The following is a 56,856-nucleotide window of genomic DNA, read 5'->3' on the forward strand; positions in this document are numbered from 1 at the left end:
GCGCCTGGTGCCGGCCAGTCGTGACCTGAGCACGACCGGCCACGCCAACGACGTCGCCCCTTGGTACTGGCGGGTGGCCGAGCCCGGCTCGGTCCACCTGTGTGACGGCCCTGACGAGTTCCGCCGCGCCGTGCGCCAGGAGATCAAGGAGGGGGCGCGCATCATCAAGATGTTCGTCACCGGTGGCCACGGCACGGTCAAGCCGGCGGAGCACACCGAGATGACGCCCGAGGAGCTGGGTGCCGCCATCGAGGCCGCACACCTGCGCGGTGCCCTGGTACGCGGCCACATTGCCAACCGGGACGCCATCCTGATGGCGCTCGACCTCGGGATCGACGTGATCGACCACGCCGACGGGATGGATGTGTCGTGCATCGAGCGTCTGGTCGCCTCGGGGACGCCCGTGGTCCCCAGCATGTTCTTCGGGTTCCGGCTGTGGGACGCGTTCAAGGGAGAGGACGTGGGGTTCGTCAAGGGTCTTCGGGCCGAGCTCGACGCCGCCCTGGCGATCGTCCCGCAGGCCAATGCGGCCGGGGTGTGCCTCGTCCTCGGTGACGACTACGGCGCCGCCGGGTTCCCCCACGGGATCTATGCGGAGGAGCTCGCCTTCTATGTGGACGTTGTGGGGATCCCCCCGCTCGACGTGCTGCGATGGGCCACCGTCAACGGTGCCCGGCTCATGGGGCGCCCGGGCGACCTGGGGGCTGTGCGGCCGGGGATGCTCGCCGACCTGCTCGTCGTGGACGGTGACCCGAGTGCCGACATCTCGATCATGCAGGACCGCGACCGCATCCTCGGCATCATGAAGGGCGGCCGCTGGGTGAAGGACGAGCTCTCGGCAGTCGCCGCACCGCCGCCGGCGCTGCGGCACTGACGGCGCACCGCACTGCACCGCACCGCACCGCACCGGACCGGCACGTCGACCCCGGGCGCGATGTCAGGGCTCGGCCGGGTCCGTCCCGATCACCGGCGACCGCCCGAGCGCGAACACGCCGACCGACACCATCACCAGGCCCAGCGCCTCCGCGACCGGCGCGAGGCCGTGCCGGTCGATGTGCTCGCCGAAGAACGCCAGACCGATCGCCACGGCGACCAGCGGTTGGGCCACCGTCAAGGTGGGGAGCGACAGGCGCAGGGCGCCCGCGTGGAAGGCGCTCTGCGTGAGCAGCAGGGCGGCGACGGCCGCCACGACGAGCGCATACGGCTCCCACATGCCGAGGGTGTGCACCACGCCGGCGTCGAGCAGGTGCCCGGTGCGCTCTGTGACGGCCGCGACGTAGCCGAACGCCGTCCCCGACCCGGCGGCGAGGAGGACAGCCGACCGGGCGCGCGACCCTCCCCGCGCCCCGAGGACCATCACCGCACACGCCGCTGCGATGACGCCACTCAGCACCGCCCACGCCGGCCCCGACGCGTGGGGATGGCCCAGGCCGGGGCGGGCCACCCCGAGGAACAGGGCGAGACCGGCGGCCGTGAGGCCCGTCGACGCCAGCTCGGACAACGACACCCGCCGGTGGTCGAGCCAGGCGGCCACCGGGAGGGCGAACACCAGGCTCAAGACCAGAAGTGGCTCGACGAGCGTCAACGAGCCCCGTCGCAACGCCAGGAACTGCAGAAGGTACCCGACGACGTCGAGGACGTTGCCGACGAGCCACATCGGCCGGCGTGCGAGGTGGACGAGCAGCCCGGCGCGCATCGAGAGCTCGGGGGCGGCCCGGGCCGCCGCCCGGTGCTGGAGCACCGCGGCCAAGCCGTAGGAGGCGGCGCTGGCCATCGACAGCACGACGACCCCCACCAGCCCGCCACCGGCGTGGTGGCCTGCCACCACCGAACCCCACAACACGGCAGCCGACACTACGGGGTCGACGCCACCGGCACGCCCATCGCCGACGACGGTTGACCGTTCGAGCGGCGTCGGGGCCGCATCCTCGCATGGCTCCAGGTCACGATGCCGCGGCCGGTCCGGTGCGCCCATCGGGACCCGAGGCCCCGCCGGCGCTGCGGGTCCCGCGGCCCGACGAGTCCACCCCCGCCGACGAGATGGCGATGGCGCGTGCCTGGCTCACCGTTTCCTAACCGGGTGGTGACAACGCGCTCACGTCGCCGCCCGATCCTCGAACCCGTGCCCGCAGGGGGCGAGGACGAGGAGGCGCACCATGAAGGGAATTTCCGAACGGCTGGGACGAGGATGGAGCGGCGCCGGGACTGCGACGCGCCTGTGGTGGTCGGGCGTGGCGTCGGTGGCCATGGCGGGAGCTTTGCTCATCGGCGGCGTGGCCGTTGCCGGTGCAGTGAATGCCCCGGTCCACACCTCTGAGGCTTCGCCAGGCGGGTCGCCGGCAACGGGGTCGCCGGCGATGAGATCGGGCGCCGCAGGGTCGGGGTCGACGGGAGCGATGGCCGCACCGGCGTCGGGCGGCCACGCCATCTGCCCGAACGTCCGGGGCGCCACCGTGATGGCCGACGGCATGGTGATGGCCCCGGTGCCGTCGTCGTCACCGACCCCCGCCCAGCAAGCGGCGGCCACCCACCTCGTCACCGCCGTCGACCAGGGGATCGCGCCGTACGCCGACGTCCGGACGGCCGAAGCCGACGGCTACGGGCCGATCTCGGCGCGGCGCGGGCCCATGACCCATTACCTCGACCGGTCGGTCGTCGAGCACGGCGACGTCCTCGACCCCTCCCACCCGTCCGCGTTGATGTTCGCCAACACGGTCGACGGCCCGGTTCTGATCGGTGCGATGTTCCTCGGCCCGGCGCCGTGCGTCCCGGGGCCCGACATCGGAGGGTCGCTCACCCAGTGGCACGCCCACGACAACCTGTGCTTCTCGGGTGGCCGGTTGGTGGGCAAGGCCGCCGGTGACGGGACCTGTACCACCGGGTCCCGGCGCAACACCAGCTACTTCATGCTGCACGTCTGGACCGCGCCGCAACTGGCCGCCCAGTACCAATTCCAAGCGGACCTTCCCCCATCGGCGTACGCCGCTATCGACGCCGGCGGGCAGCCGTGAGTGGCTCGCCGCCCCGGGCCCTGCGCGTCGGTGCCCGGACCGTCCAGATCGGCCTCGGGACCATCTGGCTCTTCGACGGCCTCTTGCAGCTCCAGCCCAAGATGTTCGGGCCGGCGTTCGCCGACCAGGTCATCCGGCCTGCCGCCGGGGGCCAGCCCGGCGTGGTGGCGTGGCCCGTCGAGGAGATGGCGCGGCTGGTCTCGGTCCACCCGGCCGCGTCGAACGTGGTGTTCGCGGCGGTGCAGCTGCTCATCGGGATCGGCCTGCTGCGACGCGAGACGGTGCGCCCGGCACTCGCCGTCTCCTTCGCCTGGTCGGCGGGTGTCTGGTGTTTCGGCGAGGGGCTCGGAATGCTCTTCACCGGCACGGCGTCCCCGCTGTCCGGCGCGCCCGGCGCGGCCCTGCTCTACGCGCTGGTCGGGGTGGCCGTGTGGCCCCGGCGCCGCCCGGCCGGGGACCCCGATCGACACGTGTCGGCTGCCGCGGCGGGGCTCCTCGGGGATCGCGGAGCCCGCGCCCTGTGGGCCGCGCTGTGGACGGGCATGGCGGCGCTGTGGCTGCTGCCCGCCAACCACGCGCCGGACGCGGTGAGCCGCGCGCTGGCGGGCGCGGCGGGGTCGAGCCCGGTGTGGCTCGCGCACCTGCAGTCGTGGCTGGCCGGGGTCCTGCGCGGCGACGGGGTGGGCGTGTCGATCGTGCTGGGCGCACTGTCGATCGCCATCGGGACGGGGCCACTCGTCGTGCGTCGCCCGACGCCCTTCCTCGTCGCCGGCGTGGCGCTGTCGCTCGACTTCTGGTTGCTCGGTCAGTCGCTCGGAGGGATCGTCACGGGGATCGCCACCGATCCCAACGCCGGCCCCCTGTTCGTCCTGTTCGCGCTGGCGCTCTTCCCGTCCGGGCCCGACACGGCGCCGGCCGAACGGGCACGAAGGGGTACCGTGCACCCATGGCCCTCGACCGCCGTACCCTCGCCGGCGCTGACGTCTCCATCCCGCACCTCGGCGTGGGGACCTGGGCCTGGGGCGACCGCGCCACCTGGGGCATGGGGGGCTATGACGCCGACCTGACCCGTGATTCGATCAGGCAGGCATGGGAGGCCTCGATCGATGCAGGGGTGACGCTCTTCGACACCGCCGAGGTGTACGGCGGTGGCGAGAGCGAGCGGATCATCGGCGCACTGCTGGCCGCCGACCCGGGGCGGGCCGCATCGGCGGTGGTGGCCACCAAGTTCATGCCGTCACCGTGGAAGCTGCAGGTCCGGGACGCCCTGATGAAGTCCGTGCGGGCCTCGCTGCGGCGCCTCGGCCGTGCGGCTGTCGACCTGTACCAGATCCACGGCCCGGTCAGCCTCCGGTCCCACGCCGCGCTCGCCGACGCCCTGGCCGCCGCGCACCACGCCGGCCTCGTCAAAGCGGTGGGCGTCTCCAACTATTCGGCCGAGGAGATGCGGTCGATCGCCGCCGAGCTGGACGCCCGCGGGATGCAGCTCGCCACCAACCAGATCGAATTCTCGTTGCTCCGCCGGGCGCCGGAGACCGGCGGCCTGCTGGCCGCGTGCGCCGAGCTCGGAGTCGTGCCCCTCGCGTACTCGCCCATCGGCCAGGGGCGGCTGACCGGCAAGTACTCGGCCGCCCACCCCCCGCCCGGCAAGCGGACGTTCTCCCGGCATCCGATGGCGGTCGTCGACGGCATCGTCACCGAGCTTCGTCGCATCGGTGAGAAGCACGGTGGCAAGACGCCCGGCCAAGTGGCGCTGAACTGGGTGATCGCCAAGGGTGCGGTCCCCATCCCGGGCGCCAAGAACTCGCACCAGGCATCGGAGAACGCGGGCGCCCTGGGCTGGCGCATCGACGACGACGACCTCGGCCGCCTCGACCGTGCCGCCCTGCCGGGGATCGTGAGCCTGCAGAGCCGCTTCTGGCAGCACGGGTGACGGGGACGTCCTGAGCGACCCGGGCGAGCGCCCGGCTGGCCGGCGCTGGGACGAGGCCGGCCCCGCCCGCGTCAAAAGGGGTTGACACTGGCCTTGAGATCATGTAACTTGATTTCAAGTTACCTTACCTCAAGGAGAAACCCATGGTCACAGTGGCGGTGCGGCACCGGGTTGCCGACTTCAACGCGTGGAAGGTCGTCTACGACGAGCACGGAGCGGTTCGCAAGGAGCACGGTTGCACGGGCGACTCGGTCCTGCGTGACGAGACGGACCCGAACGAGGTCATGGTGCTGACCTACTGGCCGGACCTGGCCGCGGCCCATGCCTTTCGCGACGACCCGTCGCTGCCCGCGGCCATGGGGCGGGGTGGCATCGTCGGCGCTCCCCGCATCGAGGTCTACGAAGAGGCGGGCGCCTGAGCCCCGCCCAATCGTCGACGACGCGTCGGGGGGACGGCGTGAGCCGTCCTCGTCGGCGTGCCCCGGAACCGATGATCCGGGTGGGTGACGACTTCGAGGCGGAGTACCCCGGGGCCGACGGCATGGCCACCGAGTGCTACGCCAACATCGTGCGTACCGGCGACCTGCTCATCGGGCTGCACAATCGACAGGCATGGGAGGACTACCGCCTGTCGGCGACGGCGAAGATGGCGCTGGCCGTCATCGAGGGAGCCGGCGGCCCGCTCGAGCCGACAGTCATCGCCGAACGGCTCCTCATCACGTCGGGGAGCATGACGTCCATGCTCGACACGCTCGAACGCCGGGGCCTCGTGCGGCGGATGCCGCATCCCGACGACCGGCGCAAGCTCCGGGTCGACGTCACCGACGACGCCGTCGCCATCCTCGACGAGATGCTCCCGTCGCTGCACCAGCGGGAGCGGGCGATCATCGACGTCGCGCTCACCAAGGAGGAGCAGAAGCGGCTGCTCGACCTCGTGGCCAAGATCCAGGCCGCCGCCCGGGCCGCGCAGGGCGACCCCCCGGACCGCTCGGCGACCCGGGTACGTCCCACCCGCCGGGCCCGCTGACCGCCGGCGCCGCCGCCGCCGTTGCCTCGGGGGCGGGCCCCGTCGAGGGCAGCCGGTGCGACGCTGCTCAGCCGTGGCCGATGGCGTCCGCCTGCGGGGCCTGCAAGCCCTGCCGGGTCCATCGGACGGCCCCGTGGGACCGCACTTCGACATCGAGCCCGATATCCGCCGCCAGGCGGGCGGCGACGGCCTCCGTGGCGACCAGGCGCTCGGGCTCGCCCTCCGCATAGAGGAGGAAGAGGTGTTCTCCGGCCTCGTGCCACACGATGCCGATGATCTCCGGGTCGAGCACGCCCCAGACCTTAGGAAAGTTTTCCCCGGCCGGGTGTCGGTGGGCGGCAGAGGCGGTCGTCGGCGTTCAGTGCCCTGTCGCCCGCGACAGCGCCGCCTCGATGCCCCGGAGCTCTGTCACCTGCCACTGCTCGAACGTGGCGCTCGCCGGGGCCAGCGTCTCGGTCACGGTGGTGACCGGGATGCCGTGTGCACGGGCCTCGTCCACCTGGGCGGTGACGTCCGGGGTGGCGTTCTGGCTGTTGTAGACGTAGATCTTGATCTGGCGCTGTCGGATCTGCCTGTCGATGGTGGCCTTGTCGGCGGCGGTGGGTTCGGTCCCCTCGCTGATGGCGTCCAGGAAGGACTCGGGCGTGAGCATGCGCAGCCCCAGTGCGTCCGCGAGGGGGGTCACGATGCTCTCGGACGCCCCGATGGGGGTGCCGGCGTACGTCGCCCGGATGTCTCGGACCAGGCCGTCGTACCGGGCGAGGCCCTGTGTCTCGAACCTCTGGCGCTGTCGCCGGAAGTAGGCGGCGTCCCTCGGGTCGATCCGGATGTAGTCGGCTGCGATCTGGGCGATCACGCTGTGCACGTTGTCCGGGTCGTACCACCGGTGGGGGTTCCCGCCGTCGGGGACGCCCACGAGGCGCCCGACATCGAGCTCGAACCGGCCCGGTGCGGCCGTCGCCGCCAGGAGGCGGTCCATCCACGGGTCGTACCCGATGCCGTTCTCGATGACCAACTGCGCCGTGGAGACGGTCCGTCCGTCCCGGGCGGTGGGCTCGTAGGCATGGGGATCGGAGTTGGGGTTGGTGATGATGCTCGTCACCGTGACGCGGCTTCCGCCCACCTGCTTGGCGATGCTCCCCCAGAAGTTCTCGGCGGCCACCACCGACACCGTGCCGTTCGGTCCCGGGCTCGGGGACGCCGGGCCCGTCGAGCAGGCGGCCAGGACGACACCGAGGAGGAGCGAGCATGCGCCCAGGACCGGCCGTGTCGGCCGTCGGTCGCCGCCGGCCCTGCACGGGGTTCGGTCCATCGTCTGCTGCTTCCTTCGAGTTCCTTCGCGCACGACCCCGCCACGCCGGGGCCCGGGCGAGGAAGCGTAAACGATAGTGATTCTCAATACAAGCAGGTACCCAACCCGGCGGGCACTGCACCGCCGGGACGAGGGGCGAGCTGGCGGTGGCCGTCGACCGATCCCGCGGCCCGTTGGGCCGAAAGCCCCTGGACCCGGCACCGGGTGCGGGACACGATGGCGGCATGTCGCCCGCCCGTCGCCGCCGTTTCCTGATCGCCGTCCCGGTCCTCGTCGGGGCGACCCTGGTGGCCCGGCGCCTCGGCTACAAGGTGGGGGGCAACGTCGTCGTGCGTTGCCGCGACGGCCACCTGTTCACGACGATCTGGATCCCCGGTGCGTCGTTCAAAGCGGTCCGCCTCGGCTGGTGGAGGCTGCAGCGTTGTCCGGTCGGCAAGCACTGGACCTTGGTCACTCCCGTCAAGGACGCCGACCTGTCCGACGAGGAGCGGGCGTCTGCCGAGCTGCACCGGGACGTGCGGATCCCCTGATCCCGCCCGGGGCGGCGGGTACCCCGGGCCGCCGTTGCGGTCACCACTCCTCGACGACGGGCGTGGGCTCCAACCGCTCGAACGTGGGGATCAGATAGCCGAAGCCGGCGACGATGGGCCCGACCAGCATGAGGGCCAGGCCGGCGAGCCTCAGCGGCTGGGCCACCGTGAAGAGGCCGCCGGCGCCGGCGACGGCCACGCCGACGGCACCGATCCACCCGCTCAGCCGGGACAGGCGCGTGGATCTCCGCACGCGGGTGAGCAGCGCCACGGCACCGAGCGTGAGTACCAGCCCGAGGATGGCGTGGGCGAGATAGATCGCCTCCCGGATCGCCGGGAGCCGGCCGATGGGGCGCCCGGCGGGCACGAAGACCAACGCCACGATCCCGAGGGCGAACTCGGCACCCACGAGCAATGCGAGCCTCGATGCCGTCCGGCCCGTGCTCCGCTCCACCGTGAGCTGCTCGCGCCCGGGCCTGGCCGCACGATGACCGGGGGTGCCCTCCAGGTGGGCGGACGAACGCTGCGTGCGGGCTCTGTAGGCCTCGGGATCTTCGTGGACGAGGTACCACCAGCCGGCGATGGCGACCAGCGCGAAGGCCGGCCATTCGACGGAGTAGAACCAGCTGAGCCCGTTCCCCGCCAGCGCTCTCGTGGCCTGCCACCACCCGGCGGCGACACACCCCGGGGCGATGATCGCCACTTCGAGATGGAGCACCAGTGCCCGGCGCGACAGCCAGCGCTTGCGGGCGCGAGCCGCGTAGGCCGCCAGTGAGCCGTACGCCGTGGTGCCGGCCGGGGGCCCGGCTCCGGCGTTGACGGTCTCGAAGCGCTCCGTCACCTTCCGCTCCGCGACGAATGCGCAGAACGGCACGGTCCCCGCCAGCAGGACCAGGGCCATCTGCCACTTGGGGACGTCGAGCCGTCGCGTCAGCTCGAAGGCCGCGTAGAGATAGACGATGTACAGGAAGCCGTGGAGCGTGCCGACGATGTTGGCGACCCCGGGATGCCCCGCCGCGAACTGGAGCGGCATGCCGACGAAGACGAGGATGATCAGCAGGGACGCGGTCGTGAACGCCATCACCCGGTACCGCACGAGGAGCCGGCGATCGACCACGCTCGTATTCACCCGGCCTCCGCGAACGTCACAGCCGATCACTTCGGCCTTGCTGCCTGTCGGCTGTGCCCGGATCATACGGGCTGTCGAGCGCCCGGACCGGGCGAGGGCGCCCGTCCACGGTCCGGGGCCCGGGATCACGTTCCGACGCGTCACCGGCCGGACCTACGGTGGGCGCAGGCTCCGGTCGACGCGGGTGGTGTTCGGCTCACGACGGGCACGTCGGTGGTCTCGTCACGGGTAACGGCATGGTGGTGGGCGCGGCCCGGGTCGGCAGTCGGGTCCCCCTCGGCGACATGGCGGTCCATGGACGGGCAGGTGCCGCCGGGCCACTCCGGAGTCACCCCCGCTGGTCGGGGTCGTGTGGGCTCGGCGGCCGCGCGACCCGGCCCGACTACATGAAGCTGTCGTCGGCCGCCAGGCCCAGGGCGTCGTCTCCGCCGGTGATGATCGGTTGGCAGTTGCCGAACCCCTCGCCCCCGCCGGTGGCGTCCACGACGCGCACGACGGTGTCACGGATCTGGTGGAGCCGCCGGGCCGTCGCCGGGTCGGCGCAGTCGGGGACGTGTTCGCCGTCGACGAGCAGGTCGCCGCGCCATTCGCCGTGGTGGTGCCCGTCGAGCCCGAAGTAGAGGCCCGCACCCAGGTGGAAGCCGGTGTCGGCGACGGCTTCGATCTCGAGGGTGCGCCGGGCCCCGTCGGCGGTGATGGCGTGGATGCGCCCGCCGCGCAGGCGCCGGTTGGCGGGGTCGAAGGCGAGCTCCGGCTCGAGGTCGACGAAGCGCTCCACCGTCCCGTCGGGGTGCTCGACGCCCCCCATGACCACGTGCTTGTGGGTGAACCCCGGCCCGCACACGATCTGGTAGTGCATGAACAGCCCGTAGCGGCTGCCGTCGGGCCGCTGCATGGCGATCGGGCTCCATATCATCCGGAACGACAGGCCGGCGAGCGCATCGCGTGGCTCGAGGTCCTGCGGGGGAAGCCCGACGTCGTAGCGCACACCCCACGAGTGGTCGCGCGTCGACACCCAGGCATCGGGGGAGATCTCGGTGCGCTCGCCCTCCACCTCGACCCAGCCCGAGGCCAGCCCGATCTGGTGGTAGCGCACGAGGTCCGAGCCCACGCGGACCCCCTGGCGCATGTGGGTGCGGTCCTCCAGCGACGGGGGGACGATCGACTCGAACGTCCAGTCGAAGGCGATCGGCTGGGTGTCGTTGGCCTCCAGGACGAAGCGCACCGACCGCAGGGGCTCCACGACCTCGTAGCGGATCGGGCCGGCGGCGGTCGTCGCCGGGGCCGAGTCGAGCCGCCGGCTGGCGCGGACCGTGCGTTGCTCCACCCCCCGGGAGATGCCGGCGTACCCGTCCATGACGTTGCGGTTGGGGTACTTGCCGAGCCCGAAGCCGAGCTGCAGGCTGCCGTCGGTGGCGGCCGCCATGGCGCAGATCTTCTCCGTCCACGACAGGTCGCTCGTGCCCACCACGGCGAAGGTGTCGGTGATCTGGTGGCACAGCCCCTCGTCGGCCGGCACCAGGGGCCCGATGGGGTTCGTCACGCGTCGGACCCCGTCATACCCGGTCCCAGTACCGGCCCTCGAGCATCGCCTCGAGCGTGGGCCGGTGCATGATCATGTCGTCGGGGTCGTCGGGCACGGCGATCTCGCCGAAGAGGACCTGGCGGCGCGCCACCCGGCTCATCACGATGGCGTGCCGGAGCGCCGCGTACATCGTGTAGAAGTCCAGATGGCGCGGCTCGTGGCCGGAATGCGCCTCGTACGCCCTGGCCACGTCCTCCAGGCGCATGAAGTGCGGCATGCCCGGCAGCCCGGCCTGCACGGCGATGTCGTCGAGGAAGCGGTGCAGGTAGACCATCCAGCCCAGGTCGATCTCACGCGGGCCGAGGGCCACCATCTCCCAGTCGAGGACGGCCACGGGCTCGAAGTCGCGGTACATGACGTTGCCGATGCGCGAGTCGCCCCAGCTGATGACGGTCGCGCCCTCGTCCGCCGGCCAGTGCTCCTCGAGCCAGGCGAAGGTCCGTTCGATCAGCGGCGAGCGGTCCCCGTCGGCGACCACCCACTCGTAGTAGGCGCGCTGCTCGGCCAGATGGCGGCGCAGCGCGGTGTCGCCGGGGCGGTCGAGCTCGAGGAAGGCGACGTCCTCGGCGGTGACGTCGGCGCCGTGCAGCTCGGCCAGGACGCGGACCGACGAGTCCTGCAGGCGCTCCTGGTCTGCGAGCGGCGCCTCGGAGAGCCACGAGCCGAACGGGTACGGCATGATGTCGGGCGGGACCACACCGTCGACGCGCTCCATCACGAAGAACGCCGAGCCGATGGCCGTGGTGTCGAGCTCGAGCCACAGGGTGCGCGGGACGGGGACGCGTGTGCGCTCGCCCACCAGGCGCATGACCCGGAACTGGCGCTCGAGGTCGTAGACGGGGAACACCGGCACGGCGGCGGGGTCGGGGCTCAGCCGTGCCGCGCACGCCTGCGTGACCAGCTCGCCGGGGCCCCCCGGCCCGCTGTCCCGGCGCCAGGTGGCCTCGAAGAGCAGCGTCTCGCTCGACATGCCGTTGCCCTCCGGCACCACGAGCTCCGACACCCGGGGATCGGTGACCCGGCCCGCCAGCCAGGCCACCAGTCGGCGGTGCAGCTCGTCGCGGTCGCGCGTCGAGGTGCGGGGCCGGACCACGGCCTCCTCGGCGTCACTCACGGTGCCACGCCGGGTGCGACCGACTCCCATCCGGTGAAACCGGACGGCAGGTGACGGCCGAACGTGCCGTGCTCGAACATCCCCCAGCCCTCGGCACCGTCGCACACCGCTCTCGCCACGTGGTCGACCACGCCGAAGGGCAGCCGCCCGGTGATGGCGGGGTCCCGCATGTCGACGACGACGGCGTCGGTCCAGCCGCGCCCGCGCCACTGCCCGTGTGACCAGTCGGGGTCGCCCCCGTAGCCGGGACCGCAGTTGAGGCCGACGAATCCGAGGGTGTCGACCTCGAGCTCGAGCGGCTTGCCGCCGCGCGTGCGCATGTGGAGCACCGCACCGTCGGGGTGACGCGTGCCGGGCCGGTAGCGGACCTCGACCTCCGGCCACCCCAGCTGCTCGGGGGGGCGGCCCGAGGACGCCGGGAAGACCCGGACCGCCTCGTTCAGCGTGCGGGTGCCGTCCCCGTCCTCCTGGGCGATCACGACGATGGCGAAGTCGTCGAAGCGCAGCGGCACGTACGTCCACCAGAAGCCGAAGCCCTCGTCGGGCTCGGCGGCGGCCCGCCCCGGCGGCTCGGGCTCGCCCACGGGCCGGATGCCCCACGAACGGTCCCGCGTCCCCACCCAGCGGTCGTCGCCCACGGGGATCTCGTCGCCGTTCACGCGCAGCACGCCCGACCACGTGCCGACCTGGGCGAAGCGCATGGCGTCGAGGATGATCCGACCGCCCTGGCGCATGACGTGGGCGGGCTCCTCGACCACGGGGAACGAGCCGGTCCAGGCGAGGTCGAAGCCCACCCCGTGGTCGCCCCCCTCGCACACCAGACGGATCCGCTCGAGTGGCTCCACCACCTCGATCCGGTACGGGCCCACCTCCTGCGCCATGCGATCGTCGCCGAGGGCGTCCGACGTGCGCAACGTGTACTGCTCGTCGCCGCGCCGGACGGTGGCGTAGGCGTCGATGACCCCGAGGTTGGGGTACACGCCCAGCCCGGTGACGAGGAAGATGTCGCCCGTCCGGTCGTGTGCGTTGAAGTAGCACCGGTCATAGGCGTTGCGGTCGCTCGTCCCCACGTGCTGCATCGACAGCGGCACCTGGTGCACGGGGTACTCGTCGAGCGGCACCGGCATTGGTTCGGCCTCCCCCTGGACGTCCGTTCTACGGTGGCGTCGACCCCGGCACGTGCGCACCGGGGCCTCCCGAAGGCATCAACGTAGTCCCACCGCCGGGGAGGACGGGCCCGCCTGCGCACCCCTCGGGTCGGGCCGCCGATCGCGGCCACAATCAGGGGATGCGGCCCGGCTCGGCACCACCATGACCGGTCCCGGGGCGCCCGAGCCGCCCCCCGATCCCGACTCCGGGCTCCAGCCCGTCCCGGCGTCGCCGGCGGGGTCGGCGCGGTCGGCGCCCGCCCTCGGCCGGGCCTGGGCGGCGTGGGGGCTGGCCGTCAGCGCCTATTTCGTCGCCGTGTTCCACCGCACCAGCCTGGGCGTGGCCTCGCTGGCGGCCGAGCACCGCTTCCACATCGGAGCGTCGGTCCTGGCGACCTTCGTCGCCGCCCAGCTGGCCGTGTACGCCGCCCTGCAGATCCCCACCGGCGCCATGGCCGACCGTTTCGGGCCCCGCCGGATGCTCACGGCCGCACTGCTGTTCCTGGCCGCGGGCGAGGCGCTGTTCGGGTGGGGGACCGGGGTCGGCGCCGCCCTGGCCGGCCGCGCCCTGGTCGGGATCGGCGACGGCCTGACGTTCCTCAACGTGTTGCGCCTGGTGCAGAACTGGTTCCCGGCGTCGCGCTACGGGATGCTCACCGCCTTGACGTCGCTCGTCGGGGGTGTCGGCCAGCTGGTGTCGACGGTGCCGTTGCGACTGAGCCTGGTGCACCTCGGGTGGGTGGCGACGTTCGCGGGTTCCGCCGCGGTCACCGCCGGGGTGGCGGTCGTGATCGCCGTCACCGTGAAGGACCGGCCCGACGGTTCGACCCGGCTCCCGCTGCGCGAGCCGTCGAGTATGCGCCGATCGGTCCGTCACGCCATGCGGACGCCGGGCACGTGGCGCGGCACGTGGGCCCACTTCGCGCTCACGGGCCCCTTCGTGGCGTTCACCGCCCTGTGGGGCTACCCGTTCCTCGTCCGCGCCCAGCACTACTCGGGCCGCAGCGCCAGTGTCGTCCTCGGCTTCGTGGTCGTGAGCGCGGTGGTGAGCGCCCCGTTCGTCGGGATGATCATCGGGCGCGCCCCGCGGGCGCGCGCCGCGGCGGTGACGGCCAGCGCCCTCTTCCTGCTGGCGTCGTGGGTGCTCGTGCTCGCATGGGGCCCGGGGCACGTGCCCGCCGCGCTGGTGGCGCTGTTGGTGGTCGCCACCGGCGTGGGTGGCTCGACGTCGGTGATCGCCTTCGACCTGGCCCGCGAGGCCAACCCCCCCGAGCGCGGGGGCGCGGCCACGGGCGTGGTCAACATCGGTGGCTTCGCCGGCGCGGTGCTCGCCGACCTGGCCATCGGCGGGGTGCTCGACCTGGTGGGCCACGGTGGGCGCGACCCCGGCGCCTACCGGTCCGCGCTGGTGGTGGTGCCGGCGATGGTCGCCCTCGGCCTGGTGCAGTTCTGGCGGCTCGGGCGCCGGGGTGACCGCCGGGCCCGGCGGTCCGGGGTGATCAGACGACCAGTCCCCGCCCCGTGACGAGCGGCAGGTCGAGCGACGTGATGAGCCCCGGCGCGGCCCCGACCACGGCCGGGACGGCGTTCACGAGGCGCATGGCGGTGGCCTTGAGGCCGCCGGTGTTGTGGTCGCCGTCGCTGCCGACGAGCTGGAGGTCGACGGTGTAGTTGGGCTCGCCGCGCACCACGACCCGATAGCCGCCCTGGCCGAGGGGCTGGGGCCAGTCGGGCGCCAGGTCGTCGGCCAGCCGGGTGACGTGCTCGAGCACGACCACGGCCCGGCCGTCGCGCATGCCGCGCACCTCGAAGCGCAGCGCCGCGGCGGTGCCCGTGCGGACGGTGCCCGAGGCGATCTCGATGTCGGTGGGCGCGGCCACCCGCTCGTAGTGCTCGTCGACGCTGTCGAGCTCGACGCCCAGGGCCGCAGCGATCTGGCGCACCACGCTGCCCCAGGCCATGGTGAGCACCCCGGGCATGAGGAGCATGGGCACGTCGTCGAGGGCGCCGCCGAACCCCATGATGTCGAACATCACCATGGGCTGGTCGTAGGTGGCGTAGTTGAGGATCTCGAGGCAGCGGACCTCCTCGATCCGCTCGCTGATGCCGGTGACGACGAGTGGCAGCCAGTCGTTGGCGAAGCCCGGGTCGATGCCGTTCACCCAGAGCGACACGCCCTTGTCGTGGGCGGCGCGGCGGAGGGGCTCGACCATCTCGTCGGGGACGACGCCCTCGGGGTACTGCAGGAACACGGGGCCGCTCGACACCACGTTGGCGCCGCTGCGCAGGATGCGCTCCAGGTCGGCGAGCGCCTCGGGCAACCGGTGGTCGGCCATGGCGGTGTGCACCACGCAGTCGGGCTCGAGGGCCAGCACGGCGTCGACGTCGCCCGTGGCGGTCACGCCCACGTCGCGCCCGAGTCCCGTGAGCTCCCCGGCGTCGCGCCCCACCTTGTCGGGATTCGACACCCACACGCCGGCCAGCTCGAGGTCGGGCCGGGCGTCGATGCCGGCGAGGGCGTGGCGCCCCACGTTGCCGGTGCCCCACAGCACCACCCGGTAGGTGCGGTCGTCGCCCGCCATCACAGGTCGGGGAGGCCGAGCTCGAGGTTGGGGTGGTCGAGGCCCCCGTCCACCTCGAGCACCTTGCCGGTCACGTAGCCGCCGGCGGGGGAGCACAGGTAGACGATGGCCGCGGCGATGTCCTCGGGGTCGCCGATGCGGCCCAGGGGCGTGGCCTTCTCCATGGTGGTGCGCAGCTCGTCGTTGGTGAGCACGATCTCGAGCGCCGAGGTCGCCACCGATCCCACCGCGATGGCGTTGACGCGGATGCGCGGGGCGAGGTCGGTGGCCGCCAGGCGGGTGAAGTGGGCCAGGGCGGCCTTGGCCGTCCCGTAGGCGACGAACCCGCGGCCCTGGGTGCGGCCCATCGCCGACGAGATGTTGACGACGGCGCCGCCGTCGCCGGCCAGCATCACGGGCACGGCCGCCTGGGTGAGGGCGTGCGCCGTGGTCACGTTGAAGTGGAAGGCGGCTTCGAGGGCACGGGGGGAGGTGTCGAGGAAGGCGGCGGGCATGGTGCCACCGACGTTGTTGACCACGATGTCGAGGCGCCCGAAGGCGTCTCGGGCGGCGGCCGCCAACCCGCCCACGGCCTCGAGGTCGTTCAGGTCGGCGGGCACCACGACGGCCCGGCGGCCTGTGGCGTCGATGCGCTCGGCCACCTCGCGCAGCTGCTCCTCGGTGCGCGCCGAGATGACCACGTCGGCACCCGCCTCGGCCAGGGCCAGCGCGGCGGCGGCGCCGATGCCGCGCCCGGCGCCGGTGACCACCGCGGCGCGGTCGGTGAGGCGGAAGCGGTCCAGGATCATGGGCGCCGACAGTAGCCCACGGCCCGCAACGGTGAAACGTGTTCCAGTGCGGGGTCACCGTGGGGACGCCCGGACGGGCGGTCTCGGTCAGCCCCGGCCGTCGGGTCGGGGCCGTCGGGTCGGGGCCGTCGGGTCGGGGCCGTCGGGTCGGGTCGGGGCGGGTCGGGTCGGGTCGGGTCGGGTCGGGTCGGGTCGGGTCGGGTCGGGTCGGGTCGGGGCGGTCGGGTCGGGGGCAGTCGGGTCGGGTCGGGCCGTGGCGTCCTGTCCGGGGTCAGCCCGGGCGGGTGGAGGGAAGGCCCAGCTTGCGGTGGTCCCACGACACGGTGCGCTCGACCTGCAGGGCGATCACGACGCGCTTGTGCAGCATGGTCTCCACGAACGGGCGGAGCTCCTCGGTGTAGGTGCCGTAGTAACGCTCGAACAGGTTGACGCCCAACGCGAACATCCGCTCCGGGTCCTCGACGAACACGGCGGTGCCCACGAGCTCGACGCCGCGCAGCTCCTCGTAGTACTCCCCGTCCTCGGCCATGCACGTCATGCGGGGATCGCGCCGGAGGTTCTGGGCCTTCTGCGACTTGGCCTTGGTCTCGAAGGCCAGCATGCCGTCGAGGAACCCGTACCACATGGCCACGGCGTGGATCGACCCGTCGTGGTTGATCGAGCACAGCGACACGGGCCGCCGCTCGGCCAGGAAGCCGTCGATCTCCTCGGGGGTCATCTTGATGAGGCCCCGCTGGTTGATCCCGTGGCCCATCTGCCCCTGCCCGGCCGGTGTGCTGCTCTGCTCGCTCATCCCGGCGAGGTTACCGGGTCGGTCGTGGCGCCCCCCGGCGCCGCGCTCAGCCGGCCGCGCTGATGGGGAGGCTGTCGTAGCGGCGGGTGAACGGCCCCGGGGCCAGGGTGCCCCCGGCCGGGTCCGCCACGAAGTCGGGCATGGTCGCCAGCAGTTCCTCGAGCACCACCCGTCCCTGCAGGCGGGCCGCCGCCGCCCCGAGGCAGTGGTGCGGGCCCGACCCGAAGGCGAGCATGCGCTCGATGCGCCGCCCGACGTCGAGCCGTTCGGCGCGGGGCCCGAACTCCCGGGGGTCGCGGTTCGCCGCGCCGTAGAGCAGGTGGACCTTGGCGCCGGCGGGGATGGCCGTGCCGTCGATGTCGACCGGGCGCGTGGCCGTGCGCGACAGGCCCTGCACCGGCGACGTGAACCGCAGCAGCTCCTCCACCGCGCCGGGCACGAGCGCCGGGTCGTCGCGCAGGCGCCGGCGCTCGTCGGGGAACGACGTGAGCAGCGCGGCGCTGTGCCCGAGCAGCCCCGTGGCGGTGTCGTTGCCGCCCGCCACCATGACGAAGCAGAAGCCGAGGACCTCTTCCACCGTGACGGGTCGGCCGTCGAGCTCGGACGCCACCAGCGACGAGACCACGTCGTCGCCCGGATGGCTCCGCCGCCACTCGGACAGCTCGCCGAAGTACCGGTAGAGGTCCCCCACGGCCTCGGCGGCGCTCATGACGCTCCCCGCCGCGTTGGCCTGCACGATGGCGCTCGACCAGCGCGTGAACACGCCGAGGTCGCCGGGTGGCACGCCCAGGAAGGTGGCCACCACGACGCCCGGCAGGGCCCCGGCCACCTCGTCGACGAAGTCGGCGGTCCCGGCCTCGGCGATCCGCTGCATGCGCCCGCGGACGAAGGCGCGCACCGCCGGCTCGAGGCCGGCCACCCGGCGCGGGGTGAACGCCCGGTTCACCAGCCGCCGGTAGCCGGTGTGCCCGGGGCGGTCCATCATCACCAGGGTGGGCAGCAGCCCGAGGGCGGCGATCTCGTCACCCTCGAAGGTGAGGCCCTGGGCCGACGAGAACGTCTCGGTGTCCGTGGCCGCAGTGAACACGTCGGCGAAGCGCGACAGCACCCAGAAGTCGGGGCCCTGGGCACCGCCCTCGCCGCCACGTCGGCCGGCGCCACTCCCAGCCTGGCGGCGGCCGGCGCCCCCGACCACCCGGTGGACCGGGTCCTCGTCGCGCAGCCGCTGGTAGACGGGGTACGGGTCGAGCCAGTCCTCGGGGTCGAACGGGTCGTAGCGAACGGCGTCGACGCTGCTGGTCACGGGGGAGGGTGCTCTCTGGTCGGGGCGGCGGGTCAGGAGCCCCGGTCCGGTGATTCAGCCGGCCGAGTACGTGCAGGGGAGGTGCTTGATGCCGTTGATGAAGTTCGACCGGAGGCGGTCGGGCTCGGCCGTGGCCCGGATGTCGGGGAGGTGGCGGAACAGCTCCTTGAACATCACGGTGATCTCGCGCCGCGCCAGGTGGGCGCCGAGGCAGAAGTGCGGCCCGGGGGCGCCGAAGCCGACGTGCGGGTTGGGGGCCCGCCGCACGTCGAATCGCTGCGGGTCCTCGAAGACGTCCTCGTCGCGATTGGCCGAGTTGTAGAAGAGCAGCACCTTGTCGCCCTCGGCGAAGTCATGGCCCGACAAGGTCGTCGGCTGGGTCACGGTCCGGCGCATGAAGATGACGGGGGAGGCCCAGCGCACGATCTCGTCCACGGCGGTCGGGGCCACGGCGTCGAAGTCCTCGGTCCACACGGCGCGCTGGTCGGGACGCTCGGTGAGCGCCCACAGGCCGTGGCTGATGGCGTTGCGCGTCGTTTCGTTGCCCGCCACGACGAGGAGGATGAAGAACGAGGACAGCTCGGCATCGGTCAGCGCCTCGCCGTCGACGTTGGCGTTGACCAGCGCCGAGGTGAGGTCGTCGGTGGGATGCTCGAGCCGGTAGGCGGCCAGCTCGCGCATGAGCTCCGCCAGATCGGTGCCGGCGTTCATGAACGCCAGCACCGGGTCCTCACCCTCGGGGACGTACTCGGTGTCCCCCATCGACAGGATGACGTTCGAGCGCGTGAAGACGGTGTCGTAGTCGCGCTCGGAGACGCCCATCATGTCGCAGATCACCTTCAGCGGCAGGCGCGCCGCCACCTCGGTGACGAAGTCGCACGCACCCTTGCCCCGCACCTGCTCGATGATGTCGTCGGCGACCTGCTGGATGGTGTCCTCCACGGAGCGCACCATGCGGGGGTTGAAGGCGGCGGAGACGATCCGCCGCAGCCGGGCGTGGCGGGGGTCGTCCATGTTGATCATCGAGCCGAAGAACTCGAGCAGTTCGGGTGGCATGTCGATGATGCTCGTGCTGGACTGCCCCGAGCAGTACAGCTCCGGATGCCGGCTGATCTCGACCACGTCCGCGTGGCGCGTGATGGCGTAGTAGCCCGGCCCCGGGGGGATGGGGATCACCGTCTCGATCTCGAACTCGGGCTCGGCGAAGAAGGCGATGGGCCGCTCGGCCCGCAGGGCCGCGAACGCCGCCTCGCGCCGCTCCCACGGCTCCGCCCAGAAGTCGAAGTCCGACAGGTCGATGCCGTCGAGCCGTGCCGCCTGCGGGATGGTCACCAGCGTCCTCCCGTTCCCGGGTCGAGTGCCGCGTCGCGCGCCGTGGTGCGGCGCCGTCCGTGCGTTGCGCCCGCCATCCTCGCGCCGGGCCCCGCCACCCGCCCAGCCGGGCCCCGCCACCCGCCCAGCCGGACCCCGCGGCCCCCAGGCTCACCCGTGACGTGTCCGGTGGCGCGGGTCCGGTGGTGCCGGTCCTCAGAGAGGGGCAGGGCCGGCGCGTCGCGCCGGCGGGCGGGCCAGCCCCGAGCGCACCAGGGCGCCCAGCTGCTCGGCGCGCCGGGCCTCGTCGGCCGTGCAGGGCTCGGGGGCGTACGAGGCCCGGACGGCCAGGGTGGCGAGCTCGCCGTAGGCGTCGACGGCGCTCTCGACCCCGGCGCCGGGAGCCCCCTCCGACGGGCCGCCCGACCACGCGCTGCTCGCGGACGCGACGGGCACCGGGGCGTAGGTCGCCAACCACTTCGCCCCCGCCAGCGATCGCAGGCGGGCGGCGTGCTCGTGGAGCGTCTCGGTGGGGCGCCGGCCCAGGCGGGCGCGATCGAGGGTCGAGACCGCCCGGCGCCACTGGGCCAGGACCTCGGCCGTGGGGTCGGCCTCGGCGGCGCGACGGCGCCGGTCGTCGCCCCACCGCTCCCGGCGCCGGCGTAGGTCGGGGATTCGTCGCCGCACCCAGCGGCCGGCGGGGACGGCGAGCACCCCCGCCATGAGGATGACCACGACGGCGAGGACCCACACCCGGCTCCCGCCGCCGGTGGGAGCGGTCCGGCCGTGCAGGGCCAGCGGGACCGTCGAGGGGGCCGACACGCCGGAGGTCGCGGGGTGTCGGATGCTCGCCACCGTCGATGCCGTGGACGCCGTCGACTGGCCCCCGGTGTTCTGTGTGCCGGTGCGCGACCCCGAGTTCACGCCGATGCCCGTGGGCTCGCCCGACGAGGCCGGGGTGGGCTCGTACGAGGTCCATCCCGTCGCCGGGCCGAGGTAGACCTCGGGCCACACGTGGGCGTCGGCTCCGGTGACCCGGTACCGGTCGTGGCCCTGGGCCGTGCCCGTGGTGAACCCGATCGCCACCCGGGTGGGGAGGCCGTCGGTCCGGGCCAGCACGGCGTAGGCGGCCGCGAATTGCTGGCAGAAGCCGGCCCTGGTGGTGAACAGGAACGACGACAGAGCGTCTGAGCCCGCGGTCGTGGGTGGCGAGAGCGTGTACCGGAACCGCCCGCTGTCGAACCACCGTGCCAGCGCGGCCGCCTGGGCCGCCGGGGTGGAGGCCCCGGCGACGATCTGGTGGGCGAGCTGGACGACCGGGGGGGACAGCGCCGGCAGCTCGAGGTACGGGGTCAGCGACGAGGCCGGGACGGGGGGTGTCGTGGTGCCGGCCGAGCCGACCGGGCCGCCCGGGCCGGCCGGGCCGCCCGGGCCGCCCGGACGGGTGCCGCGTGCCCGGGTGCCCGGGCTGACCGGGACCCGGGCCAGGGTGCTGTAGCGCTGGCCCGGCGGCGCCTCGATCGCCTCGACGGCGCCGAAGCCGGGCACCACGAAGGCGTTGGCGTCGACCGAGATCGCGGTCGGCGGCAGCGGCAACAACGTGCTCTGGAGGTCGCCGATGGTCACGGCCGCCCGGAAGGTGGTGGTGGGCTCGGGATCGGGAAGCGCCGGGAGTCCCGGGGCGGGCCGGCTCTGGGGCGGCTGGGCGATCGCCTGCACCGCCGCCTCCGTGGTGGCGTCGGGGAGCCAGGCGGTGCCGTCGAAGGTGGTCAGCACGGCCACCTGCCAGTAGGTGGCGACCGGGGTGGTGGCGCTGAACATCACCTCGCCGGTCCGGTTGGTGAGGACGGCTCTGAGGTTGTCGACGAGGTCGATGGCGCGCACGCCGGTCAGACCGCCGCCGGCGCCGATGGCGGGCAGTGCGCCACCGGGGCCGGTCCCGCCCGTGCCGACACCGAGCCCTCCGCCTCCCGCCGCGCCCCCCGCCGGGCCGAAGGGCAGGGCGCTCACCCGCAGCGCCGTGAACGCCGGGCTCACCGCCAGGGGCACCACCACCGCCAGGACGGCGCACAGCACGGCCGGGGCCATCGCCGCCAGGCCGGCCCCGACCCTGCGCGTCCTACCCGCCGCGCCGGCGCCGGGGCGCGCCCCGGGGCGATCGGCGGCGGCGATGAACACGAGGGCGCACCCGAGATAGGCGATGACGCCGGCGACCCGGTCGACCTGCGAGCTGAGCAGCGCGGTGTAGCAGAACAGCCCGAAGCTCGGCGCCAGGGCCACGAGGGCCACCGAGGGGCGCGCCGTGCGGGTCTCGGCCCACGCCCAGATGGACCGGCCGAGCACGGCGACGAGCCCGGCGCCGGTGGCGATGCACAGCACCACGCCCGACGTGGCGGGCACGGGCGTGGGATGTGCGCGGATGACTGCGCCGGCGGCGTCGAACTGCGCCACCAGCGCCCGCCACGTGGTGGAAGTCGGGACACCGGAACGGGTGGACGCCAGCAGCTGTCCCCACACCGTGGCGAGCACCACCGCGACCACGCCCGACACCACCGTCACGGGGATCGACACGCGCACCCGGCGCGCCAGCGAGGTGGCCAGGTGGCCCGCCACCACCGTGGCCAGGACGGGGCCGATCACGTGCGCCGCGCCGGGGGCTTGCGTGAGGCGCGCCGTGCCCAGGCCGGCCGAGACCGAGACCGCCAGCAGCCAGGCGTCCGCCCCCAGGCGCGTCGGCGGGCGATCGCCGACCGGGTCCGCCGCCCGCGATGGAAGGGCCGCGGCGGGCGGGTCGGTCATGGCACCAGGACCGTCTCGGCCCGCCGGCCCAGCACGTCGGGGAGAGAGTGCTGGGCCGCCCCCCGGGCGGTGGTGACGAGCAGGACCTCGGCGCCGCCCGGGTTGCCGCTCGCCCACACCGCGCCGCCCGTGGTCCGGTCACCCCATCGGCGCGCCACCGCGGGCGCCGGGCTCGCGGGGCCGAGCATCGCCAGGGCGCGCAGCAGGGTTTGCCTCCCCGCCGTGTTCGGCGCCACGACGACTCGGTCGCCGGTGCTGGTGCACAGCTCCACCGTCACCGCCCGCTGCAGCGCCTCGATCCCCAGCCCCGCGGCCAACGAGATGGCCTCGTCGATCGAGCGGTCGTCGTGGGCCGACGGCCGGACGTCAACGAGCAGGGTCAGGGACCCGGTCCGGGGCTCGACGAACTCGCGGACCACGAGCTCGCCCGAGCGCGCCAGCGCCGGCCAGTGCAGCCGGGTGAGCCGGTCGCCGGGCGCATACGGCCGCAGCCCGCTCAGCTCGTCTCCCGACATGGTGTTGGCGCTCTGCGTCGCCGCGCCCCACGGGCGGCCGGCGGGGTGCGGGCCGGCGCCGCGTGCCGCGCGCCCGGGAGGCGCGGGGGTGGGGTAGACCACGACGTGGGCCGGAGGCGCTGTCGTGATCCGGCGGCCGAAGAGGCGGAACGGGTCCTCGCACCACAGTGCCACGCCCGACAGCGTGAGCAGGCCGCGCGCCGCGGTCGGCACCGGGATCCAGAGGGCGGCGTCGGCGCCCGGCGCCAGGTCGGGGAGCCGCGACGACCGGGCCATGACGCGCCGGGCCGCGGCCCTCTCGCGCCGGCTGCGACGGGGTGCCGCTGCGAAGCTGTCGCCGGACGTGGTGGACCGCCCGGTGCGTCCGTCGCGGGCGTCCGCCGCACCTGCGACGGCACCGTGGCGCGCGCCCAAGCCGGGGAACGACACCGACCAGTGCCGGCGCGGCTCCTCCACGACCACCGGGGGGAGGCGGTGGCGCCCGGCGTTGCTCACGCGCAGCTCGACGAGGGCGGGCTGCCCCGCGGCCACCTCGGCGGCAGGCACCCGCACCACCAGGCGCAGCGCTCGACGTAGGGCGCGCCGGCGACGGCGTGCCCCCAGCGCGCCGATCGCGAGCAGGACCCACGCCGACGTCGCCAGCAGGACGAACTCCTCGACCCCGTAGACCAGGCCCGCGACCGCCGCGCCGACGGACCCGACGGTCAGCAGCCTGCCCCGCGACGACAGCACGTCTCGTCCGTCCGGTCGCGGCCCGAGGCCGGTTCGCTACCGGGCCCCGCCGACCGGCACGACGAGCCGGGACATGATCTCCGCGATCGTGGCCGCCGGCGTCACCCCCGCCAGTTCGGCCGCGGGGTGGAGAACCACGCGGTGGCCGAGGGCGGGCTCGGCCACCAGCTTGACGTCGTCGGGCGTGACGTACCCGCGGCCGGTGGAGACGGCCACGGCGGCGGCGGCCCGCAGGACCGCCAGTGTGGCGCGCGGCGAGGCGCCCACGGTGAGGTCGGGGTGCGACCGCGTCTCGCCGATGAGGTCCAGCACGTATCCCCGCACGTCGGCCCCGACGTGGGCGCGCCGCGCCGCGTCCGCGAACCGGGCCAGGAATTCCGGGCCGCCGACGCTCGACAGCGACTCGGGGGAGGGGCGCGAGCGGGTGGTGGCGAGGAGCTCGTCCTCGGAGGCGCGGTCGGGGTAGCCGAGGCGCAGCCGGAGCAGGAACCGGTCCCGCTGGCTGTGCGGGAGGGGGAAGGTGCCGGCCGCGTCGAACGGGTTCTGGGTGGCGAGCACCATGAACGGCCGGGGCAGCGGATGGCTGACGCCGTCGGCGCTGACCTGTCGCTCCTCCATGGACTCCAGCAACGCCGACTGTGCTTTGGGGGACGCCCGGTTGAGCTCGTCGGCGAGCAGGACGTTGGTGAACACGGGACCGGGGCGGAAGGCGATGCGCCCGCTGTCGCGGTCGAACACCATGGCGCCCGTGACGTCGGCGGGGAGGAGGTCGGCGGTGAACTGCACCCGGCCGAAGTCGAGCCCGAGCGAGCGGGCGAGCGCCTTGGCGAGCGTGGTCTTGCCCACGCCGGGGTGGTCCTCCACCAGGAGGTGGCCCTCGGCCATGAGGCAGCACAGCGCCAGCCGCACGATGTCGTCCCTGCCGATGTAGGCGGTGCGCACGTTCGCCACCACGTCGTCGAACGTACGGGCCAGCAGTTCGTGGGCCTCGGCGTCGGCCATGCGGCCGAGTGCCGCCGCCGGGTCGCGGGCGTCGGGGACGACGACCGTCCCCAGTGCTGCGGGAGCGGTCAGGGTGCCCGGCGCGCCCGCCGGGCCGGGGAGGCCGGGTGTGCTCCGGACCGGCGTGGAGGTCCCCGCCGGCCACTCCCCGCCTCCGGCCGCCGCCCCGCTCCACTGCGGCACGACCCCGGCGTCCTCTGCGGACGTTGCCATGGCGGGGAAGCCTAGGTGCCCGGCTTCCTCAGAAGTAGCGCGACCGCCGGGCCCGTGCGGGCCTGGCGCCGGCACCCTCGGAGCCTGCGGTCCTCAGGGCGCCGGCTGGGCGATGGCGTACACGGGGACGCCGTTGTACGGCGCCGAGTCGGCCGGCAGGAAGGGGCCGTTCACCACGACGTTGTAGGCGCCGTTCGGGAAGGGGCCGGCGTCGCCCTCGACGGTGATCACCGCGCCGTCCGGCCACACCTGCACGATGATCCCCGTGTGCACCGACGTGGCCGTGCTCTGGGGGCCGGTGCCGTAGAGCACGGCGTCGCCGGGAGCCGGCGTGGCACTTGCCGGGAGGAGGCGGCCGTGCGACGCCGCCCACGAGAAGATGCTGCCGGTGAAGGCCAGGGACGGCACCGGGATCCCGGCTTGCCCCCACACCCACGTGGCGAACAGCGCGCACCACGGTTCGCACGGCCCGTAGGGGTTGCAGAAGGCCCCCTTGGTGTTGTCCGGGTCGGGGCCGACCTGGTGCGCCGCCACCGACGTGATCGCCGACGAGCTGCCGAGCACGTACGGCGACGATCCCGCGAAGGAGTAGGACCAGTCGTCGGGTTGCAGGAGCCAGTAGCCCTTGCCGTCGGGGGTGGCGGCGATCGCCGTGACGGGGGAGACCGGCTGTGTCCCCGACGAGGAGCCGTATCCCTGGGCGTCGCCGAACGGGTAGACGGTCCCGTCGTTGCCCACCATCCAGTAGCCCTCGCCGCCGGGTGTGGTGGCGATGCCCGCGATCGAAGCCGGCATCGTCTCGCCGCCCATCGACCCGTAGAAGCCGGCATCGCCGAAGGCGAAGACGCCGCCGTCGGCGGCCACCATCCAGTACCCGTGGCCGCTCGGCGTGCTCGCCATGCCGGTCACAGCGGCGGCGATGTGCGTCGCCCCCATCGACCCGTAGAACCCGGCGTCGCCGAAGGCGAAGACCCCGCCGTCGGCGGCCACCATCCAGTACCCGTGGCCGCTCGGCGTGCTCGCCATGCCGACGATCGGCTCGTTGAGCGGCGTCGCCCCCATCGACCCGTAGAAGCCGGCGTCGCCGAAGGCGAAGACGCCGCCGTCGAGCGCGACCAACCAGTAGCCCCTGCCGCTCGGTGTGGGTGCCATGCCCACGATGGGCCCGTTGAGCGTGAGCGCCCCGAGCGACCCGTAGAAGCCGGCGTCGCCGAAGGCGAACACCCCGCCGTCGGTGCCCACCAGCCAGTAGCCGGCGCCGTCCGGGGTGGGGGCCATGCCGGTGACCATCGATGACAGGGTCATCGTCGGTGCGCTGTACCCGCGGGCGTCGCCGAACGGGACGACGCCCGAGCCGGCGAAGGGGTGCGTGGGCGGGCTGGCCGCCTCCGCCGGGGTGGGGAGCACCATCGTGACGAGCGAGGTGGCCAGGACGGTCAGGGCCGCCATGATCAGGGCGGTGCCGGTGGCCGGGAAGCCGGCGCGCCGCCGCCGGCGTGCCTGCTGCCCGGACGCGGGGGCATCGGGCGGAACGGTGCGCGGCACACGTGAATTGTCGGTCGGAGCGGTGCCGATCTGAAGTGTGGTCGGTGGTCGGCACCGGGCGGGGCGACCCCCGGATCGGGCCGTGTCGGCGCGCCCGGCTGGACCGAGGCCGGGCGGTGCGCCGGCGGTGTCGGCGGCTCGGGCGACGCGCCGGCGGTGTCGGCGGCGGCCTACGCGCCGGCGGTGTCGGCGGCGGCCACCACGGCGGCCCAACCCTGGCGCACGCTCGGGGACGCCGGTGCCCATCCGCTCGCCGCCACGAACCGTCGGTTGGCAACCCGTTGTGACCGGGTGAGGGCGGCGGCCTTGGCGCCGCCGAACTTCGCCAGACCTGCCGGCGCGATGCGCGGCGGCCGCACCCCCAGCGCGGTGGCGAGCGCCGCGAAGAACTCGCGACGCGTCAACGGCTCGTCGTCGCCCACGTTGTAGGTGCCCGGTGGCACCGCCAGCGCCGCCACCACCGCCGCCGCGGCGTCGTCGGTGGTGACCGACGACGTGTACCCGTCGGGCCCTGCGGCCATGGCAAGGCCTCGCTTCGCCATGGCGATCATGCCGAGCGTGCTGTCGCTGTCGGGACCGTAGAACGCGGCGAACCGAAGGACCACGCCGGTGGCGCCGGTCCCGGTCACGCGCGCCGCGTTGGCTTCGGCCACGGTGGCCGACCGCAGGTTGGCCACCGGCTCGACGGGGGACGACTCGTCCAGCCACCGGTCGCCGCCGTCGGCGTAGAGGAAGGTGATCGACTCCTGCACGTAGCGGCCCACATCGTGGGCCAGCACGGCTTGGACGAGGTTGGCAGACACCTCGCTCCTGATCCGGTCGTTCTCGGCCCACGCCCGGGGCATGGCCATGCGGGCGGAGGCGGGGATGTGGGTGGCCATGTTGCACACCGCGTCATGGCCGACCACCGCCCGGTCGACGGCGGTACGGTCGAACAGGTCGACCGTCACCGGGTGCGCGCCCAGGTCGCGCAGCAACGCTTGTCGTGCTGCGGAACGCGCCACCGCACTGACGTCGTGGCCGGCACCGACGAGGAGGCGAACGGCCCGGCGACCGACCACGCCGGTGGCGCCGGCGACGAACACCTTCATCGTCGCCGGCCCGACCGTCGACGTCCCCACCGTCGCCGGCGCGACGGACCCGGGCCCGACCGCCGTCGGTCACGCCATGGCCGGCCGCCGGGCTCCGGCCCCGGTGCGTGCGGCGCGATGTCGGGCACGCCCCGATGGTAGGCGGGGATGCCTCGCGGAGAGAGATCCGTCGTCGAGCACCAGCCCGTGGGTCGACGCTGCTGGGGCTCACGGAGCTCGACGGCCTCGCCCTCGAAAGATGTTGGCCCGTTGAGATTCGCCCGGCGCCTGCACGAGGCATCCCCCGACCTGTCACCACGGTGCGTCGCGGTCGGATTCGTCCTGAGCGTGAACCCGGAAAGCGCCCAGGCGTTGGGTAGCCTTGAGGTGCTCCTGCATTGGGTGAGGGTGAGGCGAGAGCGCGTGATATTCGTCGAGGTCTTCAGGCTTCTCTTGGTGATCGCCGGCACCATCGGCGGTCTCGCCGTGGGCAACCACGTCGGGAAGGAGACGACCGCGCCGGTGGTGGGCATCACGCTCGGCGCCCTGTTCTCCTACCTGCTCGGCGGCGTCATCGGGCGCCTGCTCGACCGCGGGTTGCGCGGCGCGGTGGGCCAGCTCCGCTCCATGCCTGCCAGTGAGGTGTTCGCCGGGTCCGTCGTCGGCACGACCGGCCTGCTTCTCGGCCTCGTGGCCGGGCTTCCCGTGATCGCTCTCGTGCACTCGAGCATCGACTACCCGTTGGTGGCCGCCTTCGCCTGGGTGCTGTGCGTCGCGGGCATCCGCATCGGCGTCACCAAGGGTCAGGAGATCGTGCGGGCGGCCGGTATGTCGCACCTGCTCGATCGCCCCGCCGAGCCACCGCCGGGGACGGCCCTGGTCGTCGACACCTCCGCCGTGATGGACCGGTACCTCATGGTCCTGGGGCGGTCGGGGCTCCTCGCCGGCGGCATCGTGCTGCCGCGTTTCGTGCTCGACGAGGTCCGCACCTTGTCGGAGAGCCCCGACCCGGTGGCGTCGCGCCGAGCCCGGCGGGGGCTCGAATCGATCGAGGCCCTCAGGGCCGGCGGCGTGGCCGTGTGGATCAGCGACGACGAGGTCCCGCAGTTCGACGACACCGCCCACCGTGTGATCGCGCTGGCCCACCGGTTGCACGTGCGCCTCGCCACCTGCTCGGTGGAGGTGGCCGACCGGGCCGAGGCCGAGGAGGTCGACATCGTCGACTTCCGCCGGCTGGCGACGGAGCTCTCGCCCGACCATCCCCCGGGCGAGCATCTCGTTATCGACCTCGTCAAGGAGGGCCGCCAGGCCCGCCAGGCCGTCGGCTACCTGCCCGAAGGGGACATGGTGGTGGTGAACGACGCCGTCCATCTGGTCGGCCGGACCGACATCGAGGTGGTGGTGTCCTCGGCGCGCCAGACGACCCAGGGACTGCTCGTCTTCGCCCACCTCTTCGATGGCGGCCCCTCGTTGGCGCGGCAGGCCGGGACCGGCTGACCGCCAGGGACCGGCTGACCGTCGGGGACCGGCTGACCGCCGGGGACCGGCTGACCGCCTGGGGCTTGGCCGCCCCACCCGAGGCAGCCTCAGGCGGCCTTGACCGCCGCCACCAACTTGGACAGGGAGTCCTTGGCGTCCCCGAAGAGCATGGTGGTCTTGGGGTCGTAGAGCAGCTCGTTGTCGATGCCCGCGAACCCGGGCCGCATCGACCGCTTCAGGAAGACGATGTTCACCGCCTGGTCGGCGTTGATGATCGGCATCCCGTAGATGGGGCTGCCCGGGGTGTTCTTCGCCGCCGGGTTGACCGTGTCGTTCGCCCCCACGACCAGTGCGACGTCGGTGGTGGCCATCTCCTGGTTGGCGTCGTCCATCTCCTCGAGCTGGTCGTACGGGACGTTCGCCTCGGCCAGGAGCACGTTCATGTGCCCCGGCATGCGGCCGGCCACCGGATGGATCGCGTAGTAGACCTCGACACCGCGCGCCGCCAGGGCGTCGGCGAGCTCGCGCGCCGTGTGCTGCGCCTGGGCCACGGCGAGCCCGTACCCGGGGATGATGGCGACCTTGCGGGCGTAGGCGAGGAGCACGCCGATGTCGTCGGCCGTGCCGGACCGCACCGAGCGACCCTCGGCGTCGGGGCCTTCGCCCGTCGCCGTGACGACCGAGCCGAAGGCGCTGAAGAGGATGTTGGCGAGCGAGCGCCCCATGGCCTGGCTCATCATCCGGGTGAGCAGCGTGCCCGACGCGCCGACGAGCGTCCCCGCCACGATGAGCAGCGTGCTGTTGAGGGTGAAGCCCGAGGCCGCCACGGCCAGGCCGGTGAAGGCGTTCAGCAGCGAGATGAGCACGGGGGTGTCGGCGCCGCCGATGGGCAGCACGAAGATGGCGCCCAGCACCAGCGACAGCACCAGCACCACCACGAGCACGGCCGTGCTGGCGGTCACGACCGTGACGACGAGCAGGGCGGCGATGGCGACGGCGATGGTGGCGTTGATGAGCTGCTGCGCCGGGTAGGTGATCGGCCGCCCCGTCATGAGCTCCTGCAACTTGGCGAAGGCGATCCCGCTGCCCGCGAAGGACACGGATCCCACGAGCACCCCGAACAGGATCTCGCAGATCTTGTAGATGGCGAGCGACTTGCCCGGCACCGAGATGAACTCGGTCACCGAGACCAGCGCGGCCGCGCCACCGCCGACGCCGTTGAAGATGGCGACCATCTGGGGCATGGCCGTCATCTTCACGAGACGCGCCGCGGGGACGCCGATCACCGCGCCGATCACGATGGCCACGATGATCAGCACGAGGTTGCGCGTATGCGAGTACACGACGGGCAGGGAGAAGGTCCATGCCACCGCGACGAGCATGCCGGTGGCCCCGACGATGTTCCCCAGCCGGGCGCGCTTGGGCGAGCTGAGGCCCTTCAGGGCGAGGACGAAGCCGACGATGGCGACCAGGTAGACGAGGTCGGTGGCGGTCGCCCGGCTCACGCCGCCGCCCCCTTGTCACCGGTGGCGCCGTCGGCCGTCGGTCCGGCCGGGGCCGCCTTGCGGTCGGTGGGCTTGGCCTTGAACATCTCGAGCATCCGGTCGGTCACCACGAAGCCGCCGACCACGTTCAGCGTGGCGAGGACGACGGCCAGGAACCCCAGGGTGAGCTGGGCGGCGCCGTGGGCCCCGCCCAGCACCACCATGGTGCCCACGAGGATGATGCCGTGGATGGCGTTGCTCCCCGACATCAGCGGGGTGTGCAGGATGCTCGGCACCTTGGAGACGACCTCGTAGCCGACGAAGGCGGCGAGGACGAAGACGGTGATGAAACCCATGAGGCCTGGGCCGAAGGCGGCGATGGCGGCGATCACGGCGCTCCCTCCTTGCCGGCGCCGGCGATCAGCTCGGCCGTCGGCTCGTGGACGACGGTGCCGGCACGCACCACGCAGCTGCCCTTCACGATCTCGTCGTCGAAGTCGGGCCGCAGCTCGCCCTCGGCCACGATCAGCGCCAGGAAGTTGGCCACGTTGCGCGAGAACAGGAAGCTGGCGTGCGTCGGCATCGCCGCGGGCGGGTTGGTGAGGCCGCACACGACCACGCCGTTGTGGTCGATGTCCTCGCCGGGCTCCGACAGCTCGCAGTTGCCGCCGCCGTCGGCGGCCATGTCGACGATGACCGATCCTTCCGCCATCCGCTCGACCATCGCCGTGGTGACGAGGATCGGTGCCTTGCGGCCCGGCACCGCCGCTGTGGTGATCACGACGTCCGACGCCGCCACCTCGTTGCCGATGAGCTCGCGCTGGCGGGCCAGGAACTCCTCGGACTGCTCGCGGGCGTAGCCGCCCGACCCCTCCTGGGACTCGAGCTCGAGCTCGACGAAGGCGGCGCCGAGTGACTGCACCTCTTCCTTGGCGGCGGCCCGCACGTCGTAGGCGCGCACCTGGGCGCCGAGGCGCCGGGCGGTGGCGATCGCCTGCAGGCCCGCCACGCCTGCGCCGAGCACCAGCACCTTGGCGGGGGGCACGGTGCCCGCCGCCGTCATGAACATCGGGAAGAACTTGGGGAGGCGCTCCGCCGCGGCCAGGGCGGACAGGTAGCCCGACACCGTCGCCTGCGACGACAGGGCGTCCATCGACTGGGCGCGGCTGATGCGGGGGACGAGGTCGAGGCTGAACGCGGTGGCCTTGCGCTGGACCAGTGCCCGGACCGTGTCCAACTGGGCGCCGGGCTGCAGGAAGCTCACGACCGTGGCCCCCTCGGCCAGCAGTTCGACCTCCTGCGGGGTCGGGGCCTGCACCTTGGCCACCAGGTCGGCGGCCGACAGGACCTCCCGGGCGCCGGCGCGGACGGTGGCGCCCTTGTCGACGTAGGCGCTGTCCGGGAAGTGGGCCAGGGCGCCCGCCCCCTCCTGCACGACGACCTCGACACCCGAGCCGGCCAGGCGACCGGCCACGTCGGGGATGAGGGCCACGCGCCGCTCGCCGGGTCGCGTTTCGGTGGGGACGGCGAGTTTCACGGTGGGCTATCAGAGCACGCCCCGGTGCTGATCCTCCACTTCACGCCTGCAGGGAGCCCCGTCCCGGCGCCCGGCGTCCCCGGCGCCCGGCGTCCCCGGCTGGCCGTGCCCGGCGTGGCGTCAGCCGGATTCGGAGCGATCGGTCCCCGCCAGGGCGGTCAGGAAGGCGGGGGACTCGCCCCCCCCGTGCACCTCGAGCGCCGCCCCCGACACGTACGACGCCAGGGGGGACGCCAGGAACAGGCACGCGCCGGCGACGTCCGCCGGGGTCCCCATGCGGCCCAGCGGGACCGTGGCCGCCACCGCGGCCAGTCCGGTCGCCCCCCCGTAGTGGTGGTCGGCCGCCTCGGTGGCCACCATGCCCGCCACCACGCAGTTGACGCGCACCTTCGGCGCCCACTCGACGGCGAGCGTGCGCGTCAGGTTGAGCAGGCCCGCCTTGGCGGCGCCGTAGGCGGCCGTCCCCGGCGACGGGCGCAGGGCCGAGACGCTGCCGATGTTCACGATCGAGCCCCCCGAGTCCTCCTGCATGACGCGGTTGGCGGCTTGCGCGCAGAAGAACGGCGCCAGGAGGTTGAGCGCGACGACCTGGGACACAAAGCGCGCCGACGCGTCGGCGGCCGGCACGGCGGGTGACCCGCCGGCGTTGTTGACGAGCACGTCGATGCGACCGTGGTGCTCGACCGTGGCCGCCACCACCCCGGCCGCCTGCTCCGCGTCGCGCACGTCGGCTGCCACGAACATGGCGCGGCGCCCGCCGCCGGTCGGCAGGGCGTCGGCTGGCGGTTCGGACCGGCCGCAGATGGTGACGTCCGCTCCGGCAGCGAGGAACGCCTCGGCGATGCCGCGCCCGATCCCGCGTGACCCGCCGGTCACGACCACCACCGATCCGGTGAAGTCCAGACCGCTGGTGGAGCCGGTTCCCCCGGTGCTGTCCGTTGCCTCGGTCACGGGCGCTCCTTGGCGACCACCGCGGCGATGGCCCGACCCGGGTGCAGAACCTAGCCAAGGAGGGCGCCGGGCCGGAGCCGGACCGGCTCGTTCCCTTGACGATCATGCAGCCCGAGGCGAGACTCACCCGCGGAGGGCGAGGGCGAGGGCGTCGGGAGGCGCTCTTCGGGGGGATCCGGAGGTGCGATGAGGACGACGACGCGTCACGCGTCACCGTTCTCGTTGCAGCACCTGCCCGCCCTCGACGGCATCCGCGGCGTCGCCGTGTTGGCGATCATCGCCGCCCACACCGTCGGCGCCATCCCCGGGGGCTTCCTCAGCGTCGACGTCTTCTTCGCGCTGTCGGGGTACCTGATCACGTCGCTGCTCGTCGCCGAGTGGCGCGGGCGCGGCACCGTCTCGCTGGCGCGCTTCTGGGGGCGCCGGGCACGGCGCCTGCTCCCCGCGCTGTTCCTGATGCTCACCGGCGTGGCCGTGGGCGCCGCGCTGTGGCCTCGCATCTTCGGCAGCCCGTCGCTGCGCGGCGACACCGTCGCCACCGTCTTGCAGGTGGCCAACTGGCACCTCATCGCCGGCCACACCGACTACTTCGCCAGGACGCCGCCGTTCTCGCCCTTGCTGCACACGTGGTCGCTCGCCATCGAGGAGCAGTTCTACCTGGTGTGGCCGCTGGTGGTGCTCGGGGTGCTCACCTTCCGCCGGCCGCGGTGGCTCGGGCGCCGCCGCGCGCCGGTCGGCGGTACCGGCTCCGGTGCCACGCGTGCCGCGGTCGCCGGGCGCGAGCCGGTGTGGCTCGCCGCCGCCGGCCCTGACGAAACTCGCCCCGACGCAACGATCTCCGACGCAACGATCCCCGACGCCGACCGCCGCCGGCGCCTGACCGTGCTCTTCGCCGTGGCCGCCGGCGGTGCTGTCGCCTCGGCGGCGTGGATGGCCGTGCTCACGCGCACCGGCGCCGACACGACGCGCAGCTACTACGCCAGCGACACCCGCGCCCAGGCGATCCTCGTCGGGGCCGCCCTCGCCGTCGCCGGCGTGCTGTGGGGGCCGGCCACCTCGCGGTCGGCGAGAGCGGCGCTGCGGGCCGCGGGGGTGGCCGGGGTGGCCGGCACGGCGCTGTTGTGGGCTCTGGTCCCGCAGGACTCCCTGTGGGCGTTCCGTGGCGGGTTCTTCGTGGCCGCGCTGTGCACCGCGGGGGTCATCGCCGCTGTCGCCGGGCTCCCGGGCACGCCCGTCGGCGCCGTGCTGGCATGGGGCCCGCTGCGCTACGTGGGCCGCATCTCCTACGGCATGTACCTCTGGTACTTCCCGCTGCTGTTGGTCCTGACCCCGCAGCGCGTGCACGCGTCGGGGGCGGCGCTGCTCGCCCTGCGCGTCGTCGTCATCGTGGCGGTCGCCACCGCCTCCGCGTACCTGGTGGAGCTGCCCATCCGGCGCGGCCGGCTCCCGGTGTGGTGGGCGCCGCTGGCGATGCCCACGGCGGCCGGCCTGGCCGTCCTGTCGACCTTCCTGGCCACGGTGGAGGTCACCGGGGTCGCGGCCGCCTCGGCGCGGTCCCACGGCGCCGAGCCGACGGCCGCGGCGCTGGCCGCCCCCGTCCGTGCCCAGCCCGTCAAGGTCCTCGTCGTGGGCGACTCCATGGCCGGCACCCTCGGTGTGGGGCTCGGCCGGGTGATGGCGGACTACGGGGTGGTGGCCGTGAACGAGGGGAGCCCGGGGTGCTCGGTGTCGATGGACGGGCAGGTCCGGGTGCTGTGGTTCACCGGTCCCCCCGGCGCGCCGTGCCAGGACGGTGACCCCGGGGCGCTCCTGGCCCAGTGGAAGGCGTGGGTCGACCAGTTCAATCCCGACGTCGTCGTGTACCTGGCCCGCAGCGACCTCCTCGACCAGCAGGAGGGTTCCACCTGGACGCACCTCGGCGACGCCGCCTTCGACGCCCACGTGGCCGACCGCTTCCGCCAGGCGGTCGCCGTGCTCGGCTCGCGCGGGGCCCACGTCGTCCTGCTCACCACTCCCGTGTACGACACCGGGCTCCAGCCGAGCGGTGCGCCCTGGCCCGAGGACGATCCCGGGCGGGTGCTCGTCGACAACCAGATCATCCGATCCGTCGCCACGGCGGGCGTCGCCACGGACGCCGTCGCCGGGCAGGCCGTCGCCAAGCGGGGCGTCGCGACGGCCTCCCGCGCCGGCGGTGCCGGCGGTGCCGACACCGCCGGAGGGGGGGTGACGGTATTCGACGTCGGCTCGTGGCTCTCGCCCGGCGGCAAGTACGCGACGACGGTCGACGGGGTGCGGACGCGCTGTGACGACGGCGTGCACCTCACGGTGGCCGGGGGGGAGTGGGTGGCGAGGCGCATCCTCCCCGAGGTCGCCCTGCTGGGCCGCCCGCACCAGGCGGCGTCACCGTCCGGGTCGTGGTCGGGCGACATCGCCCTCACCCCGCCGTCGTGGTACGCCGAGCTGCCCTGCGCCGTGGGCTGACCCCGACGGGCCGACGACGACGGGCCGATCCGCTCGTGCCCACCCGCGCCGGCCGACCCCTCGCCCCACGGACGCGCACGCTCCGGTCGGCGTCGGCGGGCGGGCGGTTCGCACCGCTCGGCGGCGACCGAATACCCTGCTCCGGCAGTACGGGCGTGCACCCTGCCCGTCGCCGGGTCCCGCCGGGGCCGCGGCCCGTCGATCCGGAGACGTCCATGGGCATCGAGACACACCAGCGCACGCCGGGCACGGCCGAGGTGGTCTTGGACGTGCCTCCGGTGAACGCCCTCGACGTGGCGTCGTGGTTCGCCTTCGCCGACGCCGTGCTGGCCGCGGGGAGCGATCCGTCGGTGCGGGTGGTCGTGGTGCGCGCCGAGGGCCGCGGGTTCTGCGCCGGGGTCGACATCAAGGAGATCCAGGCCAAGGGGGACGAAGCCCTGGTCGGCGTGAACCGGGGCTGCGCGGCCGCCTTCGCGGCGGTCTACGACTGCGAGGTCCCCGTCATCGCCGCCGTCCACGGCTTCTGCCTGGGCGGCGGCGTGGGCATCGCCGGCAACGCCGACATCGTGGTGGCTTCCGACGACGCCACCTTCGGCCTGCCCGAGGTCGACCGCGGCGCGCTGGGGGCGGCCACCCACCTCGCCCGGCTCGTGCCCCAGCACCGGATGCGCTCCATGGTGTACACCGCCGAGCCGGCGACGGCGGCCGAGCTGCACCACTACGGGTCCGTGCTGCGGGTGGTGCCCCGCGACCAGCTCGTCGACGCCGCCTACGAGGTGGCGGCGTCCATCGCCACCAAGAGCCCGACGATCATCCGCCGGGCCAAGGAGTCGCTCAACGGCATCGACCCCGTGGACGTGAAGCGCAGCTACCGCTACGAGCAGGGGTTCACCTACGAGCTGCACGTCCGGGGCGTGGCCGACGAGCAACGCCAGGCGTTCGTCGACAAGCGCGATGCCGACACCTCGTCATGACCGGCGGTCTCCGGTGACGGGCCCACGCCCGGCGCGGGGAACGACGTGAGCGACAAGCGCACGTCGCTCGACGACATGGTCGGCGAGCTGCGCGACGGCATGACGGTCGGCTTCGGCGGCTGGGGGTCGCGCCGCAAGCCCATGGCGGCGGTGCGGGCCGTGCTGCGCTCGGGCGTGCGCGACCTGACCGTGGTCGCCTACGGCGGGCCCGACGTCGGCGTGCTGTGCGCCGCCGGGCGCGTCCGCAAGGTGGTCTACGGGTTCGTGACCCTCGACTCCATCGCGCTGGACCCCCACTTCCGCGCCGCGCGCCAGCAGGGGACGATCGAGGCCATGGAGGTGGACGAGGGGATGTTCTACCTGGGCCTGCTGGCCGCCGCCCAGCGGCTGCCTTTCCTGCCCACCCGGGCGGGGCTCGGCTCCGACGTGCTGCGCGTCAACCCCGGGCTGAAGACGGTGCGCTCCCCCTACGACGACGGCGAGGAGCTCGTGGCCATGCCCGCGCTCACCCTCGACGCCGCCTTCGTGCACGTGAACCGGGCCGACACCCACGGCAACGGGCAGGTGCTCGGCCCCGACCCCTTCTTCGACGAGCTGTTCCTGGGGGCGGCGGTCCGTCGCTTCCTCACCGCCGAGACCGTCGTCGAGCCGGGCGGGCTCCTCCACCACGGCCCCATCCAGACCGTCACCGTCAGCCGCCTCCTCACCGACGCCGTCGCCGAGGCCCCCGGCGGCGCCCACTTCACGTCGTGCCCCCCCGACTACGACCGCGACGAGGGCTTCCAACGGCGATATGCCGCCGCCGCCGCCGACCCCGACGCCTGGGCGGCCTTCGACGCCCGCTACCTCCAGGCCGACGAGGCCGGCTACCGGGCCGCCGTCGACGAGGACACCGCCACCGACGGGGGTGCGTCGTGAGCGCCGACGAGGGTGTGACGCGCGCCGAGGTGTGCGCGGTGGCGTGCGCCGAAGCGTGGCGCGGCGACGGCGAGGTGATGGCGAGCCCGTTCGGCACCATCCCGGCCGTCGGGGCCCGCCTGGCCCGGCTGACGTTCGCGCCCGACCTGGTGCTGACCGACGGCGAGGCCGCCCTCATGGCCAACACGCCGGGCGTCTCCGCCCGGCGCGACGAGCTCGTGCTCGAGGCGTGGATGCCCTACCGGCGGGTGTTCGACGTGGTGTGGTCGGGCCGGCGCCACATCATGATGATGGCGTCGCAGGTGGACCGCTACGGGAACCAGAACCTGAGTGCCATCGGCGACTGGGCCCGGCCCAAGGCGCAGCTGATCGGGGTGCGCGGCGCGCCGGGCAACAGCGTCAACCACACCACCAGCTACTGGGTGCCCGCCCACTCGCCGCGCAGCTTCGTGGAGCACGTCGACATGGTGTGCGGGGTGGGCTACGACCGCGCCGCCGCTGCGGGGCCCGCGGCCACGCGCTTCCACGAGGTGCGGGTGGTGGTGTCGAACCTGGGCGTGTTCGACTTCGACACCCCCGACCACGCCATGCGCCTGCGCTCGGTGCACCCCGGCGTCACCGTCGACGAGGTCGTGGCCGCCACCGGGTTCGCGCTCGTGCTCCCCGATCCGGTGCCGGTGACCCGGGCCCCCACGGTCGACGAGCTCGAGCTGGTGCGCGAGGTCCTCGACCCCCGGCGGCTGCGCGACAAAGAGGTGGCGTCCTGACGCCGCCCGGCGCGGCGTCGCCGGGACCGCTCCCGGCGTCGCCCGAGCCCCACCCCGCGCTGCGCACGCGGCTGTGCGAGCTGGTGGGCGTGCGCTACCCCATGGTGCAGACGGGCATGGGATGGGTGGCCGGGCCCCGCCTGGTGGCCGCCACCGCCAACGCCGGTGCGCTCGGGATCCTGGCGTCGGCCACCATGACCGTCGACGAGCTGCGCGCCGCGGTGGCCGAGGTCCGGGCGCGCACCGGCGCCCCGTTCGGGGTGAACCTCCGCACCGACGCCGCCGACGTCGGCGAGCGCATCGCCGTGCTGCTCGACGCGGGCGTGAAGGTGGCGAGCTTCGCCCAGGCCCCGCGCGCCGAGATGGTGACCCGCCTGCGCGACGCCGGCGTGGTGGTCATCCCCACCGTGGGGGCGCGGCGCCATGCCGAGAAGGTCGCCGATTGGGGCGTGCACGGCGTCATCGCCCAGGGGGCGGAGGGCGGCGGCCACACCGGCCCGGTGCCGACGACCCTGCTGCTCCCCCAGGTGGTCGACGCCGTGGGCGACCGGGTGGTCGTCATCGGCGCGGGCGGCTTCTCGAGCGGCCGGGGGCTCGTGGCCGCCCTCGCCTACGGGGCGGCCGGCATCGCCATGGGCACCCGCTTCCTCCTCACGCAGGAGAGCACCGTCCCCGACGAGGTGAAGAAGGTCTACCTGGGCACCCCGGTCACCGGGACCGTCGTCACCACGCGGGTGGACGGCGCACCCCAGCGCGTCATCCGCACCGACGTCGTGGACCACCTCGAGGGTGCGGGACGCCTCGCCGCGCTGCCCCGGGCCCTGCGCAACGCCCTCGCCTTCCGGCGCCAGACCCACGCCTCCATCGGGGCGCTGCTGTCCGAGGGCCGGGCCATGAAGGAGGGCAACGAGATGTCCTGGGCCCAGGTGGTCATGGCCGCCAACGCCCCCATGATGACCAGGGCCGCCCTCGTCGACGGCCGCACGGACGTCGGGGTGCTGCCCACCGGCCAGGTCGTCGGTGTCATCGAGGAGCTCCCCACCGTGGCCGAGCTGGTGGCATCGGTGATCACCGAGGCCAACGCCACCCTCGAGCGCCTGGCCGGCTGATCCGTCGCAGGGGCGCCGGGAACTCCCGACGGGGGAGCGGACACTAGTGGTCGTGGACGCAGCGCCTTCCCGGGGAGACCGGGACCTCGGTGACCGGGAGCTGTGGGGGCGCGCCGCCGAGGACCCGGAGGCCTTCGGGACGGTGTTCGAGCGCCACGCCCGGGCGGTGTTCGCCTTCTGCGTGCGGCGGTGCGGTGACCGGGCGCTCGCCGAGGACCTGACGAGCATCGTCTTCCTCGAGGCCTGGAAGCAGCGTGCCGCCTTCGAGCCGACGGGCACGACGGTGCTGCCGTGGCTGCTCGGCATCGCCAACAACATGTGCCGCAACGCCACCCGGTCCCGCCGGCGCCACCGGGCCGCGCTGCGCCGGATCCCGCTCGGGCCGTCGGCCGCCGGTGTCGAGAACGACGTCGTCTCCCGGGTGGACACCGCTGCAGCCCTCGAGTCGGCACGCCGCGCCCTCGACGGCCTGTCGCGCCACGAGCGCGAGGTCGTGGTGCTCGTCTCGTGGAGCGACCTCACCTACGGCGAGGCTGCCGCCGCGCTGGGCGTGCCCGTCGGCACGGTCCGCTCGCGCCTCGCCCGGGCCCGCCGGAAGCTGCGCGCCGCGCGGGACCCGTCCGGCGGCACCGGCCAGGGCGCGCCGGACGGCGCCGTCGCCGCGCTGGTACGCCCCGCAGTGCTCGAACCGACCGTCTCGACAACGAAGGAGCCCACATGACCGACCTGCTCCCCCCTCCGGTGCCTTCCCTGAGCGACGACTGGGTCGCCCGCCGCCGCCACCATCTGGTCGCCGAGTTGTGCGTGCGTCCGCGACGACGGCGCCCGCTCGCCGCGACGATCGGCGTGGGCGCCGCCGTGGGTGGCGCGGCGGCGGTGGTGGCCGTGGTGGCGCCCGGCGCCCCCGCCGCCTTCGCCCGGTGGAACGCGTCGCCCACGGCGCCGGCGGCGGGCCAGGTAGCCACGGCGCAGGCCGCCTGCCAGGCACGCCTGGTCCCACTGACGACGGCGGAGCGGGGGGCCGCGTCCGGCTGGCAGCCCGCCGTGACCGACATCCGGGGTCCCTTCACGCTGTCGGTCTTCACCGCCGGCACGGCCACTGCCACCTGTCTCGACGACGGTTCGTTCGAGAGCGTGTCCGTGCGGGTGGGCCCGCAGCCGCCGCCTCCGCCCGCGGGCGGGGTGGTCGTCGACCAGGCGTCGTTCACGGCCCGCCAGGGCGAGCCCTTCACACTGGTGGTGGGGCGCGCCGGGGCCGGCGTGACCGCCGTCACCCTCGTGCGCGCCGACGGGAGCACCATCGAGACGAGCCTGGCCGACGGCCGGTTCGCGGCCTGGTGGCCCGGCGACGGCGCCGTGCGGGGGGCGGAGGCGTCCACGCCGACCGGCGTGGTGACGACGCCGCTGCACCTCCAGCCGCTCCAGCGGTACGGCGTGATGCCCGGCACGGGGAAGGGCGCGGGCACGCCCACCGCCGCCGGGTCATCCGTCGGGTCATAGCGTCGCCGGGAGTGACCGCTCTCAATCCCCGGCCGGCGCTTGCCGATGCCCAGCCCGTGGCGACCGCGGCGACACGACGGCGGCGGCCTGCGGCCGAGCACGGGTTCGGCCTGGCCGGGCTGATCCTCTCGCTGCTCGTGCTGGGCGCCGTCAGCGCCGCCGCCGTCATGGCCCTCGGCAGCGGGAGCGGTACCGGTCTGGGCGGGGCCGGCGGTCTGACCGGTGCGGGTGGCGGATCCGATGGGTCGTCCGGTCTGGGCTCGACCGTGTCTCGGGCCTACGACCTCGGGGCACAGACCACCTTGAAGACCGTCGAGCAGAACGTGCTCGACGCGTCGGTGGCCGGCGGCGGGTTCGCCGGGCTCGACCTCTCGCCGTACGGCGTGGTGGCGGGACCGTCGACGTCGGCGCAGACCGTGAGCGGCGTGCTGGCGGCCGGCGGGGACGGCGCCACCCTGGCGGTGCAGTCGCGCACCGGGACGTGCTGGCTCGCCTGGGTCTCCGCCGGCGCGTCGTGGTACGGGGCCGAGGTGCACGCGCCGTCGTGCGCGGCGGTCGCCCTCGACGGCGCGCCCACGGCGGGGACGTCGGGCGGGATCACGTGGCAGGCGGGGTCCTTCCCCGCGTCGTGACGGATGGCGCCTGGGGCGACCCGCCCTGGCGGCGCCACGGGCGTCGGCGCCGGGCGACGGGCGGGCTACGGGTTGCCCCGGACCTCCTGCACCAGCCATCCGTTGCCGTCGGGGTCGCCGAAGGAGAGGATCGAGCCGTAGTCGGCGCGGCCGGGATCGGGGCCGTCGACCTGGTTGCCCGACTCGAAGTGGTAGACCTCGCTGACGTCCGCGCCGCGTCCCGCCAGCTCGGCGCGCGCCGCCTCGATGCCGGGGACGACCAGGTGGAGCCCCTGGAGTGATCCCGGGGCCCCGGTGTTGCGCATGAGGGCGATCGAGCACGCCGAGCCCGGCGGGGTCAGCTGCACGACGCGGGATTCATCGCCGGCGCGGTGGTCGACGTCGAGGCGGAACCCGGCCTGCTCCATGGAGAAGGCCGTGGCGCGGTCGACGTCCGCCACCGGCACGACGAGCTCGAGCTTCCAGTCCACCTCAGCGCGCCGTGCGCAGGCGCTCCACCAGCGCCTCGGCCTGCTCGGCCAGGCGGGCCGCCTCGGACCCGCCGGCGCCGCCCTCGACGAGCCGCGACAGCCCGGCCACGAGCGTGGCCAGCTCGACGAGCGCCTCGCTCGACTCGTGGATCTTCACCGTCGAGAACGGGAAGGCGACCGTGACCTTGGTCGTGGGCGTCACGATCGCCGGCGGGGTCTTGTGTCCGGCTCCCTCCGCACCCGCGCCCTTCGGCGACCCTGTGCCGTCGGCCGGCACTACCCGAGGCGCTCGATGATGGTGGCGTTGGCCTGGCCGCCGCCTTCGCACATGGTCTGCAGGCCGTAGCGCCCGCCGGTGCGTTCGAGCTCGTTGAGCAGCGTCGCCATGAGGCGCGCCCCCGAGCACCCCGTCGGGTGCCCGATGGCGATGGCCCCCCCGTTCGGGTTGACCTTGGCCATGTCGGGGTGCAGCTCCCGCTCCCACGCCAGCACCACCGAGGCGAAGGCCTCGTTGATCTCCACGGCGTCCATGTCCTCCAGCCGGAGCTTGGCCTTCTCGAGCACCAGCCGGGTGGCGGGGATGGGGGCGGTGAGCATGATGACCGGGTCGTTGGCGGCCACCGCGAAGGTGTGGAACCGCGCACGCGGCCGCAGCCCCAGGGACTCGGCGCGCTCCTCGCTCATGACGAGGACGGCCGCCGCCCCGTCGGAGATCTGTGACGACGTCCCCGCCGTGACCAGCCCGTCCTCGGCGAACGCGGGGCGCAGGCCGGCCAGCTTCTCGAGGCTGGTGTCGCGTCGCACCCCCTCGTCGACGTCGAGGACGGTGTCGCCGTCGGGGCCCGGGGCGGCCAGGGGCACGATCTCGTTGGCGAACCGGCCCTCGTCGTGGGCGCGCGCCGCACGTCGGTGCGACTCCAGCGCGAAGGCGTCCATCTCCTCGCGACCCACCCCCCAGCGCCGGGCGATCTCCTCCGCCGAGAGCCCCTGGTGGATGAAGTCGAAGCGGGCGTGGACCGTCGGGCCGTAGGCCTCGCCGGGCCCCGGGTCGGTGGTGGAGCCGATCGGGACGCGCGTCATCGACTCGATGCCGGCGCCGATGACGATGTCCATGGCGCCCGCCATGACCGCCTGTGCGGCGAAGTGGACCGCCTGCTGGGCCGAGCCGCACTGGCGGTCGACGGTGGTCCCCGGCACGGTGTCGGGGAACCCGGCGGCCAGCGCGGCGTTGCGGCCGATGTTCATGGCCTGCTCGCCCACGGTCATGGTGCACCCCATCACCACGTCCTCGACGAGGGCGGGGTCGAGGCCGGTGCGCTCGACGAGCGCCTTCAGCGGGGCGGCGGCGAGGTCGACCGGGTGCCAGCCCGACAGCCGGCCGTTGCGGCGCCCGACCGGGGTGCGCACCGCGTCGACGATGACGGCGTTGGGCATCGAGACCTCCTCCGCCCGGGTCCACCACCCCGGGCCTGGCGCGGCCGGATCGGTCCGTCCGACCGCGTCGATTGTTGCCCAGAATCTGGCGGTGTGTCAGATTCCTCGTCCGATGGATCTCCGGTTCACGTCCGAGCAGGAGCGCTTGCGCGCCGAGGCCCGGGCCTGGCTCGAGGCCAACACCCCGGACCGGGCCGGGGGCCCCGGGCCGCTGCCCTCGCTCGACACCGCCGCCGGGTTCGAGGCCCACCGGGCGTGGGAGCGGACCATGTTCGACGCCGGGTGGTCGGTGGTGTCGTGGCCGGCGCAGTACGGCGGGCGCGGCGCCGGGCTGATCGAGTGGCTCGTGTTCGAGGAGGAGTACTACCGGGCCCGGGCCCCCACCCGGGTGGGGCAGAACGGCATCTTCCTGCTGGCCCCCACGCTCTTCGAGTTCGGGACCCCCGAGCAGAAGGACCGGTACCTCCCGCCCATGGCGTCGGGCGAGGAGATCTGGTGCCAGGGGTGGTCCGAGCCCGACGCCGGCAGCGACCTCGCCGCCATCCGCAGCCGCGCCGCGCGCCGCGGGGACGCGTGGGTCCTGAACGGGCAGAAGACGTGGTGCTCGCGCGGCGCCTTCGCCGACTGGATCTTCGCCCTGTTCCGTTCCGACCCCGAGGGCGAGCGCCATCGCGGCCTCACCTACTTCCTCGTGCCCATGGACGCGCCCGGTGTGACCGTGCGCCCGATCGCCCAGCTCGACGGCGAGACGGGGTTCGCCGAGGTCTTCTTCGAGGACGTGGAGGTGCCCGACGCCCAGGTGCTCGGCCAGGTCGGCCAGGGATGGGGGGTGGCCATGGCCACGGCCGGCTCCGAGCGCGGCCTGTCGTTGCGCAGCCCCGCCCGGTACACCGAGGCGGCGGCGCGGCTGGTCGAGCTGTACCGACGCTGCGCCGCCGAGGACCCGGTGCGCGCCGCGCGCAGCGCCGACGCCGTGGGGCGCGCCGTGATCGACGCCGAGGCGTACCGGCTCCACACGTACTGGACCGCCACCCGCGTCCTGGACGGCGCCACGGTGGGGCCCGAGGCGTCGATGAACAAGATCTTCTGGTCCGAGACCGACCTGCTCGTCCACGCCACCGCGCTCGAGCTCCTGGGGGCCGGCGCCGAGCTGCTCGAGGACGACGGACGCCCGCCGGCGTGGCTCGACGGGTTCCTCTTCGCCCTGGCCGGCCCCATCTACGCCGGCACCAACGAGATCCAGCGCAATGTGGTGGCCGAGCGCGTCCTCGGCCTGCCGCGGGCCTGAGCGTCAGCCGCCGGTGCACTTCGCCTTCGACGAGCAGCAGCTCGAGTTCCGCGCCCAGCTGCGCGCCTTCGCGGAGAAGGAGTGCCCGCCCGCCCAGGTCCGTGAGGCGTGGGCGTCCGAGCTCGGCTGGTCCCGCCCGCGCTGGACGGCGCTGGCGGAGATGGGCGTCGTCGGGCTCACCGTCCCCGCCGAGCACGGGGGGATGGGGTTGGGCCTCGTCGACCTCGTGCTCCTGCTGGAGGAGGCCGGCCGGGCCGGCCTGCCCGAGCCCGTGCTCGAGACGACGGCGCTGGGCGTCCCGCTGCTGCTCGCCGTGCCCGGCCCGGTCGGTGACGCCGCCCGTCGGCGGTGGCTGCCGGCGGTGGCGGCCGGTGAGGCGGTCGTGGCCGTCGGGACCTCGTCGATGCCGGCCGTCCCCGGCGCGGGGGGCGCCGACCTGCTGCTGCTCGAGCACGGCGGAGACGTCCACGCCGTCCCCGCCGCGGTGGTCTCGCTCACGCCCCGCCCCGCGCTCGACGGCGCCCGCCGGGTGGCGGCCGTCGACTGGGAGCCGTCGGCCGGCACCGTGGTGGCGTCCGGCGCGTCGGCCCGGGGGGCCCTCGCCGGCCTCGGGGACCGGGCGGCGATGGGCACCGGGGCGGTGTTGGTGGGCGTCGCCGACCGCATGATCGCCATGGCGGCGCGCTACGCCGTCGAGCGGACGCAGTTCGGCAAGCCCATCGGCTCGTTCCAGGCCGTGAAGCACCACCTGGCCGGCGCCCTGGTGCGCGTCGAGTTCGCCCGTCCGGCCGTCTACCGCGCAGCCTGGTCGCTCGACGCGGGCGACCCCGACGCCGGCCTGCACGCGTCGATGGCCAAGGCGCTGGCGTCGGACGCCGCCCTGCTGGCGGCGCGCACCGCGCTCCAGGTGCACGGGGCCATCGGGTACACCTGGGAGCACGACCTCCACCTGTGGATGAAGCGGGCGTGGTCGCTGGCGCCCGCGTGGGGAGACGCCGCCCATCACCGGGCCCGGGTGCTCGAGCTCCTGGCCGGGCGGGACTAGCGTCGGACTAGCGCCGGGCTAGCGCGGGGTCAGCCCTCGCCGCGCAGCTGCCGGTAGATCGTCTCGGAGTCGAAGTAGACGCGCTCGCACACGATGCGGTCGCCCTCGAACTCGAACAGCGCCACCATGGGGCACCGGAACGCCCGGCCCGTCGGCTCCTCGCCGGTCAGCGATCCCAGGTGGGTCCCCAGCAGGTCGAACTCGACGACGATGGTGTCGCCGGCGTCGTGGAGGGCGCGCACCTCGTTGCGCTGGTCCGGGAACACCGCCCGCGACCGCGCGTAGTACTCCCTGACCTCGTCGGCGCCGTCGTAGACCTGGCCCGTGCCGACGAGCTCGTAGCGGGGATGCGAGAACGTGGCCAGGGTGTCGTCGAACCGCAGCTCGTTCTCGGCGGCCATGTGCTCGCGGACGACGGCCTCGCGGCTGGTGCGCAGGTCGGCTGGTGGCGAGCTCATCCTCGACCTCCGATCGTCGGTCCCGGCTCCGCCCGGTGGCGCGAGGCCCGGGTGCCGCGCCGGCGGCGCGAGGCGGGGGCTGCGGGCAGACGGTAGTTCGCCCCGGACCGGGCGGCCGCTGCCGGTTCGGGGGCGCGGGCCCCGCTCCCGGCGCCGGAGGCCGTAGGCTGCAGACATGGGAGAGAAGTCACGACCGACCGGCGAGGCGAAGAAGCCCGGCCGGAGCCTCAAGGAGAAGCGGGCGGCCAAGCACGAGAAGCAGGCGGCCCAGAAGCAGCAGCGCAAGTCCTGGGACGGCAAGTAGCCCGGTAGCTCAGGGCCTCCAGAGGCCGGCGGCGTCGACGAACGGCGCCGTGCACGGGTGACCGTCGGCCACCCGCAGTCGCGGGGCGCGCCCGGTCTCGGCCGGCACGGCCACGAGGGTCGACGACCGTGTCCCGTACGACTCGGTGTGCACGCACGCCGCCAGGGTCTCGACAGCCCGGCCCGCCTCCGCCGGCGTGACCGTGCCCGGCACGCTGTGGTCCGCGAGCACCGATCGCACCACCTCGAGCAGGTCGTCGCCACGGCGGTCGGCGGCGTCGCCCAGCAGGGCCCGCACGTGGTCGACCTTGGCGGACCGGGTGTGGAGGGGGTTGTTCTCCAGGATGTGGATCCCGGCGCCGAGCTCCTCCACCTCGACCTGCCCGTCGCCGGTCATGTCCAGCGCGTAGAGGGTGGTGCGGTCGCCGACGAGGAGCCACGCCGGGTTGTAGTCGGCCGGCCGCAGCCGGGCCGCCACGTCGTCGACGGCGGCCGCCGCGTCGGCGTGCCCCGCCAGGGCGAGCGGGAGCTCGCCGCGCGACCGCTTGGAGGGGTCGCGGCCGTCGGGGGAGGGCCGGTTGGTGAGCCCGGCCACCACGCCGTGCTCGTTCACGGCCAGCCAGGTCCCGCCGGCCTGCTCGTCGCGACCGCCGAGCACCCGGGGGCCGCCCTCGCGCAGCACGGTCATGGCCGTGGCGGGCCGGTCGAGGCGCTCGTCGCGGTTGGCCCCGATCACGAGGGGCGCGCCCGGGTCGAGGCCGAAGACCACGACGAGCAGGCACATCACCGCCAGGGTAGCGGCGCCCAGCTTTGCACCCGAACCCCCTCGTGCACCAAGAATCGGCGAGTTGCACCAAGAAATGGCGGGGGGCTACCCCGAGTTGCCAGAGAGGATGCTTACCCGAGGCCAACCCACCAAGCCGTCGTGCCTTCGTAGCCGATCTGACGAGGGGCAGATGTGCCGGCGTTCGGCTGACTAATCCTCGGGATCGCGGCCGATCGTTTCCTCGTACTGATCGTCCACGACGAGATCGATAATCTCGATTCCAGTCGTCCCGATCCGTGCCGCATAGAAGGCCATCGCTGGGAAGTACGTCCCAACCGTCATGTGGAAGCGAATACCCGCCGCCTCCTCGAGGGCGTTGTCGAATTCGCGTTCAAAATAGGCCGTAGCGGCAGCTAGTGGACCGGTCTCAAACAACTCGTAACTCGGCTTGCCTTCCGCCGAACCCCCGACCGGGAACCGCCCTCGGGCCTCTCGGAGAACTTCATCGGAGACGGTGACGCTTTCGCGCTCACCGGGCCACGGCACCAATGACTCTCAATTAGCCCGAAAGACCCAGTCTCTGAGACAGTTCCTGGGCGCGTGTGCGGGTCTTTTCCGTTGAAACTGCCTTCTTGGCGAGAAAGGCAGACGGCAGGGGGATGTCCTCCCCCTCTTCGACCATCCGCCACCCCATTTCCTCGTGGGACATGTCGGACACTTCCTTGGCGGTCTTCCCCCAAAGCGCCTGCACTACTTGATCCGTGACGCGCAGCTCGTCGCCTGTGAATCTGGTGAGGTCGGCTGGGCGCTTTGGGACCAGCCGATGGAGGGGGCGCCCGAAGTAGTCGTCAATTCGCAGATATGCCGCGTCCTCGGCGATGAGCCGGTCACGGATGGGCGCTAGGTGACGGGGGGCAGGACCGTTCTCCAACTTCTGGTACGGCTCCCCAGTGATGGGCACCCCGTAGGCACGGATATGCGAGAACTCCGCGAAGAACAGGATCTTGTTGACCTTGGTAGCTCCACCGGGGAGGTCGTCCAGCTCCTTCTCGGCAACGTAAAGAAGGAGCTCGGCGAGCTTGGTCTCGTCGGGCTCGGCCCAGGGGTCCATTGAGCTTCCATAATGGCGCGGTCCGCGCGTCGCCCGCGGGGATGATCCAAGGCTCCGAATCACAAGACAAGGTCTATCGAACAGGTGTTCGGTTGCCCTAATCCCCCTGGTCACTGGCCTTTAGGTGCAGCCTGGGCAAACTGACACGCCGTCAGATGCATGGCTATGCTCGCTCGCGTGGCCGACCTGCCGTTGATCATCTCCGTCGACGACCACGTGGTGGAGCCCGCCAACGTGTGGCAGGACCGGCTCCCGGCCCGGTACCGCGACGTCGGGCCCCGCATCGTCAGGGCACCCATGGGCGAGATCACGTTCGTGGGCGGGAAGCTGACCGTGGCGCCGGGGTCCGAGGGCGTCCCCACCGACTGGTGGTACTACGAAGAGCTTCGCCGCCCGTTGCTGCGGCTCGACGCCGCCGTGGGCGTGCCCCGTGACGAGGTGACCATCACGGGCGTGACGTACGAGGACATGCGTCCCGGCGCGTACCAGGTGAAGCCGCGCCTGGAGGACATGGACCTGAACCACGTCGAGGCGTCGCTGTGCTTCCCGACCTTCCCCCGCTTCTGCGGCCAGACCTTCACCGAGGCCCAGGACAAGGAGCTCGGCCTGCTGTGCGTGCAGGCCTACAACGACTGGATGGTGGAGGAGTGGTGCGCCGAGTCCGGCGGCCGCCTCATCCCGTTGTGCCTCATCCCCCTGTGGGACGCCGAGCTCGCCGCCGCCGAGGTCCGGCGCAACGCGGCGCGCGGGGTGCGAGCGGTGTGCTTCAGCGAGATCCCGCCGTTCCTCGGGCTCCCGTCGGTGCACGACCCCGACAACTACTGGGACCCGTTCTTCCGCGCCTGTGCCGAGACACGGACGGTCGTCAACATGCACATCGGCTCGTCCTCGAAGATGCCGTCCACGTCGGCCGACGCCCCTCCGGCGGTGGGCTCGACGCTGACCCACACCAACGCCACCTTCTCGCTCGTCGACTTCCTCTTCTCCGGCGTGCTGGTGCGCTTCCCGACGCTGATGCTGGCGTACTCCGAGGGCCAGATCGGTTGGATCCCCTACATCCTCGAGCGCGCCGACAAGGTGTGGGAGGAGAACCGCGGATGGGGCGGGGTGGCCGACAAGGTGCCCGAGCCGCCCTCGACCTACTTCCGGCGCCAGGTGTACGGCTGTTTCTTCGACGACGCCCACGGTCTGCGGTCCGTGGACGAGATCGGGGCCGACAACATCACCTACGAGTCGGACTACCCCCATTCGGACTCGACGTGGCCCCACACCCGGGAGATCGCCGAGCGCCAGATGGCCGCCCTCGACGACGACACGCGCCGCAAGATCGTCCGGGGCAACGCCATCCGGCTCTTCGGGCTCGACCACCTGGCGCCGTAGGCGGGCGCGGGCTCGTCGTCGGGGAGAAGACGTGGACCTGCGCTACTCCGAGAGCGAGGAGGCGTTCCGCGCCGGGTTGCGTTCCTGGTTGGCCGACGTCCTCCCGACGCTCCCGCCGAAGCCCTCGCACCTCGACTGGCCGGGGCGGCGCGCCTACGACACCGCGTGGCAGCGCATGCTCTTCGACGCGGGCTACGCGGGGATCGACTGGCCCGTCGAGGGCGGCGGGCGCGGCGCCAGCCCGGTCGAGCAGCTCATCTACCTCGAGGAGCTCGAGCGCGCCCACGCCCCCTACGTCGGGGTGAACTTCGTCGGGCTGCTCCACGCCGGACCCACGGTGATCGTCGAAGGCACCCCCGAGCAGCGCGCCCGGTTCCTCCCGCCGATCCTGCGCGGCGACGAGGTGTGGTGCCAGGGCTTCTCCGAGCCCGGTGCGGGCAGCGACCTGGCGTCGCTGCGCACCCGGGCCGTGCGCGACGGCGACGAGTACGTCGTCACCGGCCAGAAGATCTGGACGTCGCACGCCGAGGTGGCCGACTTCTGCGAGCTGCTGGTGCGCACCGGGCCCGAGGACAGCCGCCACCGGGGCATCACCTGGCTGATCCTGCCCATGGACCGGCCCGGTATCGACTTCCGGCCGTTGCGCACCATCGCCGGTTCCACGGAGTTCGGCGAGCTGTTCCTCGACGGCGTCCGCGTGCCCGTCGCCAACCGCGTCGGCGCCGAGAACGACGGCTGGCGCGTCACCATGACCACCCTCAGCTTCGAGCGCGGCACGGCCTTCGTGGGCGAGGTCCTGCAGTCGATGGAGCTCCTCCGGGGACTGCGCGCCCTCGCCCGGCGCACGGGCGGCTGGGCCGACGCCCAGGTGCGCCGGCGCACGGGCCACCTGGGCGCGGAGCTCGACGCCCTGTGGGCGCTGGCACGGCGCAACGTGTCGCAGGCGGCGCGCACCGGGGTGCCCGGGATCGGCGGCAGCGTGTACAAGCTCGCCCTGTCGGAGCTGCGCCAGCGCATCGCCGAGCTGGGTATGGACCTGGCCGGGGCCGCCGGCCTGGTGTGGGACGAATTGCCGGGGACCGACGGCAGGGGGCCGCTGGGCAACGCCGAGATCGTGAGCACCTGGGTGCACAGCTTCTCGCGCACCATCGCCGCGGGGACCTCGCAGATCCAGCGCAACATCATCGCCGAGCGGATCCTCGGGCTTCCCAAGGGATAAGGGGGGGCATGGACTTCGAGCTGTCGGAGGACGAGCGGGCCCTGGCCGAGGGGATGCGCCGGCTGTGCGCCGGGCGCTTCCCGCTGGACCGGCTGCGCGCTGCTGAGGGCACCCGCGCCGGCCTCGACCCCGCAGGGTGGGCCGAGCTCGCCGAGGCCGGGGTGTTCTCGTTGCGGCTGCCCGAGGCCGACGGCGGGCTGGGCCTGCCCACGGCCGCGGCCGCGGTGGTGTTCGAGGAGCTCGGCCGTGCGCTCGTGCCGGGACCGTCGCTGGCGTCGCACCTGGCCGCCGGCGTGGTCGACGGCGCGGCGGAGGGCAAGGTCGTGGTGGGCGCCGTGCACAGGTCGGCGGCGGGTGTGGCCCCGGTGGTCGTCGAGCACCTGGGCTCGCTGGGCACGCTCGTCGTGGTCGACGACGACGGCCTGAGCGTCGTGGACCCGGCCACGGTCGGCGCCGAGGCCGTCGAGCGCCCGCTCGACCCGCTCACCCCGCTGTGGCACGTCGCCGCCCTGCCCGCGGGAGAGCGTGTCGGTGGCCCCGACGATGCGGCGCGCTGGCGGCGCGACTCCCGGGTCCTGGGCGGTGCGCTGCTGGTGGGGTTGGCGGCCGCCACCGTGGACCTCGCCGTCGCCTACGCCAAGGAACGTGAGCAATTCGGCAAGCCCATCGGCTCGTTCCAGGCGGTGAAGCACCTGTGCGCCGACATGCTGGTGCGCGCCGAGGTGGCGCGTGCCGCCGTGCACGCCGCCGCCGTGACGATCGACCAGCCCGATGTCGGCGACGACGTGCGGGCCGCAGCGGGCGCGGGGTTGCTCGCCGCCGAGGCCGCCGTGGCCAACGGCAAGGCGTGCATCCAGGTGCACGGGGGCATGGGCTTCACCTGGGAGGTGCCGGCGCACCTGTACCTGATGCGTGCCCGGGTGCTGTCCGGCGCGCTCGGCGAAGCGGACGCGCTCGCCGAGGTGGTCGCCACGCGCTACTGAGCGCAGCGGCGACCGGGTCGCGCAGTACCGGGTGGAGCAGTACCGGGTGGAGCAGTACGAACAGTACGGGGTCGAGCAGTACCGGGTCGAGCAGTCGGGAGGCAGCATGCCAGCAGGTGCGTTGGGCGCGAGCGCCCCGGTGCGGATCATCCCCGAGGGTGAGGTGGCCTTCGGTATCCAGCTGCCGGTGCAGTCGCAGTCGACGATCTACGTCGAGGACTGGGAGCACGCCGCCGGCCCGGCCGAGCTGGCCCGCGTGGCCCGCCAGGCCGAGGACAGCGGGTTCTTCTACGTGGCGGTGTGCGACCACACGGCCATCCCTCGCCGCCTGGCGCCGGCCATGAGCACCACCTGGTACGACACCATCGCCACGCTGGGCTGGTTGGCGGGCGTGACCACGCGGGTGCGGCTCATGTCGCACGTCTACATCGCCGCCCAGCGCCATCCACTGCGAGCCGCCAAGGAGTTCGCCACGCTCGACGTGCTCTCAGGCGGGCGCCTCGTGATCGGTGTCGGCGCCGGGCACGTGAACGAGGAGTTCGACGTGATGGGCCCGCCCTTCGAGGAGCGCGGCGCAGCCCTCGACGAGGCCATCGACGCCCTCGCCCTGGCGCTGACCGAGGAATTCCCCACGTTGCCGGGCCCGCGCTGGCCGGCGAGCGATCTGAGCGTGTCGCCCCGGCCGGTGCAGCGGCCACGGCCGCCGATCTGGGTGGGCGGCTCGAGTCGCGCCGCGCTACGGCGGGCCGCACGTCGCGGCGACGGCTGGCTCCCGCAGACCGTGCGGCGCAGCGACATGCGTGACCAGGTGAGCCAGCTCCTCGACATGCGCCAGGAGATGCGAGGGGGCGCGCCCATCGAGATCGGCGCCCTGGCGGGCACGTTCCACGTCGGCGAGCCCGCGCGCGAATTGCCGCGGGGCACCGTGTCGGGGAGCCCCGACCGCATCGCCGAGAACCTGGCGGAACTGGTCGACATGGGCGTGTCGCATGTCCAGATGCGGTTCCCGAACCGTTCCCTCGACGAGCTGTGCGACCAGATGGCCGCCTTCGGCGAGCAGGTGGGGCCCCTCCTGCGCCGCTGACGGCGGCCGCGGTCGCCCGAAAGGCTGCCCGGCCGACGGGAACGTTCCCGACGACCCGACCGTCTGAACCGGTGTTGGTGCCCTGAGACGCGTCACCGGAGACGGGGCGCTCGATCGTGGAGGTGTCGGCGGGGATGCAGCAGCGATCGGCGTACGTGGTCGGAGCCGTGGGGATCGTGGTGGCGTTGGCGGTCGGAGGCGTGGCACTCGGGTTATCGGCCTCGGGACAGGCGGCTACCGCGCCGGGATCGTGCGGGGGTTCTGCACCCAAGCTCACCGTGCAGGGCACCGGCGAGGCGTCGGCGACGCCCGACCTCCTGACACTCTCCATCGGCATCGACGTGACCGACGGCAGCGCCCAGGCGGCCCTGGCCGACGACAACGCCAAGGCCGCCGCCGTCACCGGCGCGCTCGAGCACGGCGGCGTAGCCGACAAGGACATCCAGACCACGGACGTGTCGATCCAGCCGCATTACAGCCTGACCGGCACCATCACCGGCTATGAGATGACCAACACCTTGACGGCCAAGCTGCGCACGTTCTCGACGTCGGGCGCCGTCGTGGACGCGGTGACGGCGGCCGCCGGGAACGCCGCCAGGATCGACTCGCTCACGTTCTCGATCGAAGACCCCCGCGTCATCGAGGACAGGGCCCGGACCGACGCCGTGCACCAGGCCGTCAGCCATGCCCGCTCGATGGCCAGCGCTGCCGGCCAGCACCTCGGCCCGGTGTGTTCGCTCACGGACGACACGTCGTCGGGGATCTCCGCCAACCTCCGGGAAGGGTTCGCGTCGTCGGTGGCCGCGGTGCCGAGCATGGTGCCGCTGCAGGCGGGCACCCAGCAGATCTCGGCACAGATCACCCTGATCTACGAGATCACCAACCAGATCCAGCGCGGGTCGTGATCTCGAAGAAGCTGCTCGGATAGGGTTTTCCGGTCGGGCTGGTGGGTCCGTCGCCGTCGACGGCCCGAGGCCGGCAGAGCCGGGTGCGAGGTGCGCCGGGTGCTGGCGGCCGCCGGGGCACTGGTCGGCCACCACGTCGATCACCAGCGGACATGACATCCGTACCGTGGCCAACCGGCTCGGCCACGCCAACCCGGCTATGACGCTGCAGGCGTATGCCCACGCGGTGGGGTCTGCCGACGGCGCGGTGGTCGAGAGGCTGGGGATGTCCTCGACGGCGATGGGGATGACACCCCGACGGCCGCCGCCGCTGGCGGAGGTGACGGCGTCACACCCGATGGACCTCCACATCCCGTGCGAAGGTAGGGAGCGCTCGGAGGCGGATGATCCCACCCGAGTCGAGGACGAGCAGGCTCAAGAGGTGCGTGTCGCGCTGCTCAGGCGCCGGATCTGACGCGAGAGTGCTTCGGCACGCGTGACCGCCGCCGGTTCAAAGACACCCTCCACGCCCAGCGCGCCCATGCTGACGAGCACGGACATGCCTCCCGTGCGGCCCTCTCTGGGCGTCTCCTGGGTGGGCTGGACGAGGTCGCCTCTGGACTCTGATCTCTGGGGCCTGACACTTCGACCTGGGGCGCCTGACCGATCAATCTCAGTTGATCTTGAGTGTCGATTGAGGTAAAGCACATCCTCGACATCAGGCACGACGAGGAGGGCCGGTCATGGCGGGACTAGAGCGCAAGCGGTTCGACAACCCAGATGACACGCGACCGTTTCAAGGCAAGGGCCACGTCAAGATCGTCAACATCGGTGAGGGGGTCGTGGGCCTCGCCACGTTCGAGTCAGGCTGGAAGTGGTCCGACCACGTGAAGCCCATCGCCGGGACAGACAGCTGCCAGGCGGCGCACATCGGATACGTGCTGTCGGGTCGTCAGGTTGTCCTGATGGACGACGGCACCCAGCTTGAGATCGGCCCCGGCGACGTCGTCTCCATTCCCGCTGGGCATGATGGCTGGACCATCGGTGACGAGCCGTGTGTGGTGCTGGACTTCGCCGGGATGGCCACCTACGCCAAGCCCGACTGACCCTGGAGCCGCCCTCGATCCGCAGAGGTCACCGCTCGGGTCGATCCGGCCCCCGAAGTGGCGGCCCGGGATGTGTCGTGGGCGAGCGGGTGGATTCCCTGGAATGGACGAAGATCCACCATTACGCCAGGACGACGATCGAGTGTCGGGGCCGGTACCTCGACTACTTCATCGCCTTCGCCGGGAGGACGGAGTCGATGAGGCCAAGCGGGGCTGTGTAACTTGACACATACAGCCCCCGGAATAGGCTCCCGTCGGGCCTCTGGGACACCTCATGTGCGTGGCACATCGGGGAGCCCAGAGAGGCTCAGGCGGGAGGTTCTTGCAGATGGCACAGACTCCAGAGGAAGGCGCCTCCAACGCGCTGGAGTTGTCCTTTAGAAAGCGCGCTTTCGAGCGGTGGTTGGAGCACGGTTGGTCACCACCGAAAGTCGCCGGTTGGGTGCTGGCGGCCGTGACGGAGGCGGTCCCTCTCTATGGCTACCTGTCCCACCCGGGAAGGCCTGGAGCCGTCTGGTGGCTTGTGGCGGCTCTGGGTGTTGCCTGTTTCTGGGGTCTGACCGACGCGGCTCGCTGGCGCATTCGCCATGGACGACTACACAAGCTCCATGGGTCGCAGCAGAGCGACCTGTTGGCCGAGCGAGGGGCACACGCCGCCACTCGTGAGCTATTGAGCAATGAGCAAGCGGCTCACGTTGAAGTCCGATCGGCTCTTGAGAAAGAACAGGCGAGGCCCGTCGATAAGCCTCACCGCGATCGCCTCTTTGCTGTCGCTAACAACCTATGGGCGTCGGTCGATCAGAAGCAGAAATGCAACTATACGGACGGGCGTGGGGATAACGATCCTGTCTATGCGAAGGGAATGATGGAGGGGCATTTTCCGAAGCTTGTACCCGTATTGGATCGATGGGACTCCCTCATCGAGGACGAGGCGGGTGCCGTTGATCGGCTTTACGACTATGTCGTATCGGAAGTGAGAGATCGTGGGATGAATAACAGCCCATGGCTGGGACAAACCATCGTCAATGCCTTTCGTGCCCACATTGCGAGGTGCAGGGTCCACAGTGATTCACCGCTAGGCGAGCCGGATCTCGACTTGCAGGACCTACGAGACTCATTCAAACACGAAGGCTGGAATGTCAGCGGGACTGGCTACATGATCTTCAATAGCGTTCAAGCTGGAGAGGATGCCCCCAGACTGCGTTCGGAGTTCAGCGGACTATTTGCGGCGGTTCGTGATTCTGAGGAGTTCCGCCTGTTGCGACGGGAATGGGCTGCAATGATTTCTTTTCAGAAAGTCGTCCGACGTGACTTGCAGGCAATCAAGAAACCTGAAGAAGTCTATGGAAGGTGTCAGGCATGCAGCCGAGAGTTTTGACTTACTCCGATTCCTCGGCGTGTTCGTGTTCGGGTTCGGCCTCCGCGTCCACCAGCAGTTTCACCGCGTCCTCTGGCTCCATGTCGATATTCACCGGTTCGTCGTATCCGGGGAAGGCGTCGCGGGGTGCCATTGGATTCATTCTAGGCCTCGTCTCACCAGCCGTGGACGGCCTTTTCAGGAACAGCCGGTATGTCATCTCCGGGATCGCTCACGGCGTAGCCGAGATCGCGCAAGGCCTCGGCGGCAACCTCCTGCCAGTCGCGAACAGTGGCCTTTACCTGCTTCTCCCGCCACCGCCTGCGGCCCGCCTCAACGGCTGTCTGCCACGTCCCGAGGCTGTCCACTCCAAGTTCCTCGATTGCGAACTGAATTACGTCCTCAAGGCATGGGCGAAATCGCGACCCGCCAACTGGAATGTGCAGCGCAGACATGTCGTGCGCCGATTCATGGCCCGCATGAGCGAGCAACTCGCTCAGAGCACCCCGGTGTGCGTGTATCTGAATGTGAGCCGAGGGCACGCGCTGCGGCCTACGAACGAACTCAAAGCGGATCATCGGGGTACGGTCCACTGGCGCTGTGAGAACCATATTAGAGGTCTCCACCGCCAACCAGGTTCCTCGGGAGTCGAGTTCGCAACGCAGCCGGACTTCCAATGTCGCTCTGTGTTCAC

58 protein-coding genes are annotated in these 56,856 nt (G+C 73.0%); 28 read left to right on the forward strand and 30 right to left on the reverse strand.

Annotated elements, in window-relative coordinates; translation table 11 throughout:
* Window positions 1-874 (forward strand): amidohydrolase family protein (locus tag VMV22_00005; GenBank protein ID HUY20698.1); only part of this gene is annotated, 874 nt, incomplete at its 5' end.
* A gap of 63 nt (window positions 875-937) precedes the next feature.
* Here the strand turns inward: VMV22_00005 and VMV22_00010 are convergent.
* On the reverse strand, window positions 938-1,843 hold the full coding sequence (locus VMV22_00010) for a DMT family transporter (protein HUY20699.1): 906 nt from the start codon (window positions 1,841-1,843) through the stop codon (window positions 938-940).
* A 553-nt stretch (window positions 1,844-2,396) separates the two neighbouring features.
* Between VMV22_00010 and VMV22_00015 the strand changes: the two genes are divergently transcribed.
* From VMV22_00015 to VMV22_00035, 5 genes are all read left to right on the forward strand, one after another.
* Window positions 2,397-3,011 (forward strand): hypothetical protein, encoded by a 615-nt coding sequence (locus tag VMV22_00015; GenBank protein ID HUY20700.1) that lies wholly within the window; start codon window positions 2,397-2,399, stop codon window positions 3,009-3,011.
* Window positions 3,008-4,078 carry a hypothetical protein gene (locus VMV22_00020; protein HUY20701.1) on the forward strand — a complete coding sequence of 357 codons (1,071 nt, stop codon included), beginning with the start codon at window positions 3,008-3,010 and terminating at the stop codon, window positions 4,076-4,078. Before VMV22_00015 ends, VMV22_00020 begins: the two co-directional genes overlap by 4 nt.
* Window positions 4,054-4,944, forward strand: a complete 891-nt coding sequence (locus tag VMV22_00025; protein HUY20702.1) for an aldo/keto reductase — start codon at window positions 4,054-4,056, stop codon at window positions 4,942-4,944. The genes VMV22_00020 and VMV22_00025 overlap by 25 nt, the downstream gene beginning before the upstream one ends.
* 143 nt (window positions 4,945-5,087) lie before the next feature.
* On the forward strand, window positions 5,088-5,363 hold the full coding sequence (locus VMV22_00030) for an antibiotic biosynthesis monooxygenase (GenBank protein ID HUY20703.1): 276 nt from the start codon (window positions 5,088-5,090) through the stop codon (window positions 5,361-5,363).
* A gap of 80 nt (window positions 5,364-5,443) precedes the next feature.
* Window positions 5,444-5,971 (forward strand): MarR family transcriptional regulator, encoded by a 528-nt coding sequence (locus VMV22_00035; GenBank protein ID HUY20704.1) that lies wholly within the window; start codon window positions 5,444-5,446, stop codon window positions 5,969-5,971.
* Window positions 5,972-6,038: 67 nt separating this feature from the next.
* Here the strand turns inward: VMV22_00035 and VMV22_00040 are convergent, their stop codons facing one another.
* The gene (locus tag VMV22_00040) at window positions 6,039-6,263 is read right to left on the reverse strand and encodes a hypothetical protein (protein HUY20705.1); all 225 of its coding nucleotides are present in this window, start codon (window positions 6,261-6,263) and stop codon (window positions 6,039-6,041) included.
* A gap of 66 nt (window positions 6,264-6,329) precedes the next feature.
* Entirely contained in the window at window positions 6,330-7,283 is a 954-nt protein-coding gene (locus tag VMV22_00045) for a zinc ABC transporter substrate-binding protein (protein HUY20706.1), read from the reverse strand.
* 224 nt (window positions 7,284-7,507) lie between these two features.
* On the opposite strand from VMV22_00045, the gene VMV22_00050 reads away from it, so the two are divergent.
* Window positions 7,508-7,813: a hypothetical protein gene (locus VMV22_00050; protein HUY20707.1), complete on the forward strand. Its 306-nt coding sequence runs from the start codon at window positions 7,508-7,510 to the stop codon at window positions 7,811-7,813.
* 40 nt (window positions 7,814-7,853) lie between these two features.
* Here VMV22_00050 and VMV22_00055 read toward each other — a convergent pair whose 3' ends face one another.
* From VMV22_00055 to VMV22_00070, 4 genes are all read right to left on the reverse strand, one after another.
* Window positions 7,854-8,930: a DUF3817 domain-containing protein gene (locus VMV22_00055; GenBank protein ID HUY20708.1), complete on the reverse strand. Its 1,077-nt coding sequence runs from the start codon at window positions 8,928-8,930 to the stop codon at window positions 7,854-7,856.
* Window positions 8,931-9,324: 394 nt separating this feature from the next.
* Window positions 9,325-10,485: a hypothetical protein gene (locus tag VMV22_00060; GenBank protein ID HUY20709.1), complete on the reverse strand. Its 1,161-nt coding sequence runs from the start codon at window positions 10,483-10,485 to the stop codon at window positions 9,325-9,327.
* Between the two features lie 13 nt (window positions 10,486-10,498).
* Window positions 10,499-11,641 carry a phosphotransferase family protein gene (locus VMV22_00065; GenBank protein HUY20710.1) on the reverse strand — a complete coding sequence of 381 codons (1,143 nt, stop codon included), beginning with the start codon at window positions 11,639-11,641 and terminating at the stop codon, window positions 10,499-10,501.
* A complete protein-coding gene (locus tag VMV22_00070; GenBank protein HUY20711.1) occupies window positions 11,638-12,768 on the reverse strand; it encodes a hypothetical protein in 1,131 nt (376 codons plus the stop codon). Before VMV22_00070 ends, VMV22_00065 begins: the two co-directional genes overlap by 4 nt.
* Window positions 12,769-12,952: 184 nt before the next feature.
* Here VMV22_00070 and VMV22_00075 point away from each other — a divergent pair, with 184 nt between their 5' ends.
* Window positions 12,953-14,314 (forward strand): MFS transporter, encoded by a 1,362-nt coding sequence (locus VMV22_00075; protein ID HUY20712.1) that lies wholly within the window; start codon window positions 12,953-12,955, stop codon window positions 14,312-14,314.
* On the opposite strand, the gene VMV22_00080 is transcribed toward VMV22_00075, so the two are convergent.
* From VMV22_00080 to VMV22_00125, 10 genes are all read right to left on the reverse strand, one after another.
* Complete coding sequence (locus VMV22_00080) at window positions 14,289-15,371, reverse strand: hypothetical protein (protein HUY20713.1); 1,083 nt, start codon at window positions 15,369-15,371, stop codon at window positions 14,289-14,291. The genes VMV22_00075 and VMV22_00080 overlap by 26 nt on opposite strands.
* Window positions 15,371-16,159, reverse strand: a complete 789-nt coding sequence (locus tag VMV22_00085) for an SDR family oxidoreductase (GenBank protein HUY20714.1) — start codon at window positions 16,157-16,159, stop codon at window positions 15,371-15,373. The genes VMV22_00080 and VMV22_00085 overlap by 1 nt, the downstream gene beginning before the upstream one ends.
* Before the next feature lie 271 nt (window positions 16,160-16,430).
* The gene (locus tag VMV22_00090; GenBank protein ID HUY20715.1) at window positions 16,431-16,952 is read right to left on the reverse strand and encodes a pyridoxamine 5'-phosphate oxidase family protein; all 522 of its coding nucleotides are present in this window, start codon (window positions 16,950-16,952) and stop codon (window positions 16,431-16,433) included.
* 46 nt (window positions 16,953-16,998) lie between these two features.
* A complete protein-coding gene (locus VMV22_00095) occupies window positions 16,999-18,255 on the reverse strand; it encodes a cytochrome P450 (protein HUY20716.1) in 1,257 nt (418 codons plus the stop codon).
* Window positions 18,256-18,309: 54 nt separating this feature from the next.
* A complete protein-coding gene (locus VMV22_00100; protein HUY20717.1) occupies window positions 18,310-19,587 on the reverse strand; it encodes a cytochrome P450 in 1,278 nt (425 codons plus the stop codon).
* Between the two features lie 195 nt (window positions 19,588-19,782).
* Window positions 19,783-22,365: a transglutaminaseTgpA domain-containing protein gene (locus tag VMV22_00105; protein ID HUY20718.1), complete on the reverse strand. Its 2,583-nt coding sequence runs from the start codon at window positions 22,363-22,365 to the stop codon at window positions 19,783-19,785.
* Window positions 22,362-23,612 carry a DUF58 domain-containing protein gene (locus tag VMV22_00110; protein ID HUY20719.1) on the reverse strand — a complete coding sequence of 417 codons (1,251 nt, stop codon included), beginning with the start codon at window positions 23,610-23,612 and terminating at the stop codon, window positions 22,362-22,364. Before VMV22_00110 ends, VMV22_00105 begins: the two co-directional genes overlap by 4 nt.
* 36 nt (window positions 23,613-23,648) lie before the next feature.
* Window positions 23,649-24,827, reverse strand: a complete 1,179-nt coding sequence (locus VMV22_00115) for an AAA family ATPase (protein ID HUY20720.1) — start codon at window positions 24,825-24,827, stop codon at window positions 23,649-23,651.
* A 93-nt stretch (window positions 24,828-24,920) separates the two neighbouring features.
* Window positions 24,921-26,372 (reverse strand): CHAP domain-containing protein, encoded by a 1,452-nt coding sequence (locus tag VMV22_00120; GenBank protein HUY20721.1) that lies wholly within the window; start codon window positions 26,370-26,372, stop codon window positions 24,921-24,923.
* 170 nt (window positions 26,373-26,542) lie between these two features.
* Window positions 26,543-27,463, reverse strand: a complete 921-nt coding sequence (locus VMV22_00125) for an NAD-dependent epimerase/dehydratase family protein (protein ID HUY20722.1) — start codon at window positions 27,461-27,463, stop codon at window positions 26,543-26,545.
* A 402-nt stretch (window positions 27,464-27,865) separates the two neighbouring features.
* On the opposite strand from VMV22_00125, the gene VMV22_00130 reads away from it, so the two are divergent.
* Entirely contained in the window at window positions 27,866-28,939 is a 1,074-nt protein-coding gene (locus VMV22_00130; GenBank protein HUY20723.1) for a hypothetical protein, read from the forward strand.
* An 89-nt stretch (window positions 28,940-29,028) separates the two neighbouring features.
* On the opposite strand, the gene VMV22_00135 is transcribed toward VMV22_00130, so the two are convergent.
* From VMV22_00135 to VMV22_00150, 4 genes are all read right to left on the reverse strand, one after another.
* Entirely contained in the window at window positions 29,029-30,426 is a 1,398-nt protein-coding gene (locus VMV22_00135; protein ID HUY20724.1) for an NAD(P)(+) transhydrogenase (Re/Si-specific) subunit beta, read from the reverse strand.
* Entirely contained in the window at window positions 30,423-30,797 is a 375-nt protein-coding gene (locus tag VMV22_00140; protein ID HUY20725.1) for an NAD(P) transhydrogenase subunit alpha, read from the reverse strand. The genes VMV22_00135 and VMV22_00140 overlap by 4 nt, the downstream gene beginning before the upstream one ends.
* On the reverse strand, window positions 30,794-31,942 hold the full coding sequence (locus VMV22_00145; protein ID HUY20726.1) for a Re/Si-specific NAD(P)(+) transhydrogenase subunit alpha: 1,149 nt from the start codon (window positions 31,940-31,942) through the stop codon (window positions 30,794-30,796). Before VMV22_00145 ends, VMV22_00140 begins: the two co-directional genes overlap by 4 nt.
* 120 nt (window positions 31,943-32,062) lie before the next feature.
* Window positions 32,063-32,893: an SDR family oxidoreductase gene (locus VMV22_00150; protein HUY20727.1), complete on the reverse strand. Its 831-nt coding sequence runs from the start codon at window positions 32,891-32,893 to the stop codon at window positions 32,063-32,065.
* Between the two features lie 186 nt (window positions 32,894-33,079).
* Here VMV22_00150 and VMV22_00155 point away from each other — a divergent pair, with 186 nt between their 5' ends.
* From VMV22_00155 to VMV22_00190, 8 genes are all read left to right on the forward strand, one after another.
* The gene (locus tag VMV22_00155) at window positions 33,080-35,374 is read left to right on the forward strand and encodes an acyltransferase family protein (protein HUY20728.1); all 2,295 of its coding nucleotides are present in this window, start codon (window positions 33,080-33,082) and stop codon (window positions 35,372-35,374) included.
* A 215-nt stretch (window positions 35,375-35,589) separates the two neighbouring features.
* Window positions 35,590-36,348, forward strand: coding sequence for an enoyl-CoA hydratase family protein (locus tag VMV22_00160; protein ID HUY20729.1), 759 nt, complete (start codon window positions 35,590-35,592; stop codon window positions 36,346-36,348).
* 45 nt (window positions 36,349-36,393) lie between these two features.
* Window positions 36,394-37,266 carry a CoA-transferase gene (locus tag VMV22_00165; protein ID HUY20730.1) on the forward strand — a complete coding sequence of 291 codons (873 nt, stop codon included), beginning with the start codon at window positions 36,394-36,396 and terminating at the stop codon, window positions 37,264-37,266.
* Entirely contained in the window at window positions 37,263-38,033 is a 771-nt protein-coding gene (locus VMV22_00170) for a CoA-transferase (GenBank protein ID HUY20731.1), read from the forward strand. The genes VMV22_00165 and VMV22_00170 overlap by 4 nt, the downstream gene beginning before the upstream one ends.
* Entirely contained in the window at window positions 38,030-39,142 is a 1,113-nt protein-coding gene (locus tag VMV22_00175) for a nitronate monooxygenase (protein ID HUY20732.1), read from the forward strand. The genes VMV22_00170 and VMV22_00175 overlap by 4 nt, the downstream gene beginning before the upstream one ends.
* Before the next feature lie 52 nt (window positions 39,143-39,194).
* Complete coding sequence (locus VMV22_00180) at window positions 39,195-39,863, forward strand: RNA polymerase sigma factor (protein HUY20733.1); 669 nt, start codon at window positions 39,195-39,197, stop codon at window positions 39,861-39,863.
* Window positions 39,860-40,642, forward strand: a complete 783-nt coding sequence (locus VMV22_00185; protein HUY20734.1) for a hypothetical protein — start codon at window positions 39,860-39,862, stop codon at window positions 40,640-40,642. Before VMV22_00180 ends, VMV22_00185 begins: the two co-directional genes overlap by 4 nt.
* Window positions 40,643-40,653: 11 nt before the next feature.
* Window positions 40,654-41,274 (forward strand): hypothetical protein, encoded by a 621-nt coding sequence (locus VMV22_00190; protein HUY20735.1) that lies wholly within the window; start codon window positions 40,654-40,656, stop codon window positions 41,272-41,274.
* Between the two features lie 65 nt (window positions 41,275-41,339).
* On the opposite strand, the gene VMV22_00195 is transcribed toward VMV22_00190, so the two are convergent.
* From VMV22_00195 to VMV22_00205, 3 genes are all read right to left on the reverse strand, one after another.
* Window positions 41,340-41,744: a glyoxalase gene (locus VMV22_00195; protein ID HUY20736.1), complete on the reverse strand. Its 405-nt coding sequence runs from the start codon at window positions 41,742-41,744 to the stop codon at window positions 41,340-41,342.
* Between the two features lies 1 nt (window position 41,745).
* Entirely contained in the window at window positions 41,746-41,946 is a 201-nt protein-coding gene (locus VMV22_00200) for a hypothetical protein (protein ID HUY20737.1), read from the reverse strand.
* Between the two features lie 74 nt (window positions 41,947-42,020).
* The gene (locus VMV22_00205) at window positions 42,021-43,178 is read right to left on the reverse strand and encodes a thiolase family protein (GenBank protein HUY20738.1); all 1,158 of its coding nucleotides are present in this window, start codon (window positions 43,176-43,178) and stop codon (window positions 42,021-42,023) included.
* A 112-nt stretch (window positions 43,179-43,290) separates the two neighbouring features.
* Here VMV22_00205 and VMV22_00210 point away from each other — a divergent pair, with 112 nt between their 5' ends.
* Both VMV22_00210 and VMV22_00215 read left to right on the forward strand, forming a co-directional pair.
* Entirely contained in the window at window positions 43,291-44,466 is a 1,176-nt protein-coding gene (locus tag VMV22_00210; protein HUY20739.1) for an acyl-CoA dehydrogenase family protein, read from the forward strand.
* 13 nt (window positions 44,467-44,479) lie between these two features.
* On the forward strand, window positions 44,480-45,511 hold the full coding sequence (locus VMV22_00215) for an acyl-CoA dehydrogenase family protein (GenBank protein ID HUY20740.1): 1,032 nt from the start codon (window positions 44,480-44,482) through the stop codon (window positions 45,509-45,511).
* A 29-nt stretch (window positions 45,512-45,540) separates the two neighbouring features.
* Here the strand turns inward: VMV22_00215 and VMV22_00220 are convergent, their stop codons facing one another.
* Window positions 45,541-45,969 (reverse strand): ester cyclase, encoded by a 429-nt coding sequence (locus VMV22_00220; GenBank protein HUY20741.1) that lies wholly within the window; start codon window positions 45,967-45,969, stop codon window positions 45,541-45,543.
* 175 nt (window positions 45,970-46,144) lie between these two features.
* On the opposite strand from VMV22_00220, the gene VMV22_00225 reads away from it, so the two are divergent.
* A complete protein-coding gene (locus VMV22_00225; protein ID HUY20742.1) occupies window positions 46,145-46,273 on the forward strand; it encodes a hypothetical protein in 129 nt (42 codons plus the stop codon).
* Between the two features lie 9 nt (window positions 46,274-46,282).
* Here VMV22_00225 and VMV22_00230 read toward each other — a convergent pair whose 3' ends face one another.
* From VMV22_00230 to VMV22_00240, 3 genes are all read right to left on the reverse strand, one after another.
* Entirely contained in the window at window positions 46,283-47,056 is a 774-nt protein-coding gene (locus VMV22_00230) for an NRDE family protein (GenBank protein ID HUY20743.1), read from the reverse strand.
* A 192-nt stretch (window positions 47,057-47,248) separates the two neighbouring features.
* A complete protein-coding gene (locus VMV22_00235; protein ID HUY20744.1) occupies window positions 47,249-47,584 on the reverse strand; it encodes a hypothetical protein in 336 nt (111 codons plus the stop codon).
* A 13-nt stretch (window positions 47,585-47,597) separates the two neighbouring features.
* Window positions 47,598-48,149 (reverse strand): Panacea domain-containing protein, encoded by a 552-nt coding sequence (locus VMV22_00240; protein ID HUY20745.1) that lies wholly within the window; start codon window positions 48,147-48,149, stop codon window positions 47,598-47,600.
* A gap of 177 nt (window positions 48,150-48,326) precedes the next feature.
* Between VMV22_00240 and VMV22_00245 the strand changes: the two genes are divergently transcribed.
* From VMV22_00245 to VMV22_00280, 8 genes are all read left to right on the forward strand, one after another.
* Window positions 48,327-49,529 carry an amidohydrolase family protein gene (locus tag VMV22_00245; protein HUY20746.1) on the forward strand — a complete coding sequence of 401 codons (1,203 nt, stop codon included), beginning with the start codon at window positions 48,327-48,329 and terminating at the stop codon, window positions 49,527-49,529.
* Between the two features lie 31 nt (window positions 49,530-49,560).
* Window positions 49,561-50,748: an acyl-CoA dehydrogenase family protein gene (locus VMV22_00250; protein ID HUY20747.1), complete on the forward strand. Its 1,188-nt coding sequence runs from the start codon at window positions 49,561-49,563 to the stop codon at window positions 50,746-50,748.
* Between the two features lie 8 nt (window positions 50,749-50,756).
* Window positions 50,757-51,731 carry an acyl-CoA dehydrogenase family protein gene (locus tag VMV22_00255; GenBank protein ID HUY20748.1) on the forward strand — a complete coding sequence of 325 codons (975 nt, stop codon included), beginning with the start codon at window positions 50,757-50,759 and terminating at the stop codon, window positions 51,729-51,731.
* Window positions 51,732-51,777: 46 nt separating this feature from the next.
* Window positions 51,778-52,815 carry a TIGR03619 family F420-dependent LLM class oxidoreductase gene (locus VMV22_00260; protein ID HUY20749.1) on the forward strand — a complete coding sequence of 346 codons (1,038 nt, stop codon included), beginning with the start codon at window positions 51,778-51,780 and terminating at the stop codon, window positions 52,813-52,815.
* A gap of 116 nt (window positions 52,816-52,931) precedes the next feature.
* Window positions 52,932-53,720, forward strand: a complete 789-nt coding sequence (locus tag VMV22_00265; GenBank protein ID HUY20750.1) for an SIMPL domain-containing protein — start codon at window positions 52,932-52,934, stop codon at window positions 53,718-53,720.
* Window positions 53,721-53,886: 166 nt separating this feature from the next.
* Window positions 53,887-54,174, forward strand: coding sequence for a hypothetical protein (locus VMV22_00270; GenBank protein ID HUY20751.1), 288 nt, complete (start codon window positions 53,887-53,889; stop codon window positions 54,172-54,174).
* A 268-nt stretch (window positions 54,175-54,442) separates the two neighbouring features.
* Window positions 54,443-54,805 carry a cupin domain-containing protein gene (locus VMV22_00275; GenBank protein ID HUY20752.1) on the forward strand — a complete coding sequence of 121 codons (363 nt, stop codon included), beginning with the start codon at window positions 54,443-54,445 and terminating at the stop codon, window positions 54,803-54,805.
* Between the two features lie 328 nt (window positions 54,806-55,133).
* Window positions 55,134-56,183 (forward strand): hypothetical protein, encoded by a 1,050-nt coding sequence (locus tag VMV22_00280; GenBank protein HUY20753.1) that lies wholly within the window; start codon window positions 55,134-55,136, stop codon window positions 56,181-56,183.
* A 1-nt stretch (window position 56,184) separates the two neighbouring features.
* Here VMV22_00280 and VMV22_00285 read toward each other — a convergent pair whose 3' ends face one another.
* Both VMV22_00285 and VMV22_00290 read right to left on the reverse strand, forming a co-directional pair.
* The gene (locus VMV22_00285) at window positions 56,185-56,316 is read right to left on the reverse strand and encodes a hypothetical protein (GenBank protein HUY20754.1); all 132 of its coding nucleotides are present in this window, start codon (window positions 56,314-56,316) and stop codon (window positions 56,185-56,187) included.
* Window positions 56,317-56,338: 22 nt separating this feature from the next.
* Window positions 56,339-56,530, reverse strand: a complete 192-nt coding sequence (locus VMV22_00290) for a hypothetical protein (protein ID HUY20755.1) — start codon at window positions 56,528-56,530, stop codon at window positions 56,339-56,341.
* Window positions 56,531-56,856: the final 326 nt, after the last annotated feature.

This window comes from Acidimicrobiales bacterium, from assembly GCA_035531755.1.
Taxonomy (GTDB): domain Bacteria; phylum Actinomycetota; class Acidimicrobiia; order Acidimicrobiales; family UBA8190; genus DATKSK01.

Excerpts from the sequence above, each read along its gene's own strand:
- VMV22_00015 (HUY20700.1), top strand. The coding sequence starts at position 2,397 with ATGGCCGCACCGGCGTCGGGCGGCCACGCCATCTGCCCGAACGTCCGG.
- VMV22_00025 (HUY20702.1), top strand. The coding sequence starts at position 4,054 with ATGGGGGGCTATGACGCCGACCTGACCCGTGATTCGATCAGGCAGGCA.
- VMV22_00030 (HUY20703.1), top strand. The coding sequence starts at position 5,088 with ATGGTCACAGTGGCGGTGCGGCACCGGGTTGCCGACTTCAACGCGTGG.
- VMV22_00045 (HUY20706.1), bottom strand. The coding sequence starts at position 7,283 with ATGGACCGAACCCCGTGCAGGGCCGGCGGCGACCGACGGCCGACACGG.
- VMV22_00050 (HUY20707.1), top strand. The coding sequence starts at position 7,508 with ATGTCGCCCGCCCGTCGCCGCCGTTTCCTGATCGCCGTCCCGGTCCTC.
- VMV22_00070 (HUY20711.1), bottom strand. The coding sequence starts at position 12,768 with ATGCCGGTGCCGCTCGACGAGTACCCCGTGCACCAGGTGCCGCTGTCG.
- VMV22_00075 (HUY20712.1), top strand. The coding sequence starts at position 12,953 with ATGACCGGTCCCGGGGCGCCCGAGCCGCCCCCCGATCCCGACTCCGGG.
- VMV22_00080 (HUY20713.1), bottom strand. The coding sequence starts at position 15,371 with ATGGCGGGCGACGACCGCACCTACCGGGTGGTGCTGTGGGGCACCGGC.
- VMV22_00085 (HUY20714.1), bottom strand. The coding sequence starts at position 16,159 with ATGATCCTGGACCGCTTCCGCCTCACCGACCGCGCCGCGGTGGTCACC.
- VMV22_00090 (HUY20715.1), bottom strand. The coding sequence starts at position 16,952 with ATGAGCGAGCAGAGCAGCACACCGGCCGGGCAGGGGCAGATGGGCCAC.
- VMV22_00105 (HUY20718.1), bottom strand. The coding sequence starts at position 22,365 with ATGACCGACCCGCCCGCCGCGGCCCTTCCATCGCGGGCGGCGGACCCG.
- VMV22_00115 (HUY20720.1), bottom strand. The coding sequence starts at position 24,827 with ATGGCAACGTCCGCAGAGGACGCCGGGGTCGTGCCGCAGTGGAGCGGG.
- VMV22_00125 (HUY20722.1), bottom strand. The coding sequence starts at position 27,463 with ATGAAGGTGTTCGTCGCCGGCGCCACCGGCGTGGTCGGTCGCCGGGCC.
- VMV22_00155 (HUY20728.1), top strand. The coding sequence starts at position 33,080 with ATGAGGACGACGACGCGTCACGCGTCACCGTTCTCGTTGCAGCACCTG.
- VMV22_00160 (HUY20729.1), top strand. The coding sequence starts at position 35,590 with ATGGGCATCGAGACACACCAGCGCACGCCGGGCACGGCCGAGGTGGTC.
- VMV22_00185 (HUY20734.1), top strand. The coding sequence starts at position 39,860 with ATGACCGACCTGCTCCCCCCTCCGGTGCCTTCCCTGAGCGACGACTGG.
- VMV22_00205 (HUY20738.1), bottom strand. The coding sequence starts at position 43,178 with ATGCCCAACGCCGTCATCGTCGACGCGGTGCGCACCCCGGTCGGGCGC.
- VMV22_00210 (HUY20739.1), top strand. The coding sequence starts at position 43,291 with ATGGATCTCCGGTTCACGTCCGAGCAGGAGCGCTTGCGCGCCGAGGCC.
- VMV22_00220 (HUY20741.1), bottom strand. The coding sequence starts at position 45,969 with ATGAGCTCGCCACCAGCCGACCTGCGCACCAGCCGCGAGGCCGTCGTC.
- VMV22_00225 (HUY20742.1), top strand. The coding sequence starts at position 46,145 with ATGGGAGAGAAGTCACGACCGACCGGCGAGGCGAAGAAGCCCGGCCGG.
- VMV22_00230 (HUY20743.1), bottom strand. The coding sequence starts at position 47,056 with ATGTGCCTGCTCGTCGTGGTCTTCGGCCTCGACCCGGGCGCGCCCCTC.
- VMV22_00240 (HUY20745.1), bottom strand. The coding sequence starts at position 48,149 with ATGGACCCCTGGGCCGAGCCCGACGAGACCAAGCTCGCCGAGCTCCTT.
- VMV22_00255 (HUY20748.1), top strand. The coding sequence starts at position 50,757 with ATGGACTTCGAGCTGTCGGAGGACGAGCGGGCCCTGGCCGAGGGGATG.
- VMV22_00275 (HUY20752.1), top strand. The coding sequence starts at position 54,443 with ATGGCGGGACTAGAGCGCAAGCGGTTCGACAACCCAGATGACACGCGA.
- VMV22_00280 (HUY20753.1), top strand. The coding sequence starts at position 55,134 with ATGGCACAGACTCCAGAGGAAGGCGCCTCCAACGCGCTGGAGTTGTCC.
- VMV22_00285 (HUY20754.1), bottom strand. The coding sequence starts at position 56,316 with ATGGCACCCCGCGACGCCTTCCCCGGATACGACGAACCGGTGAATATC.